Raw genomic sequence first — 56,664 nt, forward strand, 5'->3', positions numbered from 1 at the left:
CTGAACTGAGCGTCGAAACCGAAAATGTCGAAGTCGACAACTGCGCTCATCAGGTGATCCTGAAGCTTGAGCAAATGGGGTTGATTTCGGGCAGTTGGGGAGAGGGTTGGTGATGGCTGTACCTGTCTTGAAGGCTTTTTGGGGCCCAATCGTCCAATGTAAACCCAACTGCCGGAATGGTGCCGTTATAGCCCTCGGTGATTTTGAGTGAAGAACATGGACCCCAACACACGCTTTTCAAAGATTTTGAAGGACGGATTGTGCATTGGCTGCGGTCTTTGCCAATCTGTGCTTGGGTCAGCAAAACTGCATATGGAAAAGGCGCAGGACGGAGAACTGCGCCCGCAGCTTCGAGGCGAGCTGACCCGGGCGGATGTTGACCTTGTCTACGACGTTTGCCCTGGTGCGCGTTGCGAGGCGATCCCATCCGAAGAAGCGAATGCCGCCCCCTTTGATGACCTGGTCTGGGGACCTTATCACAGCCTGTCTCGGGCTTGGGCGGTTGATGCCAACACGCGGTACGAGGGCTCTACCGCAGGTGTCTTAACCGCGCTGGCGCAATACCTACTATACTCGGGGCGGGTCTCGTTCATCTTGCATGTGAAAGCCTCGGAACAAGAGCCGACTTTTGGCGAGGCCACGATTTCGACAACGATGGAAGAGGTTTTGAGCGGGGCAGGGTCTCGCTATGGTCCGACGGCACCGCTGATTGGACTGGTTGCGGCTTTGGACCGGAACGAACCCTTTGCCGTTGTTGCAAAGCCGTGTGATCTGAACGCTATACGCAATCTTGCGCACAAGGATGCGCGTGTGAATCGCTTGATAAAGTATATGCTGGCCCCTGTCTGCGGCGGCTTTATGCCCGATCAGGCCATGAACCGCTTTTTGTCGGACAACGACATACTCATGCAAGATATCACAGCCTTGCGGTACCGTGGCCGTGGGTGTCCGGGCCCGACAACAATCACCACAAATGACGGTCGACGTCGCGATTTTCATTATCTTGATTTTTGGGGCGAAGACGAAAGCAAATGGTCATTGCCTTTTCGCTGCAAGGTTTGTCCCGATGGTATTGGCGAGGCCGCAGATATTGCGGCCGCTGACACCTGGCCCAATGCCACGCCGGACCGAGAAGGGTCCGTAACGGATCCTGGTACCAATTCAGTGATTACCCGCACGCAGCGTGGTGAAGCGCTTTTACAAGCAGCACTTGCGGACGGATTTCTGGCCCCCGGAGGACAGGTTGATGTTGACTACATGAGTAACACGCAGCCGCATCAGGTATCTAAAAAGCGGTTTATGCATGCCCGATTCAAAGGGCTGAACCGGGCTGGTCAACTAACGCCGGCGACCTTCGGTTTGCGCCTGGAAGAGCTTTCTGATCAAAACACCGCAGAGGAAAACACCGCTCAGGAACAAGGGGCATTCGAGCGCGCTTCGAGGGTAAATGTTTAAAAATATACGTTTTTCTCTGCTGGCCTTTTGTGATCATAGGCACCGCAAACCGGTTTGAGACGGTCACGTCTGGTATGACCACGACAGTCACGAGACGTTGGCTTCTCGCACAGTGCCTTCGGCCTGCTGTTCGCGCCGTCGCGATGTGTTACACCCCAAGAACGCTCGAATCGTGATCTTTGGAAAACCCGAGGAGATACGGCTAAAACCGGGGATATCGCACGCAATGGAGTTTAGAGCTGTGGAGCTGGCGCTTTGAAAAACAACGCACAAAAAGCAGCGCGTTTAAGCGTTGCGCCGATGATGGACTGGACAGATCGACACTGTCGCTTTTTCCATCGACTGCTCAGCACCGAGACCTTGTTGTACACCGAAATGGTGACAGCGCCGGCGCTTGTACGAGGCGGGGCGATGCACTTGTTGGAGTATTCGCCAGAGGAACATCCGGTGGCATTGCAGCTTGGCGGTTCGGACCCGGATGAACTGGCGCAGGCCGCACGGCTGGGGGCCGAAGCTGGATATGATGAGATCAACCTCAATTGCGGTTGCCCATCGGACCGGGTGCAATCGGGCACGTTTGGGGCGGTTCTGATGAAAGATCCGGGCCGTGTTGCCGAATGCGTGTCCGCGATGTGCGCGGCTGTGGATGTGGACGTTACGGTCAAGTGCCGCATCGGGGTTGACGATCAAAACCCTGACGATGTGCTGCCTGCATTTCTGGACCAGATCCGTAACGCGGGTTGTCAAAGGGTGACAATCCACGCACGCAAGGCTTGGTTGCAGGGGCTGAGCCCCAAGGAAAACCGGGATATTCCTCCGTTAGACTATGATCTGGTGCACCGGATGAAGGCGGCGTTTTCGGACCTTCATATCTCGATCAATGGCGGTATCGCTTCATTGGACGCGGCGAAGGCTCATCTGGATGCAGGCCTGGATGGGGTGATGATCGGACGGGCCGCGTACCACCAGCCCGGAGATATTCTGTCAGAGGCTGACCCGCGCATCTTTGGCGTCGGAGACGCGCGAGATCCGATTGCGATCGTTCAACAAATGGTGCCCTATATTGATAAGCATCTTGCCAAAGGCGGGCGGTTGCACCAGATCACGCGCCATATGCTCGGTCTCTTTGCAGGCCGCCCCGGGGCCCGTGCATGGCGGCGCGCCTTGTCAGAAGGGGCCGTGCACAAGGGGGCAGGGCCCGAAGTGATGTTGCAGGCGTTGGACCACATTGCGCCGATGGCAGAGGCTTAACAGGCAGGGGGAACAATGCCCGAGACGATGTTGCTGGCTCAGATGCTGGGCCTTTTGCTTGTGATCGGAGCGCTGGCTGGCGTTCTGGCAGGGTTGCTTGGGGTCGGCGGAGGTATCGTTCTTGTCCCCGCGTTCTTTTATGCCTTCCAAACCCTCGGATATGGCGGCCCGCAACTGATGCAGCTGTGTTTGGCGACATCGCTTGCCACGATCATTGTGACATCGGTTCGTTCAGTTATGGCGCATAACAAAAAGGGTGCCGTTGATTGGGACATTCTGCGTGGATGGGGACCGGGTATCGTCGTTGGCGCAATAGTTGGCGTTATGGTCGCCTCCGCCCTGCGGACCGAGGCCCTGCAGGCTTTGTTTGGCGTTCTGGGTATGGTGATTGGCGCGTATCTTGGGCTGGGCCGTGCTGAATGGCGACTGGGCGATGTTATGCCGGGGGGGATCAAAAGGGCAGTTCTGTCGCCCATGGTAGGCTTTCTTTCGGTTCTGATGGGGATCGGGGGTGGCAGTTTTGGTGTTCCGCTGATGAGCCTTTATAACACCCCGATCCACCGTGCCGTCGCAACAGCGGCAGGCTTTGGTGTGATCATTGCCGTGCCGTCTGTTATCGGTTTTCTGTTTCTTGAAATCGCTCCCGAGCATCGGCCTCCGCTCACCATCGGAGCGGTCAATCTTGTGGCTTTCGGGGTCGTTGTTGCCATGACAATGATGACTGCGCCCTGGGGGGTGAAACTGGCCCATGCGATGGATCCGAAACCCTTGAAGCGGGTCTTTGCGGTATTTCTGACGCTGGTTGCACTAAACATGCTGCGCAAGGCGGTTGGGCTATGAGTGATTTCTGGACCAAGGGCTGGGTCAAGTTTCCTTTTGATCCAACGCTTGCCGAATGGATTGGTCACGCGTTGCCCGCCGCACGGGCGTCAACTTCGGACCCGGAACATGCAGAATGGTTGGATTGTGAAGGAACATGGTTCATCGGCGTGGATGCATTACCCAATGACCCGCAGGGCAGGGTCGGGTCGTCTGGGCCTTTGACCGGACTGGCCCTGTCGTTCATTCGCGAACACTATGGTGATTTACCTCTGCACAAAGGGCAGGTTTCGGTCATCTATCCGGGCTACCCACGCCCGCGGCGTTGGGAAAACGAAGCCGCCACTCGGTATCGCCGGAATAGGGATGCTGCCCATGTGGACGGTTTGCGCCCAATGGGCCCGGATCGTCGTCGGCGTGTGGATGAGCCACATGCGTGGATATTGGGCATTCCCCTGACCGAGGCCAGCGCGGATGCGTCACCCATGGTGCTGTGGGAAGGCAGCCATCATATTCTTGGTTCTGCCTTCAGGGATGCGTTGCGTGGCACACCAGACGAGGCTCTGCATGAAGTAGATGTGACGGATATCTACCAAGCCGCGCGACGCGAGGTTTTTGAGACCTGCCCGAGGATCGAATTGCCTGCCGTACCGGGGGAAGCTTACCTGTTACACCGCCATTGTCTGCATGGTGTTGCGCCCTGGGCTGACGCGGCCACAGCCGGACCAGATGGACGGATGATCGCCTATTTTCGACCGGAATGTACCGGGGGTGTGGCCGAATGGATCAAAACTGCCTAACCTTCTGTCATTATTTGGCTTTGGAGGTTTTGAGGTATGATTAAGGTCCATACGAATTCTGATGGTGCCCTGATTGAAGTCGAGTTGTCAGGGCAAGTCACAAGCGCCGACTACACAAACACCTTGGTTCCTGCGATCGAGGCCGCGTTGACCGAAAATGATACGGTGCGTCTACTGGCCATCGTGCAGCCTGAATTCAAAGGGTATGATCTGGGCGCTGCATGGTCGGATACCAAGCTGGGGCTCAGTCATTGGCGTGGCTTCGACCGGATCGCAGTAGTTGCCGATCAGGGCTGGGTGAAAACCAGCGTTCGTCTGGCCGCCCCGATCCTGCCGTGTCCCGTGCAATTGTTTGATCTGGCTGATCTGGAAGCCGCCCGGCGTTGGATGCGCGAGTCGCTGGGCTCGATCCATGTGACCGACTTGGGCGGGCCGAGTGTGCAGATCAGCCTTTTGGGTAAACTGGACCCCGAGGAATACCAGCAGGCAGAGCGTGATCTGGATGGCTTGCTTCAGGACCGCGACGGGTTTCGCTTGCTGATCGACCTGCGGGAATTCGATGGATGGCAGGGACTGTCTGCGTTAGCGGCGCATTTCCGGCTGGCCAGTCGCCATATCGGTCAGTTGGACCGAGCTGCGATTGTTGGCGACAAAAGCTGGCAGCATATGGCCCAAAAAGTCGCCAGTCATGTTCTTGGCACTCGGACTCAGTTTTTCCCGTCTGAAGAGTTCGACAACGCAAAAACCTGGCTGGCTGCCGGATAAGCCCGCAGTGTGCTTAAGGTGGCGGCGATCAATCCCCAGGGCATTGATCGCTGCATCGCGCTCGCGAAATTCATGATGATTCGCCAACAATGGTTGGGTTGCAAAGTGCACACTTGTTATTTGCGTTTTGCTCAGACCTGAACGCCTAATAATGACGTGAGGGAACTTCAGGCGTTTATGGGTTTTTACTGACGGGTGCGTCAAATACGATCTGGACCTGAGTGTTTTCCCCCTAATTTTCGTTGGAAACACCTTTAGCCACACTTTGTCGCTGCGGGTCACCACTTACATAAGACGCGAGCTAGAACCCCTCGGAGCTCGCTTTCGATCCGCAGCGGCAGAAATGTTATTTAGCGGGAATAACAAGATGAAATTGAATGCTCTGTTTGGAAAGCTGTTAAGCCGCGCCGCGTCTGACAATCGGCGTGTGAAACCAAAAAGTGAAACTGTTCGACATGACCGGGCGACGCGATCCGAGATGACGGTTCTGCTCTGCAAAGAATTGCATAAACCTGTTTCGAAGCTGGCCGGACATGCGCAAATCGACGCGCGAGATAAGCTGGGCTAACTGCTCAGGAGTCGTTTAAGCGACCCGCACGTCCGCCGCGCCGTTTGGCAAGCCGGGGTTTGCGCGCGGGCAAGTCATCCATGATTTCTGCACGCTCAGAGCTGTCCATCTTGGACCAGCGCGTGATTTCGTCAATCGTGCGATAGCATCCGGTGCAGATGCGTTCAGTCGGGTGAACGACACAGATCTGGACGCAAGGGCTTTCGACCTCATTCCGTTTCCACACCATATTCGTCATTGACGGTCTCCGACCTCGTTACAAAAAGCGCAACCTGTCCAGCGCCCCTTGCAAGATATAACCTGCGGCTACGTGATCAATAACCTGTCCGCGACGTTTTCGTGTCGTATCCGCCTCCAGCAGTGCTTTTTCTGCCGCAACCGTGCTGAGCCGTTCGTCCCAGAATCCAATGGGCAGATCGGTCAAACGGGACAGATTTCGCGCAAAAGCCCGTGTCGACTGGCAGCGCGGCCCCTCAGACCCATCCATGTTTTTCGGCAGTCCCAGTAAGATACCACCGATTTCACGATCGGTCACAATCTCGATCAAACGCGCGGAATCCAAGGTAAATTTTTTGCGCCGTACGGTTTCCAGCGGACTGGCAACCCCGCGCATCCGGTCGGACACGGCAACGCCGATTGTCTTTTCACCAAGATCCAGACCCATCAGTGCTGTCATCGGCGGCAACGCTGCAGCGAAGTCCTCGAACGCATCGTGGATCATTGGGCAATCCCTGCCTGCAACGCGGCTGCGTCGAGGATTCCAAGTGCTTCGGAATTCCCGGCAAAGACTTGCATGGCCTCTTTGTGAATATCGATGGCCCTTTGACCCTGACCCAGAACACCCAAAGCTACAATCAGACGTGCCCATTCCTCGGGCGCGCCGCCTTCGGTGGCCAGACGGTCTGACAGCTGGTTCACCATCCCCTGAATCATCTCTTGCCGTTCTTCGGGCGTCAATTCCGCCGCGGCGGCCATATCTTCCTGACTGGGGCCGGCCGCGGTGCTGAGGTCTGGTGCATTGAAAACACCTGCTCGAAAGGCCAGTTCATCGATCTGCGCCCGAATGGCACCGACCCAGGGCGCGCCGCTTGGGGAATCCTGTAAGGTTTGCACCCACATGCGATAGGCCAGGTCCGGGCGACCGACCTGAGCCAACATCTGCCCCCAGTAGTAACGCGCCGGACCATGGCGACGGTCCCGGTTCAACGCTTCGGTCAGGGCCTGTTCAGCCTCTGGCGAAACATAGCCGCCCGCCGCGAGGATCATCATCTCGGCAAGGTCAGCGTAAGCGTCGGCCGTTGCTGCGTCCCCGGACAGTTCAATCACGCGTTTCTGCGCGGTATATCCTGCCTTGAAGTTGCCAGCGTTGGTCTCGTGCTGTGCCAGCAGCATTTGCCCCTGCAGGTCATCCGGACGGTTGGCGACCGTTTCCCGCAACTGATTCAAAAGCGCTTCATAGCTTTCGTCCAACTGCGCAGGTTGCGGTGGGGTCGCCAGCTGTTCTGCGGCGTTTTGGGGCGGACGGTTGGCGCGAACCTCTTCCGCAAGCTCCAGCCTTGCGGTCAATGGCATGTCGGGCAAACCCACGGCACCGGTCCGATCATACAGTGCCGTCGCACCACCGATCAGGATAAGCGCAATCACGACCACCGAGATGATGGAAACGGCTCGCGAAGGCCCAGATTCGGCGTTGCCCTTTTTCATTTGTTCGTCGGCGGCCAGAATGCGACGGGAAATCTCGGTTCGGACCCGTTCGGCGTCTGCCTCGCCAATCACACCGCGCGCCAGGTCTTTGTCGACCCCGGCCAATTGTTCGCGATAAACCTCCAGATCATAAGCGGCTGAAGGTTTCTCCCCACTGCGATTGTGCAGCAGAGCGAAGCAAAGGAATGCCGCAATCAGGAGTGCGACAATAAAAATCAGAACCCAGAACGTCATGGTCCCTCCGAAGATGTTGCCCTGACTTAGACCCACGGGCCGCCCGACAAAAGGGACAAATGGCCGCGAATGAGCGACATGTCGCAATAGTGCGATATTGCGGCGTTGCGCGGCAGGGGTAAACTGCGCACACACGGCATATCTGCGCCCAATCACCGAACCGGATGGATTCGCACATGAAACACTATTCAGCCTTTGCTGTGGCGCGGGAAGCTCTGCGCTATCACACCGGATGGGAACGCGCCTGGCGTTCGCCCGCACCCAAGAAGAAATATGACGTCATCATCATAGGTGCTGGCGGGCACGGTCTAGCGACCGCGTACTACCTTGGAAAGAACTACGGCATACAGAATGTCGCGGTGATCGAAAAAGGCTGGCTGGGTGGTGGTAACACGGGCCGGAATACCACCATTATCCGTTCGAACTATCTGCAGGATCCATCGGCTGCGCTGTACGAAAAAGCGCGGGGGCTTTATGAGGACCTGAGCCAGGACCTGAACTATAACATCATGTTCAGCCCGCGCGGTGTGATGATGCTGGCGCAGACACAGCACGAGATTCGCGGTTATCAGCGCACGGCCCATGCCAATGCTCTGCAGGGTGTGAAGACCGAATGGATCACCCCCGAGCGCGTCAAGGAACTGGTGCCGATCATCAATCTGGAGGGTCCGCGCTATCCGGTTCTGGGCGCGTTGTGGCAGGAACGCGGCGGCACCGCGCGTCACGATGCTGTGGCCTGGGGCTATGCCCGTGCCTGTTCTGCCATGGGGATGGATATCATTCAGCAATGTGAAGTCACAGGCGTGCGCTCGGATAACGGGCGGGTCGTAGGCGTAGATACCACCAAAGGTGCCATTGATTGTGACAAGCTGGGCATCGTCGTTGCCGGCCACTCTGGTCAACTGGCCGAAATGGCGGGCTTCCGTCTGCCGCTTGAAGCGATTGCATTGCAGGCTCTGGTATCCGAACCGATCAAGCCTTGCATGGATGTGGTCGTAATGGCGAACACCGTGCACGGTTATATGTCTCAGTCCGACAAGGGTGAGATGGTGATTGGTGGCGGCACCGACGGGTTCAACAACTTTACCCAGCGCGGATCGTTCCATCACATCGAGGAAACCGTGCGCGCGCTGGTCGAAACCTTCCCGATGATCTCACGCCTGAAAATGCTGCGGCAATGGGGTGGGATCGTGGATATGACCGGCGACCGGTCCCCGATTTTGTCCAAGACACCGCTGGGTGGCTGCTTCATCAACTGTGGTTGGGGTACTGGCGGCTTCAAGGCGATCCCGGGATCGGGCTGGGGCATGGCACAGCTGATGGCCACAGGTCATTCGCCGCTGACCGAAGCCTTTACTCTGGATCGCTTCAAAGAGGGCCGCTTCATCGACGAAAGCGTCGCCGCCGGGGTGGCGCACTAATGGGTCTGCCCAAGGTCGCCAAGTAACAGAATTCAGGTCGGCTTCGATGCCGACCGACCGCCAAAAGGATGACAACATGCTGATCCTGAACTGCCCTTACTGCGGCGTTGACGCCGAAGAAACCGAACTGGCCGCTGGTGGCGAAGCGCATCTGAAGCGTTTTGGCCCCGGCTCGTCGGATGATGAATTCCACGACTACCTTTTCATGCGTGAAAACCCCAAAGGGGTGCATTTCGAACGCTGGCGTCATGCCAATGGTTGCGGCAAGTGGTTCCACGCCGCGCGCTGCACGCAGACGCTTGAGGTGTTCGGCACTTATTCCGCACAGGTCACCGAGCCGCCGAAAGATATCAAGGATGCCATCACAGCCAAACGTCCTGACTGGACGTGGAGAGAGTTCTCCTGATGCTTCATCTTTTCAAAAATACTCCCGCCGGAGGCTTTGATGCCTCCACCTGCGAAAGGTCCGCAAAATGAGCACCCGTCTCGCAAAACAAGGCCGGCTGATTGACCGGTCGAAAAAGGTCACGTTTACGTTCAACGGCACTTCGATGCAGGGCTACGACGGCGACACGCTCGCTTCGGCCCTGCTGGCCAACGATCAGATGATGATGGGCCGGTCGTTCAAGTACCACCGTCCGCGCGGCGTCGTCGCCAGCGGTGCGGAAGAGCCGAACGCGCTGGTTGGTCTGGGGCAGGGTGCCCGGTTCGAGCCGAACCAGCGCGCCACCACGACCGAGCTGTTCAACGGCTTGACTGCAATCTCTCAAAACCACTGGCCGAACCTCGATTTTGACATCGGTGCAGTGAATACAGCGCTGGCGCGGTTCCTGCCGGCTGGTTTCTACTACAAAACGTTCATCCATCCGAAGCCGTTCTGGAAACACGTCTACGAGCCCTTCATCCGCCAATCTGCCGGTCTGGGCAAAGCGCCCGACAAGGAAACCAAGGACGCGGACACCTATGAACACTTCTATGCCTTTACCGATGTGCTGGTGATTGGCGGTGGTGTAGCTGGGCTGCAAGCAGCGAAAACGGCCGCGCAATCCGGTGCCAAGGTTCTGCTGATCGAGCAGACCGCGCATTGGGGTGGTCGCGCTCCGGTTGACGGCGGTACGGTGAATGGCGAGCCTGTGGATAAGTTCGTGGAACAATTAGTTTCCGAACTCGAAACAATGGACAACGTTACCTTGCGCGCGCGATGCATGGGGGCAGGCGTCTATGACCACGGTTACGTGCTGGGATATGAGCGTCTGACGGACCACACTCCGGGCGTGCAAGGCCCTCGTCATCGGTTGTGGCGTATCCGGGCCAAACAGGTTGTCACCGCCACCGGTGCAATTGAGCGTCCGTTGTCATTCGCGGGTAACGATGTGCCGGGTGTGATGCTGGCTTCGGCGATGCGCGATTATGTTGTGAACTGGGGCGTAACACCCGGTGAACGTGTCATTGTTGCCACCAATAATGACGACGCATACCGCACTGCGATCCAGATGAAACAGGCCGGTGTTGATGTTCTGCGCGTGGTTGACGCCCGTGCATCTGCCGGCCCTCTGGCGCAAGAAGCGCGGGACCTTGGTATCCGCGTTGATCCCGGCAAGGCCATCGCGAAGGTCAAGGGCGGCAAACGCGTCAAAAAGGTTGCCATCTGTAACCAAGAGGGTGTCGGCGGCGCGCGCGAGGAGGTCGAAGCCGATGCGGTCGCCATGTCAGGCGGCTGGTCTCCGGTTGTGCATATGTGGTCGCACTGCGGCGGCAAACTGATCTGGGACGAGGCGCACGCGCATTTCCGCCCAGATCCTGATCGCCCACCGCTGGGTGCTGATGGTGAAGGCTTTGTTCTTGCTGCTGGCAGCTCGAATGGTCCGTTGGCTCTGGCAGATGTTCTGAAAGACGCAGACGCAGCAGGCAAAGCAGCGGGCAAGGCCGTTGGTCATACGCCCAAACGCACCAAAGCCCCGGTTGGTGAAACCACTGCCGAGGCACCGATGGAAGCTGTTTGGCTTATGCCTGCCAATGCTGAAATCCAGCTGCGCGCTAAATCGTGGCTCGACTTCCAGAACGACGTCAAAGTCTCGGACGTTCAGCTGGCGGCGCGCGAAGGGTATGAAAGCGTCGAGCACACCAAGCGTTACACCACGTTGGGCATGGCGACCGATCAGGGTAAGCTGAGCAATATCAACGGCTTGGCGATCCTTGCTGATGCACTTGAATCAGAGATTCCCAAGGTCGGCACCACCACCTTCCGTCCGCCCTATACGCCCATTTCGATGGGTGCGATCGGGGGCGAGGCGCGGGGTGAAGTATTCCAGCCGATCCGTCAAACTCCGATGCACAACTGGCATGACAAGAACGGTGCCGATTGGGAGCCGGTCGGTCACTGGCGCCGAACATATGCCTATGTTCGTCCCGGTGAATCCGTGCATGACGCAGTGAACCGCGAGGTGAAGAACACCCGCGAAAACCTCGGTCTGCTGGATGCATCGACGCTGGGCAAGCTGATCGTCAAAGGGCCTGATGCGGGCAAATTCCTGGACATGATGTACACCAACATGATGTCCACGCTGAAGGTCGGCAAATGCCGCTATGGCCTGATGTGTTCCGAGAATGGATTCCTGATCGACGACGGTGTTGTTGCCCGTATCGACGAGGACACGTGGCTGTGCCACACCACCACCGGCGGGGCCGAGCGCATCCATGGTCACATGGAAGAATGGCTGCAGACCGAATGGTGGGATTGGAAAGTCTACGTCGCCAACGTGACCGAGCAATATGCGCAAGTCGCCGTGGTCGGCCCGAACGCGCGCAAGGTGCTTGAGAAGCTGGGCGGCATGGATGTCAGCAAAGAGGCGCTGCCGTTCATGGAATGGCGCGATGGCAAGATCGGTGACTTCGATTGCCGCGCCTATCGCATCTCGTTCTCAGGTGAGCTGTCTTATGAGATCGCTGTTCCTGCAAGCCAAGGTCAGGCGTTTTGGGATGCCTTGATGGAGGCAGGGAAAGAGTTCGGAGTGATGCCGTACGGCACCGAATGTCTGCACATCCTGCGGGCCGAGAAGGGCTTTATCATGATCGGTGACGAGACCGACGGCACCGTGATCCCACAGGATTTGGGGCTGCATTGGGCGTTGTCGAAAAAGAAAGAGGATTACCTCGGTAAGCGGGCCCATTCGCGCATCCATATGGCCGATCCAGAACGTTGGAAACTGGTCGGTCTTGAGACTGTGGATGGTTCTGTCATTCCCGACGGTGCCTACGCGGTGGGCGAGGGTGTCAACGCCAACGGTCAGCGCAACATGATCGGGCGCGTGACCTCGACCTATTACTCGGCCAATCTGGGCAAAGGCATCGCCATGGGCCTGATCAAGCACGGGCCAGATCGCATGGGTGAGATTGTCGAATTCCCGGGCACCGACGGTAAAACCTACAAAGCAAAGATCGTGGACCCGATCTTCTTCGACAAGGACGGGGAGAAGCAGAATGTCTGAACCCATCAGCGCACTGAACCACGCCAGCTATGACGGGATCGCTAAGATCGCGGAATGTGGCCTGCAAGGCATGATCACACTGCGCGGTGATCTGTCCGACAAGGTTCTGGCCAAAGCCGTCAAGGATGCAACCGGACAGAAGGTGCCCGGTCAGCGCGAGGCTTCGGTCACTGGCGACACCGGCGTGGCTTGGATGTCCACCGATGAATTGCTGGTGCTAGTGCCTTACGCCGAGGTCGAGGCCAAACTGGCGGCAATGACCAACGCGCTCAGCGGCACGCATGCTCTGGCGGTCAACGTCTCGGATGCGCGTGCGGTATTCAGCATCTCGGGTGCCAGCGCGCGTGAAGTGTTGGGTAAGCTGGCTCCGGTTGAGCTGTCGGCAGAGGCATTCCAACCCGGCCAGATCCGCCGTTCGCGCCTTGCGCAGGTGGCTGGCGCATTCTGGATGGACGACGATCAGACCTTCCGCGTTGTGTGCTTCCGCTCCGCTGCGGACTACGTCTTTAAGTTGCTTAAGGTTGCCGCGCAGCCGGGCAGCGAAGTCGGTGTTTACTGATAGAAAGTAGAAAGCCCCGGATCACCCGGGGCTTTTCTTAGCTTTGAACACTGCAGATGCCAACGCCGGATGGCTTGTTCGCAAAGTTACCCTGCAAAAAGGCCATGCGCACAGTAACGGACTTATCGGAAGGTTTAAGGTTTGCCTGAGAGCGAACACGAACGTTTCCGCCTGCAGCCATGGTTTGGTCCAAGTGCCAGACAACACGATAGCCTTTCGCGCCTCGATCTTAAAATTGTGCCGCCTCTCATTCCCGGTAAGAGCTGGCTGCCAGTGCAGACGCTTGTGCTGTATCAATCTTGAACCTGTACTCTGGCGCGATCCAGCGGTGGGCGTCCTGTTTTGTCATCTTACATAAGCATATAACCGTTTCGGCTGCTCCTGTTTGTACAAGTACCAGCGCAGAAAACTTCAATAAAAATATTTTATTACAATGATTTATTTATTGAATTCAGGTGGGTGCAAGCACCCCGATACACCCAGAAGAGGCAAGATCTATTCGTTGAAGTTTATAGAATACCGGCCCCGGCGTTTCTTTATTGCAAAAGGATTGTACGATACCGGCTTAACCCCTCTGGCTTCAAAAGCTCCGCCGGTTTCAGCGGTTGCATCTTGTCATCCGAGAGAGAGGGGTAAAAATCCAGCGCCTCCAACAATCCGGCCACCCGGTCGCGTCTTTCAGCCTCGGGCAGCAATGGAGCATGCAGCGACAAAAACAGGGCGGGGCGATGTTCTTTGAGCCACGGTGCGAGGGTTGGTAAGACAAAGAACTCTGCCCCCTCGATATCCATCTTAACCAACGACACGCCGGACAGATCGTTTGCGGTTGCGAACTGGTCCCACGCGATGGTCAATGCATCAGAGCCATGCGCTCCGTCATGCAGAAGCGAACTGGTGGAATCCCCCGGCTCGCCCCGAACGGACGCCATGCGGGCCACGCCAAATTTGTCAGACAAGGCAACGCCCAAGGCCGAGACATTTTGAATGCCATTCAGATCCAGATTCCAAGCCAGATGCCGGTACGCTGTGGGGTCGGGTTCGAAGCACCACACATGCCGCGCTTTTCGCGCGCCATATAGGACCGTGGGACCGATCCAAGCCCCGATGTCCAGATAATCGCTATCTTGGGAAAGGAACTGATCCAGCACCGCAAAGGTTTCCGGTTCCCAAGCGCCAGCAGAGGCTTTGCGCCAGAATTTCGAATGGTAGGGGTCTAGGCGAAATGGCTCGCCGTTCAATGAACCTTCATAGTATCCGCGGGCGCGGTAAAACATCTTGCGCGCCTGTGTCAGCATCGCGGACCTCCGGGTTTTATTGCCTCGCCCCTTGACCTGCGGCGGCTGCCACAGCATTTAACCGTTGGGAACCGCAACTTTAATTTAACAGGGGGCCGACATGGCTTTTGAACTTCCTGATCTTCCTTATGCACATGACGCGCTGGCAGCCAAGGGTATGTCCGCGGAAACGTTGGAATATCACCACGACCTGCACCACAAAGCCTATGTCGACAACGGCAACAAGCTGATCGCCGGCACCGAATGGGATGGCAAGTCGCTGGAAGAGATCATCGTTGGCACCTATGACGCAAACGCAGTTGCGCAGAACGGTATCTTCAACAACATCAGCCAGCTGTGGAACCACAACCAGTTCTGGGAAATGATGGGCCCTGGCGACAACGCGATGCCCGGTGAGCTGGAAAAAGCGCTGACCGAAAGCTTTGGCTCGGTTGACGAATTCAAGTCGCAGTTCAGCGCGGCTGGTGCCGGTCAGTTCGGCTCGGGCTGGGCGTGGCTTGTCAAGAACGCCGACGGATCGCTGGCCGTGACCAAGACAGAAAACGGCGTAAACCCGCTGTGCTTCGGTCAGACCGCACTGCTGGGTTGCGACGTGTGGGAGCACTCCTACTACATCGACTTCCGCAACAAGCGCCCGGCATACCTGTCGAACTTCCTCGACAATCTGGTGAACTGGGAAAACGTCGCGTCGCGGATGTAATGAATTGAACCGACGTCGGTTTATAAAGGGCCTGCTGGCGGTAACGCTGGCAGGTCTCATCACGTCAGCCTACGGGTTTTTCATCGAACCCGCAGTGCGGCTGCGCGTGCGTAAATGGCGCGTGCGTCGGGACGATTGGACCGCACCACCGCTCAAGATTGCGGTGCTGTCGGATTTGCACGTGGGTGAGCCCTATGTTGGTCTGGATCGCATAAGGCAGGTTGTGCGCCGTACAAACGCATTGGCACCTGATGTTGTCCTGCTGCTGGGCGATTTCTTCGCAAGCCACAAAGGGGTCTCTGAAACCGTCGAGATGCAGGATCTGGCACCTGTATTGGCGGGGCTAGAGGCAAAGAACGGTGTCTTTGCCGTGCTGGGCAATCACGACTGGTGGGATGACAAGCCAGCACAGCGCCGTGGGGCAGGACCCAATCGCTATACCGAGATTCTGGAACAGAACGGCATTTCGGTTTTGTCTAACATCGCCGTGAAACTCGAAGTCCCCGGCATCTGGCTGGCAGGGCTTGAGGATCAACTGGCTATCTGGCGCAACGGTAAACCAAAAGGGCTGGATGATCTGGAAGGAACATTGGCGCAGATCACCGACGATGCCCCGGTTGTGATGATGGCGCATGAACCGGATGTTTTCCCTAAAGTGCCAGACCGGGTGGCCTTGACCCTTTCGGGGCATACGCATGGCGGCCAAGTGCGCCTGTTTGGGTGGTCGCCTGTTGTGCCGTCGAAGTTTGGCAATCGGTATGCTTACGGACATGTACGCGAAGGTGCGCGTGATCTGGTGGTGTCGGGCGGTATCGGATGTTCGATCCTGCCGGTGCGTTTTGGTGTGACACCGGAAATCACCGTTGTCGAAATGTCGGCCTAAAGGATTGATGAGCCGCCGGTGAAAACCCGCCGATGGGTTTCATTTCCGTACAACCACATCTTGTTTGCTTCGCTACAGAACACATCTTTGTAGGGCGGAGGGAGAGAACCGCACACCAAATCAAACAACGACCGGGCTACGCATCACTGGTGCGTAAACAAACCCGTACGCCCGGCAGGTCGAGGGATACCCAGAGAACAACCTTAACAGGAGATCGCAATGGTCGCACTTACACAGGGAACTTGGGTTATTGTTGCAGACGGAGAGAAAGCGCTGGTGATGGAGAACATCACCGATGCTGACGATCCCAATCTTGTTGTTGTCGCTGTCGAGGAACAGGACAACCCAGCCTCAAAGCCGACTGACCGCGCTGGTCGTCGCAACGACGGCGGGCCAAAGCAGAAATCAGCCTTAGAGGACCCAACGTGGAAGATCCATGCAAAGTCCCTGTTTGTGCAGGATCTGGCGAATTTGTTAAATCGCAAGGGGTTGAAAGGGGCATATAATCGATTGGTACTGGTAGCCAGCCCTCATGTTCTGGGTCTGCTGCGCCGCCGGTTGCACAGTGAAGTGCTGGGAAAAGTCGTGGCCGAGGTCAACAAGACCCTGACCAACCACCCTTTGCATAAGGTTGAGCAGGTCGTGCGCCACAGTTTGCAACACAAGGCGCGTTTGGCCTGATCAACAAGGCGGGCGGTTTTGCCGCCCGCACCGTTTCTGGTGTCAGTTCAGCTTGTTCCGCAAGGCGACCATGGCGGCATCTGCATCTTCTACCCATGTGATGAAATCTGCCAGCGACGCGTCGGCAAAGCCTTGTCCGATCACCTGACCCAACAGCGTCTGCAACGCATCCCAATAGCCATTCACGTTCACCACGACGATGGGCTTGTCGTGCAGTCCCAACTGACGCCAAGTGAGGGCTTCGAACAATTCATCCAATGAGCCCGGCCCTCCGGGCAGAACGACCACCGCGTCGGCGTTCATGATCATGACCTTCTTGCGCTCGTGCATCGTCTCGGTGATCACAAAGTGGGTCAGATCGGTTTTGCCGACTTCCCGCTGAACCAGATGAACGGGGATGACGCCAAAGGTTTCGCCTCCGGCATTTTGCGAGGCGCGGGCCACTTCTCCCATCAAACCCACATCCCCAGCACCATAAACCAGCCGCCAGCCTTCCTGCGCCAGCAGCGTGCCGAAGTGCCTTGCAGTTTCAGAATAAGACTTCTCGGCACCATTGCGTGACCCGCAATACACACACACTGATTTCTGAGACATGAAAGAAGGGCTCCGGGGTTGTGTCAGAGGTTTTGACCCGTGATAGCGGGATTGATAGATTGCCTCAACTGTCCGCCGGAAAGCTTTTGAACGAAAAGCTTTTGCAGCGCGGAGTGAAAGGAAAAGAATGAACGCCAATTCGGGAAACGAAAGCTCGGGCAATTTCATCTGGGGGGCGATTGCAGGGCTTGTTGCAGTATTGGGTGCAGGTGGCTTGTACCTGTCGGGCGTCTTCACCAACGCACCGGAACCTGACGCAAGCACACCGCAGGAAACTGCTTCCGTTCCAGCAATCTCAGAGCCAGCAGATGAGGCACCGAAAGAAGCGGAAGACGTTACTGCCGCAGAGCCGTCCAATCCGGATACTGCGTCGTCAGACGAAACACCCGCACCTGCTGAAGACCTGGCGGAGCAAGCGGAAGAACCTGCTGAAACGGAGGCCGCCGAAGTTGCAGAGGAAGTGGCTGCGCCTGCGCCGGTCGCGCCTCCAGTCCTGGATCAGATTTTTGTAGAAACTGACGGCACCGCGCTTCTTTCGGGTGACGCAGCACCCGGCAGTCAGATAGAAGTTCTGCTGAACGGCGAAGTCGCACATTCTTTTACCGTGGATGGCAGCGGTCAGTTTGCTGAATTTGTGACGATCCCCTTCAGCGACACCGCGCAGGGACTGGTGTTGCAAAGCACGGACGGGGCGCAAGCAACGCGATCCGACGACTATCTGATTGCCGCTTTGCCCAAACCAATCGAAGAAGAACCTGTTGCCGAAACAGCGCCCGAAGCCGAGCAGATCCCATCCCAGGACACGCAGGAGCAGGTGGCTGCAATCGAAGAGGTTCAGCCGGATTCTCATGCTGAGGCTGACGTTTCGGAACCTGAAACGTCAGAGCCCGAGGCCGAGACAGTTGAAACTGCTGAACTGACCGATGAAACCCCACAGCAGGATCAGCAGGTCGCCGTGCTGCGATCTGGCGAAGAGGGCGTTGAGCTGGTGCAGCCCCCGGTCGTGCGGGATACCCCACCCGAGCAGGTCGCACTGGACACGATCGGATATTCCGAAACGGGCGATGTGCAGCTGACAGGGCGCGTTCAGGATGGGGCCGCCATTCGGTTGTACCTGAACAATCGTCTGGTCGCGGATCTTGCCCCGGAACAAGATGGATCCTGGCGCAGCGATCTGGAGGGAATTGACCCAGGCGTCTACACGCTTCGGGTAGATGCGGTAAACACGGATGGGACGGTCCTTAGCAGGGTCGAAACTCCGTTCAAACGCGAACCACTTGACGTTCTTCAGGCTGCAACGGGCACGGCTCAGGCAGATACGCCTCAAGCGACCCCTGCAATCCGGTCTGTCACGGTGCAGCAGGGCGACACGTTGTGGGCCATCTCACGTGATCGATTTGGCGACGGGGTCTTATATGTGCGGCTGTTCGAAGCCAATCGTGACTTGATCCGCGATCCGGATCTGATCTATCCCGGGCAAATCTTTACAATCCCGGAATAATCAGCCCTTCTGGCCTTTTATGGGCAGAGGTCTAACTCTGGCCGCAGACAAGGCACATGATGAGACGCACAGCTCGTATGACTTCAGATGACATGGTGTCGGATGACGCACGCAGCTCGGGCTGGCGGACGATCCGCAAGGTTGCCCCATATCTATGGCCCGACGACGAACCGTGGGTAAAGCGCCGCGTCGTCATCGCCATGGGTATGCTTGTTCTGGCCAAGCTGATCGCGGTTTATACACCCATTTTGTATAAGGGCGCTGTTGACGCGCTGGCGGGTGAGGGTGTGCCGCCATTGGCGCTGGGCGCAGTTGGATTGACTGTGGCATATGGTGTGGCGCGAATGATGACGGTGGGCTTTCAGCAATTGCGGGATGCCGCCTTTGCCCCCGTCGGACAACGCGCGTTGAGGGCGCTGGCGCTTGAGACGTTTCAGCACATCCACAACCTGTCGATGCGCTATCACGTCACGCGCCGTACTGGCGGGCTGAGCCGTATCATCGAACGGGGCGTCAAAGGGGTTGAGTTCCTGCTGCGGTTCCTGCTGTTCTCGATCGGGCCGCTTATTCTGGAGCTGATGCTGGTCGCCATCATCCTGATGTGGCTGTTTGATGTCTGGTATCTGGTTGTCGTCGCGGTCACGATTGGTCTGTACATCTGGTTTACTTTTGCCGTGACCGAATGGCGCGTGAAGCTGCGGCGTGAGATGAACGATCAGGACACCGAGGCCAACCAGCGCGCCATCGACAGCTTGCTGAACTTCGAAACCGTCAAATATTTCAACGCCGAAACCCGTGAAGCTGAACGGTATGACGTGTCGATGAAAGCCTATGCAGGGGCTGCGTTGAAGACGGCCTATTCATTGGCATTTCTGAACTTTGGACAATCGTTCCTGATCACCTGCGGTCTTATTGGGGTGATGGTTCTGGCCGCAATGGGTGTGCAGAACGGCAACCTGACCGTCGGCGATTTCGTCATGGTCAACGCCTACATGATCCAGATCACAGTGCCGCTGAACTTCCTTGGGACGGTCTATCGGGAAATCCGGCAGTCCTTGGTCGATATGGGTCAAATGTTCGACCTGCTTGAACAACCCGCCGAAGTTACAGACAAAGCCTGCGCGCCGAACCTGAAGGTAAATGGCGGCGAAGTCACGCTTGAGGACGTGCACTTTGGCTATGATCCCGAGCGTGAAATCCTCAAAGGCGTGTCCCTGACTGTCCCGGCTGGAAAAACCGTGGCCATTGTGGGGGCGACAGGGTCGGGTAAATCGACCATCGGGCGGCTCTTGTTCCGGTTCTACGACGTGACCAAAGGGGCGTTGAAGATCGATGGTCAGGACATTCGCGACGTGACCCAGACCAGCCTACATGCCGCCATCGGTGTCGTCCCGCAAGACACGGTGCTGTTCAACGACACGATCCGCTACAACATTGCATATGGCCGCGACGGTGCCACCATGGACGAGGTCGAAGCAGCGGCCAAGGCGGCTCAGATTCACGACTTCATTTCCTCACTGCCCGAAGGGTATGACACCAAGGTGGGCGAGCGTGGCCTGAAGCTTTCCGGTGGTGAAAAGCAGCGCGTCGGGATTGCACGTACCTTGCTGAAGAACCCACCGATCCTGCTGTTGGACGAGGCGACCTCGGCGCTGGATACGGATACTGAGCAGGACATCAAAGATGCGCTGGCACGCGCGGGTGAGGGGCGGACGGTGATCACCATCGCGCATCGTCTCAGCACCATCGCCGAGGCCGATCAGATTGTGGTTCTGGAGGCGGGAGAGATCATCGAACAGGGTAAGCATGACGAGTTGCTAGCTCGGGGGCGCCGTTATGCCCAGCTTTGGAGCCGTCAACAAGCTGACGCCTTGGCATCCTAAACGGTTTTTTACCTTTTTGGGTAGCGCATTCCGGTCGGGTCAGGTTTGAAGCTGATCAACGCAAAACGGATAGGTCTGAAAAAGCAGACAGGAGGAGTAATGGAAGGATCGGAACTTGCTCGGCCCGAGATCAGAACCGTGCGCCGGGTGTGCCGAGAACATCTGACCATGGTCGGCCGCCAAAGTGCCTTTGCCACCGCACATGCTGCGGCGCATGTGGTGGACCAAAAGATACCAGGTGATTTCGTCGAGTGTGGCGTTTGGCGTGGGGGGGAACGTCATCATTGCTGCCCGTGTTTTCATGCAACGTAATGATGTGCGAACTTGCCATTTGTTCGATACTTTTGCCGGCATGACGGAACCGACTGCCGAGGATATCGGACCGAACGGTGAGACTGCGATTGTAGAATTCGAGCGTCAAAAGACAGAAGAAGGTTCGACCTGGTGCATGGCTTCGCTGGAAGATGTCCAGTCCAATGTTGCGGCCTTTGATCTGAACCCTGACATGTTCGTCTACCGGAAGGGTGATGTGTTGGAGACGCTGAAAGATGAGGCCAACCTGCCTGAAACGATCTCGGTGCTTCGGCTGGACACGGATTGGCACGATTCAACCAAGCTTGAGCTGGAAACCTTGTACGCGCGCCTGTCCCCCGGCGGTATCGTCATCATTGACGACTACGGGCACTGGAAGGGCGCGCGCAAGGCAACGGATGAGTTTTTCAAAACATCCGGGTTTAAGCGCCCGTTCTTTTTTGGGCTGTCAAACGGCGGTGTTATTGGAACGAAAATCTGAACCATGGGGCATCACCTTTGAAAAAGGCGCGCCGACGGGCGCGCCTTTTCTCATTCCGCAGCCTTCAGGGGGTGCCCCGGTGGGTGTGGTTCTGAAGTATCCGCATCCGGGTTTTCGGAAGATGGGGTAGTGTCTGTATCCTCCCACACAATCTCGGTTGCTTGCATTTGACGGGCAGAGCGTCCAATGGCCATGTCCTGTGCAATCTGGCTTGATCGGCCCGCAGTTACTCGCGCCAGCAAGCGGCTGAGCCACACGGCATAAGTTGTCACCCAAACCCGCAACGCCAAAAGGGAAGGCGTCACGATCAGGGTCAGAACAGTGGCGATGCCCAAACCAAAGACCACCGCCGTCGCCAGCTGTTTCCACCACAAGGCAGTAGGGCTGTCGATGGAATAGCCGCCATTGATGAAGTCCAGCGAAAGACCGAACATCATGGGCGTCAAACCGGCCATTGTGGTCAAGGTCGTCAGCAGAACCGGACGAATGCGCGATTCTGCGGTTCGAATGATCGCCTCGATCCGGGGCATGTACGTGCTGTATTCTTGATAGGTATCGATCAGAACGATGTTGTTGTTCACCACGATCCCCGCCAAAGCCACGATGCCAGTGCCGGTCATGATGATCGAGAAGGGTTGTTCCATCACGATCATACCGATCAGAACGCCAGTGGTTGATAGGATTACCGCCAGCAACACCAGCACCGAATTGTAGAACGAGTTGAACTGCGCGAGCAGGATCACGAACATGAGCCCCAGCGCGCCCATGAAGGCGTTCACCAGAAAGGCACCGGATTCCGCCTGTTCTTCCTGATCTCCGGTCCATTCCCAACTGATAGAATTGGAAAACGGACCCGTTTCCAGCCATTCGGTCAGAACAGCAATCCGTTCATTTGGGTTGATCAACGCGAACTGTGCGTCTCCGCCCTCAACCGTGCTGATGAGTTGATCCACGCTATCGGCGCCGGTCAATTGAACCAATTCGTAGGACTTTCTGCCACCGCCGTTCAGGACCGTGCTGGTGGGGGTATAGCCTTCAGCAACTTCCCGAACCACGGCAAGACGGATGAGTTCACCATCGGGGCCTTCGGTCGTAACCTTGCTCAAACCTGGTTCAACGTCGGCTTTGACGTCGTAGTAGCGTTGTTGGTCAACCCGGTTGATCTCGGCCAGTTTGGCCACCGGCTTACGACTTACGAAATTCGACAGTGGCACCAAACCATCCGGAGTGCGGACCTTGAGCGTGTCCAAAGTTGATAGCACGCGATCTTCTTCTGGCAGGCGCACGCGAATTTCAATCTCTTCATCGTTGCTGTCCGGGCGCATCTCGCCCAGCAGAATACCGCGTGTCACCAACTGCACCATGGCTCCAACCGTGGCCACGTCAGCTCCGAACCGACCGGCCTTGGCGACATCCACATCGATTTGCCAGTCGATGCCGGGCAAGGGAAGGGTGTCTTCGATCTTGATCAGTCCCGGCGTGGTGTCGAAAACCTCGCGCGCGGTGAGCGTCGCCGAGGTCAGATCCTCCCACCCATCACCCTTTATGCGCAGATGCACGGGCTTTGCCGAGGCCGGGCCTTGTTCCAACGGCAGGATCTCGACAACGATGCCGGGGATCTCAGCCAGTTGCGCGTTGAGTTCGTCAATCACGAAGTCACCGTCAAATTCAGGCGCAACAAAGTGACGATCAAACAGGCCCCACAGAACAGATTCCGAGACGTTGGGACGGTCTTCCCAAGGAATGATCTCGAACTGAACACGGCCCACTGTATCGGCAGGTTCCTGAGCGCCCCCGTTGTTCTGGTTCAGACCGCCTTCGCCCGCGAAAGAAAACACGTTGATGACGGCAGGGTGGGCTGCGATCACATCCTCTGCCGCCAAGACCATGCCATCTTTTTCCGCAAGCGAGATGTTTCCCCGCGCGCGGACATAGGCGGTGGCTTGTTCCGGTTCGCTTTCCACGAAAAATTCGACGCCTCTGGATTCCTGCGGGAACCAGACGAAGGCAACGGTGTAGACGGCAAAGAACACTGCGGCCAACGACACGATAGGCATGATCGGATTGCCAACGAGGAACTTGACCACATGGCCAAATGGGGTGTGTTCATCGGCTGTGTGAACGCGCTCTTCCACTTTGCGTTCGATCCTGGCAGCGCTCAGGGTCACGGATCCTGCAAAGGCCCCGAACAGGAACAGAAGCGCACCAGCAATTGAACCGCCGGGTAGCAGGTAATCCGGGTTCAGGGTCTGCATCGCGCCCAGAAAGATCATGTACAGCGAAGGAGGCACCAGCACAGCCCGCAGCCACCACGGCGTGCGCGCGCGCAACCAGATCGACGAGCGGTCGAAGACGCGGCTTAGCCGCCCTGACACACCGCCCATGACCGGCAGGTAAATCAGCGCCACGATCAGCGACGCCGACAAAACAAAGATCAGCGTGACGGGCAGCATACCCATGAACTCACCCGGTACGCCGGGCCAAAACAGCATGGGCAGGAATGCGCAAAGCGTTGTCGCAGTCGACGACACGATGGGCCAGAACATGCGCTGCGCCGCCTCAACATAGGCGTGCATCGGTCCGACGCCCTGCTTGATGCGTTTATCGGCATATTCCACGACGACGATGGCACCGTCCACCAGCATACCGACCGCCAGAATAAGACCGAACATCACGATATTCGAAATGCTGACGCCCATAACCGCCAGGAAAGCAAAACACAGAAGGAATGAGGTGGGGATCGCGAAACCCACCAACAACGCAGCCCGCGTGCCCAGCGAGGCCAGCACTACGATCATCACCAGTGCAATCGCGGTCAGAACCGAGCCTTCCAACTGGCTGACCATCGAACCCACGATGCGGCTCTGGTCGTTGGACGTGCCCAGATCGACGGCGGCCTGAAGTTCAGGTGGCCACTTTGTTTTCGCTTGCTCGATGGTCTCTTTGACCTGAGCAACAGTATCGATCAGGTTGAAGCCCTTACGCTTTACCACTTGCAGGGCAACAGTTGGTTCACCGTTGAACCGGGCCGTACCGGCGCGGTCTTCGAAGGTGTAATTGATCTGCGCCAACTCACCCAAAGTCACAACCCGGTCGCCATTGACCTTGATCGGCAAGCCATAAACGTCCTGCGCGGTTTTGAACGATGACGGGATCTTGACCGAGAATGTACCCTGCGCGGTTTCAACTTCACCCGCGGCGATCAACTGGTTGTTGTTGCGAACCACATTGATCAGCTCATCTGCGGTGACGTTGTATGCCTCAAGCCGTAAGGGATCGATGACCACCTCGAGCATCTCGTCGCGATTGCCCGCGATACCAGCCTCAAGTACCGAATCCAGTGCCTCAAGCTCGTCCTGCAAGTCTTTGGCAACGCGGGCCATCGTGCGTTCAGGAACTGCGCCGGTCAGGTTGACGATGACGATGGGGAATTCTGAAAAGTTGATCTCGGTCAGCGAATACTGTTCCGCACCTTCAGGAAAATCCGCCTGCGCCGAATTCATCGCGTCGCGGACGTCGGCCATGATCGCGGTTTTGTCCCAGCCGAAATCAAACTCCAGCGCGACCCCTGCATAGCCTTCGGCGGCGGTCGACGTCATTTCCTTGAGGCCATCGAGATCCGCCAGTTCGGTCTCCATCGGCTTGATCAGAAGATTTTCGGAGTCTTCCGCTGAAATGCCGGGAAACTGTACCGAGACAAACAGGGCAGGGATTTCAATATCCGGCTCACCCTCTTTCGGCAATGAGACATAGGCAAACCCGCCGATGACCAACGAGATGGCGATAAACGCCAGGACCATACGGGCTCGATGCGCGGCCCAAGCAACAACGCCCGTCATTGTGATGCTTCCCGATAGGTGGGTTTCACAGTGACGCCGCGGGTCACAAACTCTTGCCCGACTACGATGATGTCAGTCGTTTCCGGCAGCCCGCCGATCCAGACACCTTCTGCAGTGTCGCGCAGAATTTGGACTGGCTTGAAGTCGACAATGTTGCCTGCGCCCACCGTGCGAACCCCCAATTGACCCTCATTGCTGAGCGTCAGCGCGGATTGCGGCAGCAGATGCGCCTTGGCGCCTTCGGCGGCGATTTGAATGGTTGCGGTTTGGCCGTCACGGATGGTCAGATCCGGGTTGGGGACAGTGATCTCTACCTCGAACGTCCGCGTTGCCTCATCGGCCGAACGGCTTAGGAACGTCACCCGCCCATTAAGTTGCCGCCCAGTGACCAAAGTTGCGGATGCCTCGGAACCGACAACCACGCGGTTGACCTCGGTCTCGGGCACAAAGCCCACCAGCTTGATCGGATCCAGCTGAATAACCGTCGCGCAGAGCGATCCGGGCTGCATCAGGCTGCCCAGCTCAGCGGTGTCGCTTTCCAGCAGACCCTTGAAAGGTGAGGTGATGACCACGCGACCGGCCTCGCGCTGTGCGGCCTCAACGGCCGCAGTTGCGGCTTCAATCCCGGCACGGGTGGCTTCCAATCCGGCCTCTGCCGACTTCACTCCGGCCTTGGCGGTGCTCATCGCGGCTTCGCTGGAAATCCGGCGGGTTTCCGAGGCAAAGCCTGTTTCCGCCAATTTACGCGATGCGGTCAGGTTGATCTCGGCCTCTGCCACCAGCGCATGGGCCTCTTGCAGGCGTGCTTCGGCTTCGGGGATACGGCTTTCGGCTTCAAGCTTGCCGGCCATAGCTTCGGCCAGTTGGGCCGGGCGTGTGCCGGGGTCAAGCTCGCACAGAATGTCACCTGCCTCGACAAAGGCACCTTTGCGCTTGGGTTCTGAGATGACGGTCGAAGTGGTTTCTGACAGAACTTCGACCTGGCGATTTGCTTTGGTCTGACCGCGGAGCAAAACCGCGCTGTCAATCTCGCGGGCTTGCGAACGCAGGGCGACAACACCCACTGCCGCGATGTCTGAAGTTTCCGCAGCGGCAGCCTCACCTTGCGTCGTTTCATCGCCTTCGCCACGCCCCGCGAAGGCAAACAGCGCATCGCGTTCGAATACAAGAAAATACAGAGCAACAATGACCAGAATGGCGTTGATGAATGAAATCAAACGCATACGGGGATTCTCCTAGAATTTTTTGCCCAAGAACGCGAGGCGCTCACTTTTCGAAATGGGACTTATGCTATGTCTTTTCTACACTGAACTGAATAGTTTGGTTCACTTTTTTTCGCAAGAGCAGTACCCGGCGGCGAAAATGTGCAAATTCGGACCCTTGGCTTGGCGTTGGTGCCGGGGTATGACATGGCGCACTTAGACAAGATATACAGCCCAGGGGGCACGGGATGAGCGACACGGACAGTTTCATTGATGAGGTCACGGAAGAGGTGCGCCGCGACCGAATGTATCTGTTATTGCGCCGCTGGGGCTGGGTAGGTGTGGTTGCCGTTGTGCTGATCGTGGGCGGCGCGGCCTTCAATGAATACCGAAAATCCCGCGATGCGGCGCAGGCGCAAGATCTGGGGGACTCGATTCTTGCTGCGCTGACGGAAAACGATTCCGACGCGCGTGTCGCAGGCCTGCAGGGTATCGGGGCGGCAGCTCCGGGTGGAGACGCGGTTTTGAACATGCTTTTGTCCGCCTCGCAGGTCGATGCCGGATCGCGCGAAGACGCGGTCAACAGCCTGAACGCGGTGGCCGTTCAGGGCGACTTGCCTGAAATTTACCGCGCGATTGCAAGCTTCAAGGCGTTGTTGTTGCAAAGCGACACACTTCCTGCAGCCGAACGTAGGCAACAGTTTGAGGCGCTGGCAGCGCCTGGCGCACCGCTGCGTCTGCTTGCCGAAGAACAGTTGGCCCTGATTGACGTGTCCGAGGGCAATGTCGAGGCTGCGCTGGATCGGTTGCAGGCGCTGCGGCAGGATGCTGAAGTCGGGATTGACCTGCAACAGCGTGCCGCGCAATTGATTGTCGCGCTGGGCGGGGAACCAGAACCCCTGATGGCGCAACAAGGTTGATCGGGTGGTGAACAAAGACATTTTGACAGGCGAGTTCGGAATACCATGGTAACAAGACTATTCTCCCGCGTGGGACTGCCGGTCGCGGCACTGGCATTGACCGCTCTGGCCGCCTGTGAAGAACCCGAGACCATTCTGCCCGGTGAACGTGAAGACATCCGCCCCCTGTCGGATTTGGAAACTGTTGAAAGGCAGGGCTCTCAGCCCATCAGTCTGCCGTCGCAGCAGGCAAATGCCAATTGGTCGCAAAGCCCAGGAACTCCGGCCTATCGAACAACAAACGCCGCGCTGCGCGCGACACCGCAGCGGGTTTGGTCGGCCTCGATCGGTCAGGGGGACTCACGCAAGCAACGCATCACCGCCGAGCCAGTCGTTGCAGGTGGGTTGATCTATACGCTGGATGCAGGGGCAACGGTTTCAGCTGTCACACCCCAGGGCCAGTTGGCCTGGAACACGGATTTGATTCCCGCAAGTGATGGGGACTCGGACGCAACGGGCGGTGGAATGGCCTATGCCGATGGTGTTCTTTATGTCTCTTCAGGTTATGGTCGCCTGACCGCACTGGATGCGAGAACCGGTGCCATTCGGTGGCAGAAGCGTCTGCAAGCCACCGGCAGCGGCGCACCGTTGGTTAATGATGGCCTGCTTTATCTGGTGGCCGGAGATGAAACGGGTTGGACTATTGCCACCAAGGATGGACGTATCGCCTGGCAAATCGAAGGTACGCCGAGCGTGGGCAACGTGTTGGGTGCACCAGCGCCTGTGATCGCCTCGGATCTCGCTGTGTTCGCCTTCGGCTCGGGCGATATTGCGGCGACCTTTCGGCGGGGCGGTATCCGCCGTTGGAACGCATCGGTCGCCGGTGGACGCCGAGGGCGGGCCGCAGCCCAGATTGTTGACGTGACAGGCGGCCCGATGGTGTCGGGAAACACCATCTATATCGGCAACCATTCAGGCCGGACCGTCGCCTTTGACGTTGCTACGGGTGAACGTCGGTGGACCGCCGATGAGGGGGCCGTGGATGCCGTTTGGCCCGCAGGTAACAGCATCTTCCTGGTCAGTGACCGCAGCCAGCTGGTGCGTCTGAACGCGGCGGATGGCTCGGTTGTCTGGGCGCAGGATCTGCCGGGTTTCGTGAAAGACAAACGCGGCCGCCGTGGTCCGATCTTTGCGCATTACGGTCCGATCCTGGCCGGTGGCCGCATTGTGATTGCGTCCAATGACGGGTATTTGCGGTTCTTCAATCCGGTCAACGGAACACTGGTTCATCAGGTCGAAGTGCCCGGAGGCGCGACAACAGCGCCGGTTGTTGCCGGGCAAACGCTGTATGTCGTTTCGACCAAGGGTGATCTACACGCTTTCCGTTGACGGCAAGATGCGCTAAAGGGCGCATCTTGAGTCTTGAAAGTTGAGTATCATGTCGCTGACCCTCGCTATCGTGGGGCGCCCGAATGTGGGCAAATCCACTCTGTTCAATCGCCTTGTGGGCAAACGTCTGGCCCTGGTCGACGACCAGCCGGGCGTGACACGTGACCTGCGCGAGGGCGAGGGGCGTCTGGGCGATCTGCGCTTTACCGTGATCGATACGGCGGGGCTTGAGGATGCAACCGACGACAGCCTTCAGGGAAGGATGCGCCGCCTGACCGAGCGCGCGGTGGACATGGCCGATGTGTGCTTGTTCATGATCGATGCGCGCACGGGGCTGACCCCCACGGATGAGATGTTCGCCGAGATCCTTCGCAAGCGCGCGAAGCACGTGATTTTGGCGGCCAACAAAGCAGAAGGTTCTGCTGCGAATGCGGGAGTTCTGGAAGCTTATAATCTGGGGCTGGGAGAACCCGTGCGCCTGTCTGGCGAACACGGCGAGGGCATGACCGACCTTTATTCTCAGCTCATGCCACTGGCTGATGCGGCCGATGAAGCACAGGCAGAGGAAGCCCCCGAGACCGATATCGAACTGGATGAAGATGGCGAGGGTGAAACACCTCTGATCACTGCTGCCAAGCCATTGCAAGTGGCGGTGGTTGGCCGGCCAAACGCGGGCAAGTCGACATTGATCAACAAGATCATCGGTGAAGATCGCCTGCTGACAGGCCCCGAGGCTGGGATCACGCGAGACGCCATCAGTCTGCGTGTCGACTGGGCTGATCCTGATGGTGACAGCACCCCGATGCGTATTTTCGATACAGCGGGGATGCGTAAAAAGGCGAAGGTTCAGGAAAAGCTTGAAAAGCTCTCGGTGTCCGATGGTCTGCGGGCCGTTAAGTTTGCAGAAGTTGTCGTGGTCTTGCTCGACGCGGCGATCCCGTTCGAACAGCAAGACTTGCGCATCGCCGATCTGGCCGAACGCGAGGGTCGGGCCGTAGTTGTTGCCGTCAACAAATGGGACGTCGAAGAGAACAAGCAGGAAAAACTGCGCGAGCTCAAGGAGTCCTTTGACCGACTTCTGCCGCAACTGCGCGGTGCACCCTTGATTACAGTGTCTGCGAAAACGGGCCGGGGGCTGGAGCGCCTGCGCGCCGCGATTTTGCGCGCCCATGACATTTGGAACCGCCGGGTGCCGACTGCTGCGCTGAACCGCTGGCTGACCGCGATGCTTGAACAGCACCCGCCACCAGCGCCGCAGGGTCGCCGGATCAAGCTGCGCTATATGACTCAGGCCAAGACCCGCCCGCCGGGCTTTGTTGTGATGTGTTCACATCCTGATAAGATGCCCGCCAGCTATACCCGCTATCTGGTCAACGGCCTGCGCGAGGATTTCGACATGCCCGGCACGCCAATCCGTCTGACTCTGCGTGGGCAGGGGGATAAGAACCCCTACAAGGGTCGCCGCAAGAAAAACGCGGGCGCACTGGCCAAGCATCTCAAAGGGCGCGCGTAACTGCGCCAATTTTCAGCGTTTTTGCTGCGAGGGCGTGACAGCGTCCGTTCTGCGCGCTAGCATTCACTAGTGTGCATTTGTTTTACTGCGCACGCTTGTACCGGGGCCAACGGGGCATATTTTTAGTTTATATTTAACCGGGCCATCGTGGGAGAGGGCTGGATGGATCTGAGGGAATATACACGGCAATACGCTGTTCAGGACAACAGGCTGGCAGCGCTTGGCTATTTTGGAACTTTTGCGGTGTATTTTGCATCGCTGGCGCTTGCGATTGGATATGTGGATCGCTGGTATGTCATGGTTCCCGCAGGCGCGGTCTTTGCCTTTTCGGCGGTGCGTCTTTATGTTTTGCAACATGATTGCGGCCATCATTCGCTGTTTGAGACGCGCCAGCAAAATGAATGGGCGGGGCATGGGTTGTCACCGTTTACCTTTGCGCCCTTTGAGGTGATGAAACAGAATCATAACCTGCATCACGCAGGGATCGGCAATCTTGAGCACCGCGAAACAGGTGAAATTCACACAATGACCCTGCGCGAATGGAATCAAGCTGATTGGAGCAAACGTCTGTTCTATCGGCTGTACCGCAACCCTTTCATCCTGGTGCCCGTTGGCGCGTTGTTCACATACTTCATCCGGTACCGCTGGCCTAAGAATACCGTTCGGTTTGGGGTGAAGGGCGTGTTGTTGCACAACCTGTCCATCGTTGTTTTTCTGGGGCTACTCTACATGATTGCGGGCGGCACCGGAATTCTGGTCTGGCTTGTGTTCTCGCTTTTGGGTGGAATGTTGGGGGTTTTCCTAGTCTATCTTCAACATAATTTTGAAGATACCTATTGGGACCGACGCCCGGATCTGGATCCGCAACTTGCGGCCCTACAGGGTTCATCCGCGCTTGATTTTGGATGGTGGTTCGATACGGCGGTTGCATGTATAACATTGCACGACATTCACCACTTTAACGCGCGCATTCCGTCTTATCGCTTGCGTGCGTGCCATTACAGCCTGCCGCCTGAATACACCCCGCGGCGTATCAAATTCCCCGAAGCAGTCGCAGCGCTGAACCTTAAGCTTTGGGACGAGGATACCAAACGTCTGGTGCCGTTCCCCAAAAAAGGCCGGACGGCTGATTTGGCCCATAGTTAAGCAGAGTTGCGCCATTTGGTGCCGCGGCTTGAAGCCTCGTATATCTTGTGTATATACGTTAAATCAGGGAGACAGAGAAAGGATCCGGAATGACCGCAGTGACCGATGTTAAAGGTGTGGGAGAGGCGCTTACCGCGGCTTTGTCCGCGAACGGCTTTAAGACAGCCGAGGCGTTAGCGAAGGCCAAACCCGAAGATCTGGTCAAGGTTCCCCGGATCGGTTTGGCAAGAGCTGCCGTGCTGATTGCTGCGGCGAAAGATGCCACGGCTTCAAAACCAGCTGCGCGCCAGGTTCCGGCCCGCAAACCCGCCGCCCGCAAACCTGCTGCCCGCAAACCAGCTGCGCGAAAACCTGCGACGCGACGCCCAGTTGCACGCAAGACCGTTGCGGCCGCCGCTGCCGAGAAACGCGCCGAAGAGGCGGCGAAGAAGGCTGCAGAAGAGAAAGCAGCCGCTGACGCGGCCGAGGCCAAAGCCCGCAAAAAAGCCAAGGCCAAAGCCAAAGCTGAAAAGGCCGCTAAGAAACGTGCCGAGATGGAAGCTGCGTTTTCGAAAGCAAAGGATAAGGTGAAGGCCAAGTCCAAGAAGGACAAAAAGTCCAAAAAGGACACAAAGAAAAAAGATGCTGGCAAAAAAGACAGCAAGAAGAAAGATAAGAAAAAGGATAAGAAAAAGGCGAAGAAGTAAGACTTCCTCGCCTTCCCATCTTATTGGACCGGCTCCCGACTGGGGGCCGGTTTTCTTATGTCAGCGTGCCGTCCAGCTGCAGGGTCAGCTTGCCGCCCAGATAGGGGCTCAGAACGTCTGGTAGGGTCACGGTACCGTCAGCGTTCTGACCGTTTTCCAGGACAGCGATCAAGCAGCGCCCCACGGCAAGGCCTGAGCCATTCAGCGTATGGACATATTCCGGTTTTCCACCACCCTCAGGGCGGAACCGCGCATTCATGCGGCGGGCCTGGAATTCACCACAGGTCGAGACCGAGCTGATCTCGCGGTAAGTATCCTGACCGGGCAGCCAAGCCTCGATGTCAAAGGTGCGGCGCGCGCCAAAACCGATGTCGCCGGTACACAGGATGACGGTGCGGTAGGGGATGCCCAGTTTTTCCAGAATGCCCTCGGCGCAGCGCAGCATACGCTTTTGTTCGTCATCCGATTTGTCCGGATGTGTGACCGAGACCATCTCGACCTTTTCGAACTGGTGCTGGCGCAGCATACCGCGTGTGTCCTTGCCCGCGCTGCCGGCTTCGGACCGAAAGCACAGAGAATGCGCGGTATAGCGGCGGGGCAGGTAGCTTTCCTCGATCAACGTGTCGTTGACGATATTAGTCAGCGAAACTTCGGATGTCGGGATCAGCCACCAGCCTTCGCGTGTCTGATAGCTATCTTCGCCAAATTTCGGCAACTGACCCGTGCCATGCATCATCTCGGACAGAACCAGTACCGGGCCGTTCACCTCGGTCAGCTCGTTCTCGTTGATATGCGTGTCCAGCATGAACTGCGCCAGTGCGCGGTGGATGCGGGCAACGCCGCCCGACAGCAGCACAAAGCGCGAGCCAGAGAGTTTGGCTGCGGTTTCGAAATCCATACCGTGCTGGACGGCTTCAATCTCGAAATGCTCTTTGGGTGCAAAATCCAACTTTCGTGGTGTGCCCCAGCGGTTGATCTCGACATTGTCGTTTTCATCGGCCCCTTCGGGCACATCCTCGGCGGGCAGGTTGGCGATGCGGATCAGCTGATCGGTCAGCAGAGCGTCCAGATCTTTGGCTTCGGTCTGCATCCGGGCAATCTCGGCCTTTTTCTCGGCCACCAATGCGCGCAGGCGTTCGAACTCTGCCTCGTCGCCACGACCCTTGGCAGCACCGACTTCTTTGCTGGCCTTGTTCTGTTCGGCTTGAGCTGTCTCGGCGGCCAAGATTTTGGACCGGCGGCTTTCATCCAGCCGCAGCAAATCTGACGACACCGGCGCGTCCCCACGGCGCGCAAGGGCGGCGTCGAAGGCGGCTGGGTTTTCGCGAATGGCGCGGATGTCGTGCATGTCTCAGATCCTTAAATGCGTGAATCACTGAAACCGCTTATGCACCATCTGTCGGGCGGGGTGTAGCACCGGTTACGACTTATCGTCCTCGGCGTGGATTTCATGCGCCAGATGGCCATCCCATTCCTCTGCCGGGATTTTTGGTTCCGGTGGGTCAGCCATATAAGAGGGCGTCATGATCTGTACGCCATTTTCATTGAACACGGCGACAATGTTGCGGTGCAGGTCCGAGCGTATTTTTGGAATGATGCTGCCGCGCGTTGTGTAGCCGTTGATCTGATAGTTGATCGCGTAGTCGGCCAAAGCGGTCCACAATACAAAGGGTTCGGGCTTGGCTTTGATCCCCTTGGTGCGATTGGCAGCTTCGATCAGCATCGCCTCGACCTTCTCTGGGGGTTCCTCATATCCAATGCCGACCGTCGTGTGCAGCAACAGCCCGCTGCCATCGGTCTTCTTCGAAAAATTCACCACATCCGAGTTCATCAGCTGGGCATTTGGGATCGAGATCAGTTCATTCTTGATGGATTTCAAATGCGTCTCCATCAGCTTGATCTGCACAACGTCTCCTATGTGATCTCCGATCTGGATACGGTCACCGATTGAGGTGGATCTTCGGTAAATAACGAACAGGCCCGCCAGCATGTTGGACACGACCGAGTTTGCGCCCAGCGAAAGCATCGCGCCGACCAGAATGGTCAGTCCCTGAAACGCGGCCGAGTCCGAGCCGGGGATGTAGGGGACAGCAAAAACCAACGCGATCAGAATCACGATGACACGGGCGATATTGAACGTCGGGTTGACCCAGTGTTTCTCGAAATCACCCATATCGAACGAGCCTGCTTCGACCGCATCGAAGAACACGCGCATCCCTTTGATGATATACATCGTGACCCATGTGATCAGGCCCAGCATGATCAAGTTGGGAATGTAGCTCAGGATACCCTTGAATATCAGCAGTACGGGTTCGGTCAGGTAAGTGAGCAGCAGCTGCGCGAAATACCGTGTTTCAGCAAATGCAAGAAGGACAAAAGACAAATAATAGTAGAAACCCAGAAAGAAGATAATCAGCAGGATGAAATTCAATCCGTACCGGATCAGGGCTGCGATCGCTTCGGCCTGGACGCTTTTGGCAGTCGCCGTTTCAACATCCTTCAAATACCGCTTTACCAGTTTCAGGGTACGCCGCCTGATCCGCCAATGCAGCCATAGGATCAGCGCCACGAAAGCGACAAAGCCAAGTGTCCATCCCGCAGCCTCAATTGCACCTGACACCCGCGCCTGGTCTGTGCGGTTGGCACGATAGGCGAGGATGGCCTCTTCGATCGCCTGACCATGGAGGAAGCTGAGAACATCCAGCTCCATCTGATCCAATTCGGCATCTGCAACGGTCACGATTGACACGATCACACCGTCAGCCCGAATGCGAACGCCCAGATCGGTTTTTTCGAATGCGATGTCGACCGCAGGACTTTCCGAAGCTTCGGCAACCTCAATGATCTTGTCCTGAACGCTTTCCGCCCGTTCCGGCGCGGGCAGGGCACTGGACCCACGCAGGAAGAACAACATTTCGCCGTCCACGATTACAGGCGCTTTGAAACTGTCCGTTTCATCTGCCTCGGGCTCAGTGATTTCAGCGGGTGTTTCCTGCGATTGCGCCGGGCCGGAAAGCGTCAAACCCACCGATATGGTGATCAGTAAATAACATAGCAAAAGGAAAGGCTTGAATGGCAGTGTCATATGTCCCCCTACGGTTAAACTATAACCGGTTTTGCATGTGTTCCTAGGACATATCTGCAACGCTTTTCCCTTAGTTGACGGGTCGTATTCTTTTTCACGTGGGACACATCACCGCCTTTGCTTGCAAACAGGCATCTCAAAGCATAGGTTCCGGCCAAATTTGCGGAACGGTGCCGCAAGATCTGAACAAAGGAATATCCCATGGAAGGTGGCGCAATCGCCCAGTTTCTCCCGCTGATCCTGATTTTCGCGATCATGTATTTCCTGCTGATCCGTCCACAGCAGAAGAAAATGAAAGAACATCAGGCCATGGTCGAGGCCGTGCGCCGCGGTGATCAGGTGATCACCCAGGGTGGGGTGATCGGCAAGGTGTCGAAGGTCAAGGAAGGCGAGAACGAGATCGAGGTCGAGATCGCCGAGGGCGTCAAGATCCGCGTGGTTAAATCGACCATCGCTCAGGTTCTGAACAAGACCGAACCTGCGAAGTAATTTCGCTCGACAATCCCTTGAAAAGGCAGGGTAATGCTGCAAATTGATACCTGGAAGCGGGTTCTGATTTGGCTGGTCTGTGTGACCGGCCTTCTCTTAGCCCTGCCAAACGCGTTTTACACACGGGTCGAACAATCCAACGACGCACAAGCGGCCATTGAGCTTGGTAACGATACGCCTGAATTGCAGGCTCAGGCTGCGGAATGGCCCACTTGGTTGCCATCTTCGCTGGTCAATCTTGGTCTGGACTTGCGCGGTGGTGCGCATTTGTTGGCCGAAGTCCGGGTGCAGGATGTATACGAATCCCGGATGGAGGCCATGTGGCCTGAAGTTCGGGACGCGCTGCGTGACGAACGCGCGACGGTTGGAACGATCCGTCGCCAGGAGTCTGCCCCGGATGAGATTCGCGTACGCATCAGCCAACCAGAGGGAATGCCCAGAGCGCTTGAAGTGGTGCGTGGACTTGCCCGCCAGGTGCAAACCCTGACCGGTGTTGGTGCCACGGATATTGAGGCGCGCGCTGATGGCGACACGATCGTTGTGCAGCTTTCCGAGGCCGAAAAGCTGGCATCCGATGATCGCACCGTGCGTCAATCGCTTGAGATTATCCGCCGCCGGATTGACGAAGTTGGCACCCGTGAGCCCACTATTCAGCGCCAGGGCGCGGACCGGATCCTGATCCAGGTGCCGGGCATCGGCAGCGCCGGAGAGTTGAAAAACATCATCGGAACCACAGCTCAGCTGACCTTCAACCCGGTTGTTAACAGGGGCACCGACCCGGATGCCAGCGTGGGCATCGGCGAAGAAGTTGTACCTTCGATCGACGAAAGCGGTGTCTATTACATTATTGAATCCGCCCCGGTTGTGACCGGTGAAGAACTGGTGGATGCACAGCCTTCGTTTGACCAAAACGGTCGCCCTGCGGTCAGTTTCCGGTTCAACACGTCTGGCGCCCGCAAATTTGGTGATTATACCCGCGACAATATCGGCGCGCCCTTTGCGATCGTGCTGGATGACGAAGTGATTTCCGCCCCAGTGATCCAAAGCCACATCCCCGGAGGATCTGGCATTATCACTGGCAACTTCTCGGTTGAGGAAAGCACCAATCTGGCCATCTTGTTGCGTGCGGGTGCGCTGCCTGCCGGTCTGGAATTCCTGGAAGAACGCACCATCGGTCCCGAATTGGGACAGGACAGCATCGATGCAGGTAAGGTTGCCACAATCGTGGCCTTTGTTGCCGTTCTAACCTTTATGGCGCTCAGCTATGGTCTGTTCGGAATTTTTGCCAACATCGCGTTGATCATCAACGTCGGTTTGTTGTTCGGCCTGCTTTCCCTGATCGGAGCAACCCTGACCCTGCCGGGCATCGCCGGGATCGTTCTGACGGTCGGTATGGCGGTGGATGCCAACGTGCTGATCTTTGAACGCATTCGGGAAGAATTGAAATCTGCCAAAGGGCCAGCCCGCGCCATCGAGCTGGGCTATGAAAAGGCGCTGTCGGCCATTCTGGACGCCAACGTGACAACCTTCATTACGGCGACGATCTTGTTCGCGATGGGCAGTGGCCCGGTGCGCGGGTTCGCAATTACCCTGGGCATTGGTATTCTGACATCGGTCTTTACCGCGATCTTCGTGACACGCCTGATGGTTGTCATGTGGTTCGAACGCCGCCGTCCTAAAACGATCGAGGTTTGACATGAGACTGAAACTCGTACCCCAGAACACCTCGTTCGATTTCTTCAGCCGCTGGAAGGTTTGGCTGGGTATTTCCGGCCTGATGATGGTCGTGGCTTTTGCTTCGTTTATGTTGCAGGGCCTGAATTTTGGCATCGACTTTCGGGGCGGTACGACCATTCGAACTGAAAGCACGCAACCGATTGACGTCGGCACGTACCGCGACGCAATCGCGCCATTGGAACTTGGCGATGTGACAATCACCGAGATTTTTGATCCGACCTTCGGAGAGGATGAAAATGTCGCGATGATCCGCATTCAGGCGCAGGCCGATGCCGAGGCGGTTGAGGCAGCAACGATCACGGCTGTGGAGCAAGCGCTGCAAGCCGTGATTCCGGATATTCAATTCGTATCGGTTGAATCGGTCGGCCCTAAGGTTTCCGGAGAGCTTATCCAGACAGCCGTTATCGCCGTTGCATTGGCCATCGGCGCGGTGCTTGTTTACATCTGGCTGCGGTTCGAATGGCAGTTTGCGCTGGGGGCGGTAGCTGCCCTTGTGCATGACGTGATCCTGACCATTGGCATATTCTCAGAGCTGCAAATCCGGTTCGATCTTGCCATCATCGCGGCGCTTCTGACTATCGTCGGCTATTCGTTGAACGATACGGTGGTTGTTTTCGACCGCGTGCGCGAGAACCTTCGGAAGTACAAGAAGAAAGACCTGAAAGAAGTTCTGAACATCTCGATCAACGAAACCCTCAGCCGGACGGTTATGACCTCGGTCACGACCCTGCTGGCGCTGATCTCGCTTTATGTTCTTGGCGGGGATGTGATCCGAGGGTTCGTCTTCGCGATGATCTGGGGTGTGATCGTGGGTACTTATTCCTCGGTCTTCGTGGCTTCGACCATCCTGTTATGGCTGGGGGTCAAACGCGACTGGTCCAAGCCGTCGAACACGGCAGGCAACCAGTTTGCCAATATTGATGCCTGAGCTTTTTGGCCAGCCCCCGCAAGGGCTGGCCATTATCCTTTTTGCGGCTTTTCTTGGCGGCGTTGTGCGCGGATTTTCGGGCTTTGGAACCGCGTTGGTCTTCCTGCCCCTTGCCTCCCCCTATCTCGGCCCATTCGGCGCGCTGATCGGGTTGACGATCATGGACATTTTTGGCCCGCTGCCCAATCTGCGCCGCGCGTGGAGCGATGTGGACAAAGGCGATCTTGCCCGCTTGACCGGAGGTTGCGCTTTGCTTCTGCCGCTGGGCTTGTGGGTGCTGACCCGCGTCGACCCCGATGTGTTTCGATATGCGGTCAGCCTGCTCGCGCTTTTCATGCTCGCGGTTCTGGTATTGGGGCTGCGGTATAACGGCCAAGTCACTCGCGCGATGGTCTTGGGCATCGGTGCCGCTGCCGGGTTTCTGGGCGGTGTCGCTGGGCTTCCGGGTCCGGCGGTGATCCTTTTTTATATGTCCCGTCCGCTGTCGGTTCAGGTCATTCGCGCCACGATACTGTTGTTTCTCTTCGCGTTCGACTTTCTCATTCTCGGTTACCTGACTGGGATGGGTCGTGTTATATGGGCGGCTGCAGCGCTGGGTCTTGCACTGGCAATACCGAACCTGGCGGGGAATTGGCTGGGCGGATGGATGTTCCGCCCCGAGCGTGAGAGGCTTTATCGTGCGGCAGCTTATATCGCCATCGCACTGGCGGCCTTGTCGGGCTTGCCGCTTTGGGGATAGAAAGCGCATATGCGCCTGAACGAGATCACCTACACCAGTGCAGTACCGGTCGACGGCTACGGCCCCGGCTTCTTCCGCGTCGGCGGGCAAGTCCACGACGGCCCGGTTCTAATCGGCCCAACCGGAACAACAAGATGGGGCGGCTATGATGACACAGTGCCGCTGCTGAACCTTGCAGATGACATCGACGTCCTGTTCATCGGCACTGGCAAGGAAATGTCGCACATTCCCCAAACCCTGCGTGCTATTTTGGAAAATGCCGGAATTGGCGTCGAAATTATGAACTCTCCCGCCGCCTGCCGCACCTATAACGTGCTGCTCTCGGAAGGTCGCCGGATCGCACTTGCCTTAATCCCACTTGGATAGGGTGTTGCAATCCGCCCTTGGCTATCCCCAAGCCAGCTAAGCCCTGCGGCAAATCTTGCCTTTTGCCTCTGAGGACAATCCGCTAAGCGGGTTTCATGACACTGACTGTATCCGACTTGTCGATCACCCGTGGTGGCATTCCCGTGCTGGAAGGTCTCAGCTTTCAACTGCGGCCTGGTAAGGCGCTGATTCTACGTGGACCAAACGGGATCGGTAAAACGACGCTTCTGCGTACTTTGGCGGGTTTGCAGCCGCCGCTTGAGGGTACCATCGAAGGTGCCGAGGACCAGATTGCCTATGCTGCCCACTCGGACGGGTTAAAGCCGACGCTGACCGTGACCGAGAACCTGACGTTCTGGGCCTCGGTCTTTGGCACCAGCGGCATACAAAGCGCATTGGATGCGTTTGATCTGAATGAGCTGGCTGATCGCCATGCCGGTAACCTGTCAGCCGGTCAGAAACGGCGGCTGGGGCTTGCGCGGATGCTTGTGACTGGACGGCCGATCTGGATGCTGGACGAACCCACCGTGTCGCTGGACAAAAACGCGGTGCAGATGTTTGCCGACGCGGTGCGGGCACATCTGGCGCAGGGCGGGTCGGCCCTGATCGCAACCCATATCGACCTCGGCCTGGACGGAGAGGTTCTGGATGTGGGACCCAACAAGGCCAAACCCAAACCCATTGACGATTTCGACGGAGGCTTCCTGTGATCGCCCTTTTGCTGCGCGACCTGAAACTGGCCTTCCGTGCAGGCGGCGGGTTTGGTTTGGGTCTGGCGTTTTTTCTGATCGTGACCGTGATGGTGCCGTTTGCAGTTGGTCCGCAATCTTCGCTGCTGTCCACCATCGCACCCGGTGTTCTTTGGCTGGGAGCGTTGCTGGCCTGTTTGCTGTCGCTCGACCGCTTGCTGGCTTTGGATTGGGAAGACGGGTCGCTGGACCTGTTGGCCACCGCGCCGCTGCCGCTGGAATCAGTTGTAACCATCAAGGCTTTGGCGCATTGGCTGACCACCGGTTTGCCTCTTGTCCTGGCCGCTCCGTTCCTGGGAGTTTTGTTGAATCTTCCTGTGCCGGGTTTCTTCTGGCTGGTGATTTCACTGCTGATTGGCACCCCGGCGATGAGCGTGATCGGAACATTCGGTGCAGCCCTGACCGTTGGATTGAAGCGTGGCGGTTTGTTGCTGTCACTGTTGGTGCTGCCGCTATACGTGCCCACCCTGATTTTCGGAGCCGAGGTCGCCCGGCGCGGAGCCACAGAGATGGAGGTGCAGACGCCGCTGCTTATGCTGGCCGGCATCACGGCGGCAACGATCGCGCTGTTGCCATTCGCCAGCGCGGCGGTATTGCGGATCAATCTGCGGTGAACCGTCTCAACTTTGACCAAGGTCAATTGAGAACCACCCCAATTCAGACTAGATAGGGCCCATGTCTATTGCAGCCAAAGCCAACGCCCTCTGGGAATATGCCAACCCGCGTAAGTTTCTTGCGACGAGTGAGCGTGTTCTGCCGTTTTTCTGGATCACCTCACTTGCCTGCATCTGTGTTGGCCTGATCTGGGGCTTTTTCTTTACGCCGGACGATTACAAACAAGGGTCGACGGTCAAGATCATCTATCTGCATGTGCCTGCGGCGCTGATGGCGATCAACTGCTGGCTCATGATGTTGGCGACGTCGCTGGTTTGGCTGGTAAGACGTCACCATGTCAGTGCGCTTGCTGCGCGGGCGGCGGCACCGATTGGGATTGTGATGACCCTGATTGCTTTGCTGACTGGTGCGATCTGGGGCCAGCCTATGTGGGGCACCTGGTGGGCCTGGGATCCGCGACTGACATCGTTTCTGATCCTGTTCCTGTTCTACCTTGGATATGTCGCCCTGTGGGAGGCGATTGAAGACCCGGATACGGCGGCCGACCTGACCTCGGTCCTGTGCCTTGTAGGGTCGGTTTTCGCGATCCTCAGCCGCTACGCGGTGAACTTCTGGAATCAGGGACTGCATCAGGGCGCATCTGTCATGCGCGCAGCAGCGGTTACCGGGACAGACACCGAAGAGAAGGTTAGCAACATATTCTTCTATCCGCTGCTGGTCTGCATCATCGGCTTTGTTCTGCTGTTCATCGCATTGGTGCTGTACCGTACCGGAACCGAAATTCGGGCACGTCGGATCAAGGCACTGATGGCGCGGGAAAGGGTAAGTGGATGATTCCCGATCTTGGAAAATACGCTGACGCGGTTCTGTCGTCTTATGCCGTGTCGATCGTTCTTCTGGTGGCCTTGATTGCGTTCAGTGTGATGCGAGGACGCAAAGTGCGTAAAGATATGGAAAAGGTCGAACAAAGGATGTCGCGCAATGGCTAAGATTTCGCCCTTGATGATCGCTCCACCTGTGGCATTTGCTGTGTTGGCCATTCTATTTGGTGGTGGATTATTCAGAGGTGACAAGGATGCCTTACCTTCCGCCCGTCAAGGTCAGCCAGCCCCTCCTGTCGTTCTGAGCGAATTCCCTGAGAAAGCCTTGTTCGATGATGCCGCGCTGCGGGATGGAGAAGTTAAATTGGTCAACTACTGGGCCAGTTGGTGCGCACCCTGCCGGGCTGAGCATCCCAACCTGGAAGCACTGGCTGCAGAAGGTGTCCCCGTCTATGGCATCAACTACAAAGATCAACTGACCAAAGCAGAGGCGTTTCTGACTGAACTTGGTGACCCTTACATTGCCATAGGTCGCGACGAGCAAGGCCGCATGGCGCTGGATTGGGGCCTATACGGCGTTCCTGAAACGTACGTGATAGACGGCGATGGCACTGTCATCCTGCGCTTTGCCGGGCCTATCACGCAACGGGTGATCGAAAGCACGATCCGCCCTGCCTTGGAAAAGGCTGCGGGTGGCTAAATACCTGAAAGCGGCAGCACTGGTTTTTACAATCGATAGCCTCCGGTAACGCCGAGGACTTCACCCGTTATGAAACCTACCGCATCAGAGGCCAGAAACCGAACGACCCGCGCGATATCCTCTGGCACACCGACACGCCCAAGGGCGGTGTCTTTGACGAACAATTCTGTCAGATCATCCGGGCGCGGGACCTCGGGGATGTTGATCGCGCCAGGGGCAATCGCATTGACGCGAATACCCTGCGGGCCCAGTTCCTTAGCCATGGCACGGGTCCATAGGTTGAGCGCAGCCTTGCTGGCCCCATAGGTCGCGGCATCGCGCGGCGGAAGGGTCGCATTCATGGAAGAGATATTCACGATGGATGCCCCAGCTTGCAGTTGGGGCAGGGCGGCGGTCAGAAGGGCCACGGGCACAAGCAAATTCAGGTCAAGAATGTCCCTGTGGTCCTGTTGATTGAACGCCTCTTTGGGTGTCGCGCGCACAAGCCCCGCATTGTTCACAAGAACGTCCAGCCGTCCGAATTGTGCGATGACCTGTTCAATAACCTGAGCCGGTTGATCTGGCTGAGTCAGGTCTGAACGGATCGCCAAAACATCGCTGTCCAACACATCCAGCTCAGGCGCGCTGTTTAACCACGTGAACGCAATTTTGTGATCTCGACCAAGGTCTTCGACGATTGCCCGGCCAATCCCTCGGGCGCCGCCGGTTATCAATGCAACTTTGTCCATAGGCACACCAAATCTGTAAAGTGGATGTGTTTCAACGCTTAATCTGATCGCCTTGGAATAGCGTCAGCTGCGCAGCAAAATCCAGATCATCGCCGCGATGAACGCAAAGGTTACCAGGTTCATCAGAGTATCTGTGAGATCACCGATCAGCATCGTGCTGGCCCTCCTCTCTGAGACCGCGGAACAGGCAGACCATCAGCAGGACTGAAATGAAGACAAAGGGCAAAGCACCCAGTGAAATCAGGATCTTGACCGAGTCCACTGACCCAGAAAGGATCATCGCCACGCTCAGCAGCCCCAGCAAGGCCCCCCATATCAGGCGCACGCGCGGAGGAGGGTTCTCGTCTCCTCCGGTCGAGAAGGTGCCCAAAACAAATGCAGCGCTGACGACACTGGTCACAATGAACAGAAACGCAGCCAGTACCGTTGCAAGTGTTGTGATCAAGGACAGCGGCAGCCGGTCGAGCAGAGCAAAGGTCACGCGTTCAATGTTTGTCTGCGTATAGGCCAGAAGTTCGCCTGCGCCGTTGAGTGCCTCGAACAGGCCAATGCCGCCAAAAGCGCCGAACCAGAGTATGGAAAACAAAGTGGGGGCGAACAGTACCCCGATCACGAACTCTCGTATCGTTCGACCACGAGAGATGCGCGCCACGAAGACACCCACAAAAGGCCCCCAGGCGATCCACCAAACCATGTAGGTGAGGGTCCAGTCGCTGAACCACCTGGTGACGTCGTCGCCAAAAAACGTGAAGGTTTGAAAGCCGCGTGGGATGACGTTTGTGACATAGTCGCCAAAGCCCTGAACCACAGTATTCAAAAGGTATTCAGTTGGGCCAAGAATAATGGTGTAGGCCACGAGGCCGATCGCAATCAGCATGGCAGCGTTAGATAAGCGCGCCATGCCTTGCCCCAGATCGATCAAGAGTGCTGGGATATACGCTCCGACCATTGCCAGAAACACGACGGTAATCAAAAATGCTCCGACCGTTTCCCGGCCTCCCAACACCGCAATTCCATCTGCGACCTGAAAGACGCCCATGGCCATTGAGCCACCCACGCCAATGGCAATCGCAATGATCGCCATGAAGTCTGAAAGCCATCCGACACGTTCGGCCCAGCGTTCACCGGGAAACAGGCTTTTGATCGGGGCGCTGACCATCATCCCGGTGCCGCGCCGGAAGCTGAAATAGGCGATGGTCAGCGCAGTCGATCCGTAAATGGCCCAGGCGTGTAAACCCCAATGGAAGTTTGTTGCCAGCATTGCCTGTTGTGCGGCGATGAATTCCGGTGCCATGCCTGAGATGAAATTGAAGTGGGTTAACGGTTCGGCCACCGCCCAGAACAACAGACCGACCCCCATCCCAGCTGAGAACAACATCGATATCCAGGTGGCAGTCGAGAATTCTGGTTCTTCGTCATCGCGACCAAGGCGAATGTTCCCATGTTTTGAGAATGCCAGAAACAGACACCCGATCAACATGCCCGAGGCGGCGAGCATCACGAACCATCCCCGGCTGTGGAAGGTCTGTTGGACAATACCACTGGCCCAAGTCACCAAACTCTGGATGTCGATGACACCCCATATCCCGATGACCGCAATGACGCTGAGAGAGCAAACCAGCAAGGCGTTTGGTTTTTGCATGGCGAACGGTTTCCGTGAGTGACTTTACCCAACAGTTTCAGGTTTTCGAATGAATGGCTAGAAAACAAAACCCCCGGCGCTTGGCCGGGGGTTTAATTCGCACGTTATGCTGTCAAGTCACGATGCCTTCGCAAGATTACGCAGTACATAGTGAAGCACGCCGCCGTTTTCGATGTACTCAATCTCGGGTGCGGTATCGATGCGGCACTTCAGGGTGATGGTCTTCTCACTTCCGTCGCCATAAACGATTGTGCAGGGCACCTCTTGCAGGGGCTCAACCGAATCCAATCCGTGGATTGAGACGGTTTCATCCCCTTTCAGGCCAAGCGTCTTGCGTGTGTCACCCCCTGTGAATTCGAATGGAATGACGCCCATACCAACCAGGTTTGACCGGTGGATACGCTCAAAGCTTTCGGCGATGACGGCTTTCACACCCAGCAACGCGGTGCCTTTGGCCGCCCAGTCGCGCGACGAGCCTGCACCGTATTGTTCGCCACCAAAGACAACCAGCGGTGTGCCCTGTTCCTGATAGGCCATCGATGCGTCGTAGATCGATGTTTGTTCGCCATCCGGGCCTTTGGTGTAGCCGCCTTCGACGCCATCCAGCATCTCGTTCTTGATGCGGATATTGGCGAAGGTGCCACGCATCATGACCTCGTGATTGCCGCGGCGTGAGCCGTAAGAGTTGAACTCGCGCGGCTGCACTTGACGTTCGATCAGATACTGGCCAGCGGGCGAGGTCGACGCAAATGACCCGGCAGGCGAGATATGGTCGGTTGTGACCATGTCGCCCAGAATCGCCAGCACCTTGGCCCCTTCGATATTCGAAATCGTGCCTGGCTCTGCGCCCATACCTTGGAAATAGGGCGGGTTCTGGATGTATGTCGAGGTTGGTGGCCAGTCATAGGTTTCCTGTTGAGGCACCTCAACTTCGCGCCATTTCTCGTCGCCTTTGAACACGTCGGCGTATTTCGATTGGAACGCCTCGCGGGTCACGGTCGCCTCGACCAGTTCCGCGATTTCGCTCTGGCTTGGCCAGATGTCTTTCATGAAGACATCGTTGCCATCCTTGTCTTGACCAATCGGTTCGGATGTCAGGTCGATATCCATTGTTCCCGCCAGTGCGTAGACAACCACCAGCGGCGGTGAGGCCAGATAGTTTGCGCGCACATCCGGCGAGATTCGACCCTCGAAGTTGCGGTTGCCGGACAGAACCGACGTGGCAACCAGATCGCCTTCGGAAATTGCCTCGGATATTTCTTTCTGGATCGGGCCCGAGTTGCCGATACAGGTGGTGCAGCCATATCCCACAAGGTTGAACCCGATCTTGTCTAGATCGTCTTGCAATCCTGCAGCTTCGAGATAGGCCGACACCACTTGCGATCCCGGCGCCAGAGAGGTCTTGACCCAGGGCTTGCGATCCAGTCCCAGTGCCGCGGCCTTGCGGGCCACCAGACCCGCGCCGATCATGACGTAGGGGTTCGACGTGTTGGTGCAGGAAGTGATCGAGGCAATCACGACTTTGCCCGACTCCATGCCATAGTTTTCGCCCTTGACTTCGACCTGCTTGCCCATCGGGCGTTTGAAAGTCTCTGCCATTTCCTGCGTAAAGGCCGCCTTGGCGTCGGTCAGCGCAACATAGTCCTGCGGACGCTTCGGGCCCGAGATCGCCGGAACGATCGTGCCCATGTCTAGCGTCAGGGTATCGGTGTAGATCGGAGCGTAGTCCGCGTCACGCCAGAGGCCGTTTTCTTTGGCATAGGCTTCAACCAATGCCAGACGGTCTTCGTCACGCCCGGTGTTGCGCATGTAGCGTAAGGTTTCTCCGTCAATAGGGAAGAAGCCGCAGGTCGCGCCATATTCCGGGGCCATGTTGGCGATAGTGGCGCGGTCGGCCAATGGCAGGCGGTCCAAACCTTCGCCATAGAATTCAACGAACTTACCGACAACGCCCTTTTCGCGCAGCATCTCCACGACTTTCAGAACAAGGTCGGTGCCGGTGGTGCCTTCGACCATCGAACCCGTCAGTTCAAAACCCACAACCTCGGGGATCAACATCGAGATTGGCTGACCCAGCATCGCGGCCTCGGCCTCGATCCCGCCAACGCCCCAACCCAGAACGGCCATGCCGTTCACCATAGTGGTGTGGCTGTCGGTGCCAACCAGCGTATCGGGATAGGCGACTTCTTCGCCGTTTTGATCCGTGTCGGCCCAGACGGTTTGAGCCAGATATTCCAGGTTCACCTGATGGCAAATCCCAGTGCCGGGAGGCACCACGCGGAAGTTGTTAAAGGCATTCTGACCCCATTTCAGGAACTGGTACCGCTCCATGTTGCGTTCATACTCGCGGTCCACGTTCATCTGGAATGCACGCGGATTGCCAAATTCGTCAATCATGACCGAATGGTCGATGACCAGATCAACCGGGTTCAGCGGGTTGATCTTTTGTGCGTCGCCACCCAGCGCCTTGATACCGTCGCGCATCGCGGCCAGGTCGACGACAGCCGGAACACCGGTGAAGTCCTGCATCAAGACGCGGGCAGGGCGGTATGCGATTTCGCGCGGGTTCTTACCGCGGTTTACACCCCATTCAGCAAAGGCCTTGATGTCGTCGGTTGAGACAGAAAACCCGTCATCCTCGAACCGCAGCATATTTTCCAGAACCACTTTCAGTGCGGCAGGCAGTTTTGAGAAATCCCCCAAACCGGCCTCTTGCGCGGCGGGGATCGAGTAATAGGAAATGGACTTACCACTCACGCTCAGGCTGCGGCGTGTCTTGGCGGTATCCTGTCCGACTTTGATGGGCATCAGTGGCCTCCCTCTCAAATGACTTGGATAATAGGATTTGCTGTCTGATATCTGCATCACGAAGGCCCTTGGTTCAAGGTTGAACGGGCACAAAGGAGTAATTTTTGTATACCATTGCACACATTTACGGAGGTAAACATGTATTCCAGCCTCAAGAAACCTTGATTGGTCGTTGAATGCCAAAGCAGCTATTTCTGAAAATCAACCGCCCAAACCGAGAGTCCACATGTTCAGATCCGCCGCTGTAACCGCCCTGATGTCCTGGCTTTTGGCTGCCTCTGCTGCGGCTGAGAGCGACCCTGTGGTGGTTGAGTTGTTTACGTCGCAGGGGTGCTCCTCTTGCCCTCCGGCAGACCGGTTGATGCACGACCTGGCCAAGCGGGACGATGTGATTGGCCTGGCGTTGCACGTGGATTATTGGGATTACATCGGTTGGAAGGACGAATATGCCGACCCGGATCATACTTTGCGGCAGCGGGCGTATGCGCGGGAAGGCGGTCGTTCGATGATCTACACGCCACAGATGGTGATCAATGGGCAGCATGATGTTGTGGGCGCGCAGTCACGTGAGCTCGACCGCTTGATTGACGCTCATTTCAAGGCGACACCCGAAGCGTCGGTGACTGCAACCCGGACAGCAGATGAAGTAACCGTGAATGTCACGCCCGTAGTATTGCCGGAGGGCGAGACCTACGACGTGCGTATCGTACAGTATTCGCCGATGCGCCACGCCTCGATCCGCCGCGGAGAACTGGCTGGGCACGATCTGGACTATGCCAACGTTGTCGAAAAATGGCAGATGGCAGGGCAGTGGGATGGGGCTGCACCACAAACCTTCTCAGCCCAGCTTGGGTCAGACCTGCCGGCGGTTGTTTTGGTGCAACGTGCGGGTCATGGTCCCATTGTCGCCGCAACGCGGGTTAAGTGATCAGGGCATCTCGTCCGGTGCAATGCCAAGCCCGTTCCAATGCTTCCAGCGGCGGTGGATCCAGAACCACTGACCCATATGCTGACGTACCATCTTCTCAAGGTCGTCATTGGTGAATTGCGTCATCGTTTTCGGGTCAGTGTGCGGAACCGGATCGTGCAGTATGATTTCGAAATCGATGCCGTTTGGCTGGCGCACGGCATAACATGGGATCAGTTCCGCGTTGTATTTCATCGCCAGTTCCGCGTTCAGCACAGATGTGACAGCGGGTTTGCCGAAGAATACAAGCTCTTCCCCGCCCATCGCATGGAGATCGGACACAATTGCAATGATCCCGCCCTTTTTCAGCGTGCGCACCATCTCAACCATTCCGCGCCGCCCCTGCTCGAACATGGGCGCACCGGTTTTATAAAAGGCCTCGACATAGGCGTCGTTGAAGTAAGGATTAGCCATGCGGCGATACAGGCAGCCAATCGGTTGGCCGCTGTGTTTTTGCAAGGCAATGCGCGCGGCCAGATAGTGCCCAAAATGCGCAGTGATCATCATGACCGGACGCCCTTCGGCGATGGCCGCATCAAAGGCCGCAATACCAGGGCCGGAAATTTTCGCTGTACTTTGACGCTCAGTAAATCCTTCTGGCGAGAAATGCTCCATGATCGCCCGACCGGCGTTGTCGGGTACGTCACGGCAAATCTTTTTGACCTCGGCTTCGGACAGGTCAGGGCAGGTGAGCTTCAGGTTCCGCCGGATGCGTGTACGAAACCCCACGACCGGGGTCAAAACGCGCATAATCGCGCCCATGGTTGAGATGCGCCGCTCATACGGGAGAAGGCGCATAGCACCGATAACCCCCTGAAGGAACAGATTGGCGACATAGTATTTTCCAAGCTCAAACTTGCTGAGCTCCGACTTTTCGACGGGCATGGAGGCGTCTCACCGCGTGATGGGTATTTCCGTGCCAGACATACAGGCCGATCTTGGCAAGCTCAAGCGTTCAGCAAGACGATGGGCAAACTGAGCATGTTAAGGGGCAAACCTGCTAACCTGATGCTACTCAGCCTCTTCCTCAGTTTCGACCAGAGCGATTGTTCCTGCATCAACCAGTGTTCGAATGGCGCCAACCACCTGAGTCATCGCTTCTTCGGCCTCGGATTGTTTGACTCGTCCGCGTTCACCCATTTCCTCACGCAGGTTTTCCGCCATGCGTGACGAGATATTTGTCAGCAGAAATTCAACCGATGCCTTGTCGTCATCTGCCGCAGCTCCGGCCAGGGCTGTTACAAGCACGGCTTGGTCCACTTCGCGCAGGATGGCCGGAACATCGCGGGCTGTAATGCGGTTCGAAATATGCGCAAAGGTGAAGATCGACTGGCGTACGAGTTCTGCAAAGGCGGCATCGTCTTCATCCAATGCGTTCAACAAGTCGTCGCGGGTGGCCGCGGCTGACTGGTTTAAGATCGCGCCAACGCGTGCGCTGGGGCCGTCATCAAACGCCTGCACCGGGCGCTGATCCAGTTGCGCGGCCAGAGACCAGCCGATCCGCTCGACCGCCTCTGGGGTAACGTTCGCTGTTTTCGAGACAGCAAAGGTGATCCTACGCGCCACAGGGCCGGGCATTTGCCCAAGCATCTGAGCGGCTTGCGCGGTATCCATCTTTGACAACATCACTGCGGCCACTTCGGTGCTTTCCGCTTGGGCCATGGCTGCAAGATCTTCGACAGGGATGTCGCGCAGCCTTTGCCACGGGTCACCAACCTGTCGTATCCCGGCCACCTTGCGCAGGCGTGCCGCTGTTTTCGGGGCAATCTTGCCGGTTACCGCATCCAACGCCCCAGCCAAGCCATGCGGAAAGGCCAGGCCGATGTTATCCAGTGCTTCGCCGAACTCCTGCGCCACGGCATCCAGTGTCACGCGGTCCACAAGACCCATTTCGCCAAGCTGATGGGTTAATTTTTCTTGCAGATCGTCAGGGAGTTCCTCAAGCGGAAGATCCGCGCCTTCGCTCAGCAGAAGGCGGACGACAATCGCTGCTTTTTGTCGGTTGCTCAATGTCCGGGGAACAAGCCGTGGTTTATCGTCATTCCCCTTGGCAAGCGGAGCAGCTGCTCCGGGTGCCGTGTGTATCAACGCGTTTGTGTCCTGCATCTGCCTGTGGTGCCAAAATTTCTGAACCACAGGCAGATTACGGAGAATCGGGTTAAATAACCTTGAAGTTTAGTAGTTATAGGTCAGCCCGGTGCGGATGGCTTCGCGCAGCGATGCCTCGGCCCAGGTTCCTTCGCCGCCACGAGTTTTGATCTCGCGCCATTGCTCGATCGCCAGATCGGTTCTGCCTTCGGCGACAAAGCCCTGTCCCATATAACTGCGGGCGAGGATGTTGTCGGGGTTGGATTCGATGGCGTTGGTGTAGAAGGCGTTTGCCAGCTCAAGCTCACCCATTTTGCGGTAAGTAAAACCCCAATATGTCAGGACGCGATCATCGTTCTGATCCATGATGCGCAGAATGTTCTGAGCGTTCTCGAATTGCCCGTCATAAGCCAGCTCGCGCACGGCGTCATACAGTTCATCATCGGTGAAATTGGTCTTGTTCGGTTTGACACAACGCCCCGCGTCCTTGTCGTAGACGCGGCCAAAAAGGCATCTCTTGGTCGTGTTCGTTGGTTTTGGTGGGGTCGTGGTGCTGCCACCGTCGCCGGCTGCATACAAAGCCGGCGCAAAGGCAAAAGCCTGAAGGGCAATAGCTGAAACTAAAACAAGGCGCATTTTCCTACTCCGTTCTCTGGGCTGCTCTGATCAAGCATAGCGCGATTTGATAAAAGGCTAACAATTGCGCTGCCTCTTTTATTCACAAGTAGGAAAGAAAAACCTCAGCTATTGACAGTTTTTACGCAGCTATGGGCTTCGGCGTCCCATTGTGTTCCCGGCGCGCAGGACTGCGTTTGTTCAGTATGGGCGCTGCAGGCCAAGGCGACAGAGGCTGAGCAGCCAAGGGCCAATGCGCAAATCAAAGTCCGGATCATCAAGCTTCTCCTGTTCGGGAATGCGCGGACAAGATAACCGATTTTTGATGATCCGGCAAAAGAACAAGGCCCGGATCGCTGCGTACGAACCGGGCCCCTGAACTGTTTGATCTGCTTGATTTTTACTCGCCAAACACACGGGCAAAGATCGTATCGACATGCTTGGTGTGATAGCCAAGGTCGAATTTTTCTTCGATTTCTTCAGGGCTGAGCGCAGCGGTGACATCCGCATCTGCCAGCAACTCTTGCTTGAAGTCGGTCCGGTGTTCCCAGACCTTCAGCGCGTTGCGTTGGACCATGGCGTATGCGTCTTCACGGCTGACACCGGCTTGGGTCAGTGCCAACAAAACCCTCTGGCTCATGACAAGGCCGGGGAACTTGTTCATGTTCTCGAGCATGTTCTCGGGGAAGATCAGCATCTTGTCGATCACACCTGTCAGTCGTGCCAGCGCAAAGTCCAGGGTGATTGTCGCGTCCGGTCCGATCATGCGTTCGACTGAAGAGTGCGAGATGTCGCGCTCGTGCCAGAGCGCCACGTTTTCCATCGCCGGGATCACGGCCGCGCGCACCATGCGCGCCAGACCTGTCAGGTTCTCGGTCAGAACAGGGTTTTTCTTGTGTGGCATGGCCGAGGAGCCTTTCTGACCCATCGAGAAGAACTCGGCGCCCTCCAGCACTTCGGTCCGCTGCATGTGGCGGATTTCTATGGCGATATTCTCGATGCTGCTGGAGATCACACCTAGCGTAGCAAAGAAGGCCGCGTGGCGGTCGCGCGGGATGACTTGTGTGCTGATCGGTTCCGGCACAAGCCCCATCTGGTCGCAGACATGTTCCTCAACACGCGGATCGATATTGGCGAAGGTGCCAACTGCGCCGCTGATCGCGCCGGTGGCGATTTCCGCGCGAGCGTCACGCATCCGAGACAGGTTGCGATCCATCTCGGCATAGAACCGGGCAAAGGTCAGGCCCATGGTGGTAGGCTCTGCGTGGATGCCATGGCTGCGACCGATGCGAACGGTGTTTTTGTGTTCAATCGCGCGACGCTTGAGCGCGGCCAGAAGGCCTTCGAGATCGGCGATCAGCAGGTCCGCAGCACGGGTCAGCTGTACGTTCAAACAGGTATCCAGCACGTCCGAGCTGGTCATTCCCTGATGCACAAAACGGGCTTCTTCGCTGCCCACATGCTCGGCCAGATGGGTCAGGAAGGCGATGACATCGTGTTTGGTGACGGCCTCAATCTCATCAATGCGGGCTACGTCGAACTCCACATCCTTGGCTTTCCACACGGCCTCGGCATTTTCGCGCGGGATGACGCCCAGATCGGCCATGGCGTCGCAGGCATGTGCCTCGATCTCGTACCAGATGCGAAACTTGGTCTGAGGCGACCAGATGGCGACCATGTCAGGGCGGGAATAACGGGGAATCATTGGCGGCAGCACCTTTATGTGGTTGGGATGAGGCGTTGGCGCGGGGTTTAGCCCCGAGCGCGTTAGGGAACAAGACGTGAGAGCGGGTATGAGACGGTTTGCCCTGATTTTGGCCCTTTGGCCGGGTGTTTTGGCCGCAGATGGCTTCCAGAAATTGTCCGGCGAGGAAATCCTTGCAGCTTTGACGGGCCAGAAATTGGAATATGGCAGCGGGGTCTGGCAAACTTTCGACTCCAGTATGGTCACGCAATATTTCTCGGGTGGGCCGAGTGCAGGTCGCTGGGTGGTGCGCGAAGACCAGTATTGCTCGATCTGGCCACCTTCGGACCTTTGGGCTTGCTACGACGTTTTTCGGAACGATCATACGATCCGTTTCGTCGACGATGCCGGGGGGCGGACAGATGGCACATTTGCCCAATAAGCGGGCGTGCTGACCTAACGCGTTCAAGACCTGTTGGCACTGGCCGCAGCGCCAGGAAAGTGGATATGCGCGGGTTCAATCCACCTGATCACGACGCGCCAGCACTGGACAAACCGCGCCTTGAAAGTTCAAGCTGTGCGTGAGGAAACTATCAGGTTATTGAGATATGCGTTTATTTTCAGGTCCATTGCTTGCTGCATGCGCTGCCATTTGGTTGGGTGGGGTAGGGTCCGCAGCAGCTGATACCCCGGTGACTTATACTCAGGATGGCCGCGCACTGTTCGGCTTTCATGTTCCAGACTTTTGGGCGCTGCGTACAGGTGGCCCGCGCGAAATCGAAGATACCGAGTTGGGGGATACGCGTGCCGTGTCCCGCGTCATGGGGATGCGCCCGGTTACTGATGATACTGTCTGGATGGGCTTTGTCTCGCCCGCTGGTGTCGCGACCATTGAGGATGGCGTCCGCTATTTGCAGGATATCGACAAGTTTCTGGTCAAGGACCCGACCATCACCAGCACCAGCGACACCCGCATCGGTGGATTGCCGGCGCGTGTTTTTCGGGGAACCGGGCGTCGGGAAAGCAAAGGAGTCAGCTTTACCGCGGCCCTAATTGATCTGCCAAAAAACCGCGTTGCAGTTGCCGTGGCCATCCTTCGTGACGGCGCTAATCCAGATTATGCCGACGATCTGAACGCGGTTTTCGCGTCGTTCCGGTCGTTCCAGTAAGGGGAGGGTGCTATGAGTTTGCGAAACATCAGACGGATTTCTCTTGCGCTGGGGCTGGGGGCTGCGACGTTTTCACTGTCGGCCTGTGATGGTGTCTCGGTCGGGGTCGGTTATGGGTATGACCCGTTTTATGACTCGATGCTCTGGAACGATTACTACCGTCGTGACGTCAATATCGACATCGATCGGCCAGATCGACCAAACCGTCCAGATCGGCCAACGCGCCCTGATCGGCCACAGCCGCCGGTTGCCAAACCGCCTGCACGGCCAAGGCCGCCAACGGCGCGCCCGCCCGCTGCACGGCCGCCTATTCACCGGCCATCGCCGCGTCGTTGATCGCAAAGGCCGCACAGGGGCGGCCTTTTTCTATGGCAGAAGCTCAGTTGTTATATGGGCTGAACCCTCAAGCGTCCGGTGCACAGGGCACTTGTCCGCAATTTCCAGCAAGCGTTGCTTTTGCGCTTGATCCAGCGGGCCGATCAATCGGATTTTGCGACGGAACTGATCCACCTTTCCTTCATTCGCCAGCCCGGCGTCCTGAGCGTGAACCTTGTCGTGACAGACATCCACGCTCACCTTTTTCAACGGCCAGTTCTTTCGGCGCGCATACATGCGTATGGTCATGGATGTACAGGCACCCAGACCGGATGAGACAAAGCCGTAAGGCGACATGCCCTTATCCGTACCGCCGTAAGAAGCTGGTTCATCCGCGACCGCGTGGTGATGCGGACCGGCCTGAATATCCTGCATATAACCGCTTGGGTCTGCTTCGGTCACACGGACGACGCCTTCCGGGGCGCCTGGCGGCGGGGCGGGCGGGCACAGTTTCACATACCGCGAAACCCAAGCTGATATCACATCGGCTGCGTATTCGGCATCGGCCGCGCGCGTGATCAGATGATCGGCATCATCAAGGGTCACAAAGCTTTTTGGATGCTTCGCCGCCAAGAAGATGGTGCTGGCATTGTCTATGCTGACCGTTTCGTCGCGTGGCGCGTGCAGGATCAATAAAGCGGCTTTTAGGTCGGTGATCGCTGCGGTCAGGGCGGATTGGGCAATGTCATCCACAAAGGCCTTGCCGATGCGGAACGGGCGCCCACCCAAAGTCACCTCGGCGCTTCCGTCCTGTTCGATCTGAGGCAGCGCCTCTTCGAAGTGATGTGAGACGTGACCGGGATCTGCTGGCGCGCCCAGTGTCACAACAGCCTTTACCGTTGGAATGCCAGCGCGTGCACGCAAAACCGCCGCACCGCCCAGCGAATGGCCGATCAACAAGGACGGTGCCATGTTCCGCCCCGCCAGAAATTGCGCAGCAGCGATCAAATCCTGGACATTCGAGGTGAAGGTCGTATTGGCAAACTCGCCCTCAGAATGGCCCAGCCCCGTAAAGTCAAAGCGCAGTACTGCAATCCCCATCGCTGCCAAGCGCGCCGAAATGCGCCGGGCTGCGGGGATGTCTTTGGAGCAGGTAAAACAATGGGCAAAGAGCGCTGTCGCCAGCACCGGGCCGTCAGGCAGATCCAGTCGTGCGGCCAATTGGCTGCCGTCATGTCCGGCAAAGGTAATGCGTTCCGTGGGCATGTCGGCTCCTTGAATGGGTTGGGGGAACACGAACTATACTGTGTTCATGTTGGTCTGGTCTCAACCCTTATGTCAGTCGCGTCACGGGAAGGTGAGAACTGAGCACGTGTCGTTTCACCCGAATATCATCACTACGCTGAAGGTTTGAAAGGCGATTTGCATTTCTGGGAGTCACATCAAGTATTGTGAAGTAATGTCGGCCAAACATTCATTTCACTTATTCTCGGTGTGAACACAACTATGCAGCGAAGATGTTGCATTAGGAGATATACATGTCACACGCAGAATTCACCGCCCGCCCGAGACGCGCCCGCTGTGGGTCATCGCGCTGCTGCTGGCCGGTCTCATTGGATTTGCAATCGGACAGTCCTGGCCCGCAAATCTAACAGGGCCACAGGTTCAAGACGAACCAGTTCTTGAAGACTGGCACGGAAATGTCCGCAGATCGCACTGGTCAGAGTGAGGCTTAGGTCTCACTCCAACCCCATCAAGCGGGGATCAAATGGGTACTTGGTCAGGTTCTCGTACCCGTCTTCGGTAATGAGAACCTGATCTTCTAGCTTGATGCTAAAGTCACCACCGACCTCGCCAACGCAAGCTTCGACACACAAAACCATTCCCGGTTCCAGCGCATAGTCATAGGATCCTTCGACGGCCTTATCCGGATAAGCCACAAGCGGCCATTCGTCACAAAGGCCAACGCCGTGCATCAGGCAGCCGTATTTCTGCGCCTGAAACTTGTCGTCCAACCTGTGAGAGTTTGCTGTCAGTTCCGGAATCATCACGCCGGGTTTGAGCATTTCCATGTTGGTCATGATGTGTTCATGCGCGTGCTGCATGGCATAGATCATGTCTTCACGCGGCTTCTGATCGCCAATCCACCAACTGCGGGAAATGTCGATGCAAATCCCGTATGACCCAATCAAGTCGGTGTCGAACGAGATGATCTCGTTCTGCTGGGTGATCCGAGGGCCGCATTCCTGAAACCAAGGATTGGTCCGCTGGCCCGAGGCCAGAAGGCGCGTTTCGATCCATTCTCCGCCACGTTTGATGTTTTCTGCATGCAGGACAGCCCAAATGTCGTC

54 protein-coding genes (1 of these 54 only partly in view) are annotated in these 56,664 nt (G+C 57.2%); 36 read left to right on the forward strand and 18 right to left on the reverse strand.

All coding sequences use genetic code 11. The features are described from left to right. Positions 1 to 216: 216 nt before the first annotated feature. The 6 genes from GOV85_RS14775 (at position 217) to GOV85_RS14800 (ending at position 5,658) form a co-directional block, all read left to right on the forward strand. Positions 217 to 1,455 (forward strand): Coenzyme F420 hydrogenase/dehydrogenase, beta subunit C-terminal domain, encoded by a 1,239-nt coding sequence (locus tag GOV85_RS14775; RefSeq protein ID WP_217358296.1) that lies wholly within the window; start codon positions 217 to 219, stop codon positions 1,453 to 1,455. Positions 1,456 to 1,710: 255 nt separating this feature from the next. Next, the gene (gene dusA, locus GOV85_RS14780) at positions 1,711 to 2,706 is read left to right on the forward strand and encodes a tRNA dihydrouridine(20/20a) synthase DusA (protein ID WP_171179464.1); all 996 of its coding nucleotides are present in this window, start codon (positions 1,711 to 1,713) and stop codon (positions 2,704 to 2,706) included. A 15-nt stretch (positions 2,707 to 2,721) separates the two neighbouring features. Beyond that, on the forward strand, positions 2,722 to 3,546 hold the full coding sequence (locus GOV85_RS14785) for a sulfite exporter TauE/SafE family protein (RefSeq protein ID WP_171179467.1): 825 nt from the start codon (positions 2,722 to 2,724) through the stop codon (positions 3,544 to 3,546). After that, the gene (locus GOV85_RS14790; RefSeq protein ID WP_171179468.1) at positions 3,543 to 4,325 is read left to right on the forward strand and encodes a hypothetical protein; all 783 of its coding nucleotides are present in this window, start codon (positions 3,543 to 3,545) and stop codon (positions 4,323 to 4,325) included. The genes GOV85_RS14785 and GOV85_RS14790 overlap by 4 nt, the downstream gene beginning before the upstream one ends. Before the next feature lie 36 nt (positions 4,326 to 4,361). Next, positions 4,362 to 5,090, forward strand: a complete 729-nt coding sequence (locus GOV85_RS14795; RefSeq protein ID WP_171179470.1) for an STAS/SEC14 domain-containing protein — start codon at positions 4,362 to 4,364, stop codon at positions 5,088 to 5,090. A 367-nt stretch (positions 5,091 to 5,457) separates the two neighbouring features. Next, positions 5,458 to 5,658 (forward strand): hypothetical protein, encoded by a 201-nt coding sequence (locus tag GOV85_RS14800; protein ID WP_171179472.1) that lies wholly within the window; start codon positions 5,458 to 5,460, stop codon positions 5,656 to 5,658. A 4-nt stretch (positions 5,659 to 5,662) separates the two neighbouring features. Here GOV85_RS14800 and GOV85_RS14805 read toward each other — a convergent pair whose 3' ends face one another. From GOV85_RS14805 to ccmI, 3 genes are read right to left on the reverse strand one after another with little or no spacing between them, the layout of a single operon-like run. Next, positions 5,663 to 5,896, reverse strand: a complete 234-nt coding sequence (locus GOV85_RS14805) for a DUF1289 domain-containing protein (RefSeq protein ID WP_171179474.1) — start codon at positions 5,894 to 5,896, stop codon at positions 5,663 to 5,665. Between the two features lie 18 nt (positions 5,897 to 5,914). Continuing rightward, positions 5,915 to 6,379, reverse strand: coding sequence for a Holliday junction resolvase RuvX (gene ruvX, locus GOV85_RS14810; protein WP_171179476.1), 465 nt, complete (start codon positions 6,377 to 6,379; stop codon positions 5,915 to 5,917). Next, entirely contained in the window at positions 6,376 to 7,596 is a 1,221-nt protein-coding gene (gene ccmI / locus GOV85_RS14815) for a c-type cytochrome biogenesis protein CcmI (RefSeq protein WP_171179478.1), read from the reverse strand. Before ccmI ends, ruvX begins: the two co-directional genes overlap by 4 nt. 176 nt (positions 7,597 to 7,772) lie before the next feature. Here ccmI and GOV85_RS14820 point away from each other — a divergent pair, with 176 nt between their 5' ends. From GOV85_RS14820 to GOV85_RS14835, 4 genes are all read left to right on the forward strand, one after another. Beyond that, on the forward strand, positions 7,773 to 9,017 hold the full coding sequence (locus GOV85_RS14820; RefSeq protein WP_171179480.1) for a sarcosine oxidase subunit beta family protein: 1,245 nt from the start codon (positions 7,773 to 7,775) through the stop codon (positions 9,015 to 9,017). 76 nt (positions 9,018 to 9,093) lie between these two features. Next, complete coding sequence (locus GOV85_RS14825) at positions 9,094 to 9,423, forward strand: sarcosine oxidase subunit delta (protein ID WP_171180050.1); 330 nt, start codon at positions 9,094 to 9,096, stop codon at positions 9,421 to 9,423. A gap of 67 nt (positions 9,424 to 9,490) precedes the next feature. Next, a complete protein-coding gene (locus GOV85_RS14830) occupies positions 9,491 to 12,505 on the forward strand; it encodes a sarcosine oxidase subunit alpha family protein (protein ID WP_171179482.1) in 3,015 nt (1,004 codons plus the stop codon). Continuing rightward, positions 12,498 to 13,064: a sarcosine oxidase subunit gamma gene (locus GOV85_RS14835; RefSeq protein ID WP_171179484.1), complete on the forward strand. Its 567-nt coding sequence runs from the start codon at positions 12,498 to 12,500 to the stop codon at positions 13,062 to 13,064. Before GOV85_RS14830 ends, GOV85_RS14835 begins: the two co-directional genes overlap by 8 nt. Before the next feature lie 536 nt (positions 13,065 to 13,600). On the opposite strand, the gene GOV85_RS14840 is transcribed toward GOV85_RS14835, so the two are convergent. Next, positions 13,601 to 14,359: an FkbM family methyltransferase gene (locus GOV85_RS14840; RefSeq protein ID WP_171179486.1), complete on the reverse strand. Its 759-nt coding sequence runs from the start codon at positions 14,357 to 14,359 to the stop codon at positions 13,601 to 13,603. A gap of 100 nt (positions 14,360 to 14,459) precedes the next feature. Here GOV85_RS14840 and GOV85_RS14845 point away from each other — a divergent pair, with 100 nt between their 5' ends. From GOV85_RS14845 to GOV85_RS14855, 3 genes are all read left to right on the forward strand, one after another. Further along, entirely contained in the window at positions 14,460 to 15,059 is a 600-nt protein-coding gene (locus GOV85_RS14845; protein ID WP_170704218.1) for a superoxide dismutase, read from the forward strand. Positions 15,060 to 15,063: 4 nt separating this feature from the next. Beyond that, positions 15,064 to 15,942: a metallophosphoesterase gene (locus tag GOV85_RS14850; RefSeq protein ID WP_171179488.1), complete on the forward strand. Its 879-nt coding sequence runs from the start codon at positions 15,064 to 15,066 to the stop codon at positions 15,940 to 15,942. Positions 15,943 to 16,161: 219 nt separating this feature from the next. After that, complete coding sequence (locus GOV85_RS14855; protein ID WP_171179490.1) at positions 16,162 to 16,623, forward strand: host attachment family protein; 462 nt, start codon at positions 16,162 to 16,164, stop codon at positions 16,621 to 16,623. A gap of 42 nt (positions 16,624 to 16,665) precedes the next feature. Here GOV85_RS14855 and GOV85_RS14860 read toward each other — a convergent pair whose 3' ends face one another. After that, positions 16,666 to 17,217, reverse strand: coding sequence for a TIGR00730 family Rossman fold protein (locus GOV85_RS14860; protein ID WP_171179492.1), 552 nt, complete (start codon positions 17,215 to 17,217; stop codon positions 16,666 to 16,668). Positions 17,218 to 17,344: 127 nt separating this feature from the next. Here GOV85_RS14860 and GOV85_RS14865 point away from each other — a divergent pair, with 127 nt between their 5' ends. The 4 genes from GOV85_RS14865 to GOV85_RS14880 all read left to right on the forward strand — a co-directional run bounded on the left by GOV85_RS14865 (position 17,345) and on the right by GOV85_RS14880 (position 21,394). Beyond that, positions 17,345 to 18,718: a LysM peptidoglycan-binding domain-containing protein gene (locus GOV85_RS14865; protein WP_171179494.1), complete on the forward strand. Its 1,374-nt coding sequence runs from the start codon at positions 17,345 to 17,347 to the stop codon at positions 18,716 to 18,718. A 77-nt stretch (positions 18,719 to 18,795) separates the two neighbouring features. Then, entirely contained in the window at positions 18,796 to 20,601 is a 1,806-nt protein-coding gene (locus tag GOV85_RS14870) for an ABC transporter ATP-binding protein/permease (RefSeq protein WP_171179496.1), read from the forward strand. A gap of 168 nt (positions 20,602 to 20,769) precedes the next feature. Next, a complete protein-coding gene (locus GOV85_RS21795; RefSeq protein WP_371810784.1) occupies positions 20,770 to 20,913 on the forward strand; it encodes a TylF/MycF/NovP-related O-methyltransferase in 144 nt (47 codons plus the stop codon). After that, positions 20,903 to 21,394 (forward strand): TylF/MycF/NovP-related O-methyltransferase, encoded by a 492-nt coding sequence (locus GOV85_RS14880; RefSeq protein ID WP_171179500.1) that lies wholly within the window; start codon positions 20,903 to 20,905, stop codon positions 21,392 to 21,394. The genes GOV85_RS21795 and GOV85_RS14880 overlap by 11 nt, the downstream gene beginning before the upstream one ends. 50 nt (positions 21,395 to 21,444) lie before the next feature. On the opposite strand, the gene GOV85_RS14885 is transcribed toward GOV85_RS14880, so the two are convergent. Then, positions 21,445 to 25,233: an efflux RND transporter permease subunit gene (locus tag GOV85_RS14885; protein ID WP_171179502.1), complete on the reverse strand. Its 3,789-nt coding sequence runs from the start codon at positions 25,231 to 25,233 to the stop codon at positions 21,445 to 21,447. Continuing rightward, entirely contained in the window at positions 25,230 to 26,456 is a 1,227-nt protein-coding gene (locus tag GOV85_RS14890) for an efflux RND transporter periplasmic adaptor subunit (RefSeq protein WP_171179504.1), read from the reverse strand. The genes GOV85_RS14885 and GOV85_RS14890 overlap by 4 nt, the downstream gene beginning before the upstream one ends. A 227-nt stretch (positions 26,457 to 26,683) precedes the next feature. On the opposite strand from GOV85_RS14890, the gene GOV85_RS14895 reads away from it, so the two are divergent. The 5 genes from GOV85_RS14895 to GOV85_RS14915 all read left to right on the forward strand — a co-directional run bounded on the left by GOV85_RS14895 (position 26,684) and on the right by GOV85_RS14915 (position 32,068). Beyond that, on the forward strand, positions 26,684 to 27,355 hold the full coding sequence (locus GOV85_RS14895; protein WP_171179506.1) for a hypothetical protein: 672 nt from the start codon (positions 26,684 to 26,686) through the stop codon (positions 27,353 to 27,355). 45 nt (positions 27,356 to 27,400) lie between these two features. Next, positions 27,401 to 28,723: a PQQ-like beta-propeller repeat protein gene (locus tag GOV85_RS14900; RefSeq protein ID WP_171179508.1), complete on the forward strand. Its 1,323-nt coding sequence runs from the start codon at positions 27,401 to 27,403 to the stop codon at positions 28,721 to 28,723. A gap of 49 nt (positions 28,724 to 28,772) precedes the next feature. After that, a complete protein-coding gene (gene der, locus GOV85_RS14905; protein ID WP_171179510.1) occupies positions 28,773 to 30,236 on the forward strand; it encodes a ribosome biogenesis GTPase Der in 1,464 nt (487 codons plus the stop codon). Between the two features lie 162 nt (positions 30,237 to 30,398). Beyond that, positions 30,399 to 31,382: a fatty acid desaturase gene (locus GOV85_RS14910; protein WP_171179512.1), complete on the forward strand. Its 984-nt coding sequence runs from the start codon at positions 30,399 to 30,401 to the stop codon at positions 31,380 to 31,382. 89 nt (positions 31,383 to 31,471) lie between these two features. Then, positions 31,472 to 32,068, forward strand: coding sequence for a helix-hairpin-helix domain-containing protein (locus GOV85_RS14915; RefSeq protein WP_171179514.1), 597 nt, complete (start codon positions 31,472 to 31,474; stop codon positions 32,066 to 32,068). A 55-nt stretch (positions 32,069 to 32,123) separates the two neighbouring features. Here GOV85_RS14915 and serS read toward each other — a convergent pair whose 3' ends face one another. Together serS and GOV85_RS14925 are read right to left on the reverse strand one after the other, a co-directional pair. After that, positions 32,124 to 33,416, reverse strand: coding sequence for a serine--tRNA ligase (gene serS / locus GOV85_RS14920; RefSeq protein ID WP_171179516.1), 1,293 nt, complete (start codon positions 33,414 to 33,416; stop codon positions 32,124 to 32,126). 72 nt (positions 33,417 to 33,488) lie between these two features. Further along, entirely contained in the window at positions 33,489 to 35,153 is a 1,665-nt protein-coding gene (locus GOV85_RS14925; protein ID WP_171179518.1) for a mechanosensitive ion channel family protein, read from the reverse strand. 201 nt (positions 35,154 to 35,354) lie between these two features. On the opposite strand from GOV85_RS14925, the gene yajC reads away from it, so the two are divergent. The 10 genes from yajC (at position 35,355) to GOV85_RS14975 (ending at position 42,297) form a co-directional block, all read left to right on the forward strand. Next, a complete protein-coding gene (gene yajC, locus GOV85_RS14930) occupies positions 35,355 to 35,642 on the forward strand; it encodes a preprotein translocase subunit YajC (RefSeq protein ID WP_171090782.1) in 288 nt (95 codons plus the stop codon). A 33-nt stretch (positions 35,643 to 35,675) separates the two neighbouring features. After that, entirely contained in the window at positions 35,676 to 37,337 is a 1,662-nt protein-coding gene (gene secD, locus GOV85_RS14935) for a protein translocase subunit SecD (RefSeq protein ID WP_171179520.1), read from the forward strand. A 1-nt stretch (position 37,338) separates the two neighbouring features. After that, positions 37,339 to 38,307: a protein translocase subunit SecF gene (gene secF, locus GOV85_RS14940; protein ID WP_171179522.1), complete on the forward strand. Its 969-nt coding sequence runs from the start codon at positions 37,339 to 37,341 to the stop codon at positions 38,305 to 38,307. Next, the gene (locus tag GOV85_RS14945; protein WP_171179524.1) at positions 38,300 to 39,046 is read left to right on the forward strand and encodes a TSUP family transporter; all 747 of its coding nucleotides are present in this window, start codon (positions 38,300 to 38,302) and stop codon (positions 39,044 to 39,046) included. Before secF ends, GOV85_RS14945 begins: the two co-directional genes overlap by 8 nt. A gap of 9 nt (positions 39,047 to 39,055) precedes the next feature. Continuing rightward, positions 39,056 to 39,412 (forward strand): Mth938-like domain-containing protein, encoded by a 357-nt coding sequence (locus GOV85_RS14950; protein ID WP_171179526.1) that lies wholly within the window; start codon positions 39,056 to 39,058, stop codon positions 39,410 to 39,412. 95 nt (positions 39,413 to 39,507) lie between these two features. Then, a complete protein-coding gene (ccmA, locus tag GOV85_RS14955; RefSeq protein ID WP_171179528.1) occupies positions 39,508 to 40,122 on the forward strand; it encodes a heme ABC exporter ATP-binding protein CcmA in 615 nt (204 codons plus the stop codon). Then, on the forward strand, positions 40,119 to 40,775 hold the full coding sequence (ccmB, locus tag GOV85_RS14960; protein WP_171179531.1) for a heme exporter protein CcmB: 657 nt from the start codon (positions 40,119 to 40,121) through the stop codon (positions 40,773 to 40,775). The genes ccmA and ccmB overlap by 4 nt, the downstream gene beginning before the upstream one ends. A gap of 61 nt (positions 40,776 to 40,836) precedes the next feature. After that, entirely contained in the window at positions 40,837 to 41,610 is a 774-nt protein-coding gene (locus GOV85_RS14965; RefSeq protein ID WP_171179533.1) for a heme ABC transporter permease, read from the forward strand. Continuing rightward, the gene (gene ccmD / locus GOV85_RS14970; RefSeq protein WP_171179535.1) at positions 41,607 to 41,765 is read left to right on the forward strand and encodes a heme exporter protein CcmD; all 159 of its coding nucleotides are present in this window, start codon (positions 41,607 to 41,609) and stop codon (positions 41,763 to 41,765) included. The genes GOV85_RS14965 and ccmD overlap by 4 nt, the downstream gene beginning before the upstream one ends. After that, entirely contained in the window at positions 41,758 to 42,297 is a 540-nt protein-coding gene (locus tag GOV85_RS14975; RefSeq protein WP_171179537.1) for a DsbE family thiol:disulfide interchange protein, read from the forward strand. The genes ccmD and GOV85_RS14975 overlap by 8 nt, the downstream gene beginning before the upstream one ends. Positions 42,298 to 42,323: 26 nt before the next feature. Here GOV85_RS14975 and GOV85_RS14980 read toward each other — a convergent pair whose 3' ends face one another. From GOV85_RS14980 to acnA, 3 genes are all read right to left on the reverse strand, one after another. Then, positions 42,324 to 43,025 carry an SDR family NAD(P)-dependent oxidoreductase gene (locus GOV85_RS14980; RefSeq protein ID WP_171179539.1) on the reverse strand — a complete coding sequence of 234 codons (702 nt, stop codon included), beginning with the start codon at positions 43,023 to 43,025 and terminating at the stop codon, positions 42,324 to 42,326. Between the two features lie 139 nt (positions 43,026 to 43,164). Next, positions 43,165 to 44,667, reverse strand: a complete 1,503-nt coding sequence (locus GOV85_RS14985) for a BCCT family transporter (protein WP_171179541.1) — start codon at positions 44,665 to 44,667, stop codon at positions 43,165 to 43,167. Between the two features lie 117 nt (positions 44,668 to 44,784). After that, complete coding sequence (gene acnA, locus GOV85_RS14990; protein WP_171179544.1) at positions 44,785 to 47,475, reverse strand: aconitate hydratase AcnA; 2,691 nt, start codon at positions 47,473 to 47,475, stop codon at positions 44,785 to 44,787. A gap of 226 nt (positions 47,476 to 47,701) precedes the next feature. Here acnA and GOV85_RS14995 point away from each other — a divergent pair, with 226 nt between their 5' ends. Continuing rightward, positions 47,702 to 48,403, forward strand: coding sequence for a thioredoxin family protein (locus GOV85_RS14995; RefSeq protein ID WP_171179546.1), 702 nt, complete (start codon positions 47,702 to 47,704; stop codon positions 48,401 to 48,403). Here GOV85_RS14995 and GOV85_RS15000 read toward each other — a convergent pair whose 3' ends face one another. From GOV85_RS15000 to purB, 4 genes are all read right to left on the reverse strand, one after another. Then, positions 48,404 to 49,327 carry a lysophospholipid acyltransferase family protein gene (locus GOV85_RS15000; protein ID WP_171179548.1) on the reverse strand — a complete coding sequence of 308 codons (924 nt, stop codon included), beginning with the start codon at positions 49,325 to 49,327 and terminating at the stop codon, positions 48,404 to 48,406. It abuts the gene before it with no gap. Positions 49,328 to 49,453: 126 nt separating this feature from the next. Further along, entirely contained in the window at positions 49,454 to 50,548 is a 1,095-nt protein-coding gene (locus tag GOV85_RS15005) for a flagellar motor switch protein FliG (RefSeq protein ID WP_171179550.1), read from the reverse strand. A gap of 69 nt (positions 50,549 to 50,617) precedes the next feature. Beyond that, positions 50,618 to 51,166 carry a hypothetical protein gene (locus tag GOV85_RS15010; protein ID WP_171179552.1) on the reverse strand — a complete coding sequence of 183 codons (549 nt, stop codon included), beginning with the start codon at positions 51,164 to 51,166 and terminating at the stop codon, positions 50,618 to 50,620. 379 nt (positions 51,167 to 51,545) lie between these two features. Next, the gene (gene purB / locus GOV85_RS15015; protein WP_171179555.1) at positions 51,546 to 52,850 is read right to left on the reverse strand and encodes an adenylosuccinate lyase; all 1,305 of its coding nucleotides are present in this window, start codon (positions 52,848 to 52,850) and stop codon (positions 51,546 to 51,548) included. Between the two features lie 88 nt (positions 52,851 to 52,938). Here purB and GOV85_RS15020 point away from each other — a divergent pair, with 88 nt between their 5' ends. The 3 genes from GOV85_RS15020 (at position 52,939) to GOV85_RS15030 (ending at position 54,334) form a co-directional block, all read left to right on the forward strand. Further along, positions 52,939 to 53,271 carry a hypothetical protein gene (locus tag GOV85_RS15020; protein WP_171179557.1) on the forward strand — a complete coding sequence of 111 codons (333 nt, stop codon included), beginning with the start codon at positions 52,939 to 52,941 and terminating at the stop codon, positions 53,269 to 53,271. A 166-nt stretch (positions 53,272 to 53,437) separates the two neighbouring features. Further along, the gene (locus GOV85_RS15025) at positions 53,438 to 53,998 is read left to right on the forward strand and encodes a hypothetical protein (RefSeq protein WP_171179560.1); all 561 of its coding nucleotides are present in this window, start codon (positions 53,438 to 53,440) and stop codon (positions 53,996 to 53,998) included. Positions 53,999 to 54,010: 12 nt separating this feature from the next. Next, a complete protein-coding gene (locus GOV85_RS15030) occupies positions 54,011 to 54,334 on the forward strand; it encodes a hypothetical protein (RefSeq protein WP_171179562.1) in 324 nt (107 codons plus the stop codon). A gap of 30 nt (positions 54,335 to 54,364) precedes the next feature. Here GOV85_RS15030 and GOV85_RS15035 read toward each other — a convergent pair whose 3' ends face one another. After that, entirely contained in the window at positions 54,365 to 55,579 is a 1,215-nt protein-coding gene (locus tag GOV85_RS15035; RefSeq protein WP_171179564.1) for a bifunctional alpha/beta hydrolase/OsmC family protein, read from the reverse strand. A gap of 473 nt (positions 55,580 to 56,052) precedes the next feature. Next, a protein-coding gene (gene dddP, locus GOV85_RS15040) for a dimethylsulfonioproprionate lyase DddP (RefSeq protein WP_171179566.1) crosses the window boundary here: on the reverse strand, positions 56,053 to 56,664 show its end. 732 nt of this gene lie beyond the right edge of the window; only the last 612 of its 1,344 coding nucleotides appear in the window; its start codon lies beyond the right edge, outside the window; it ends in the stop codon at positions 56,053 to 56,055.

The sequence above is a fragment of the Ruegeria sp. HKCCA4633 genome, from assembly GCF_013034605.1.
Taxonomy (GTDB): domain Bacteria; phylum Pseudomonadota; class Alphaproteobacteria; order Rhodobacterales; family Rhodobacteraceae; genus Ruegeria.

Excerpts from the sequence above, each read along its gene's own strand:
- GOV85_RS14775 (WP_217358296.1), top strand. The coding sequence starts at position 217 with ATGGACCCCAACACACGCTTTTCAAAGATTTTGAAGGACGGATTGTGC.
- GOV85_RS14785 (WP_171179467.1), top strand. The coding sequence starts at position 2,722 with ATGCCCGAGACGATGTTGCTGGCTCAGATGCTGGGCCTTTTGCTTGTG.
- GOV85_RS14790 (WP_171179468.1), top strand. The coding sequence starts at position 3,543 with ATGAGTGATTTCTGGACCAAGGGCTGGGTCAAGTTTCCTTTTGATCCA.
- GOV85_RS14795 (WP_171179470.1), top strand. The coding sequence starts at position 4,362 with ATGATTAAGGTCCATACGAATTCTGATGGTGCCCTGATTGAAGTCGAG.
- GOV85_RS14800 (WP_171179472.1), top strand. The coding sequence starts at position 5,458 with ATGAAATTGAATGCTCTGTTTGGAAAGCTGTTAAGCCGCGCCGCGTCT.
- GOV85_RS14805 (WP_171179474.1), bottom strand. The coding sequence starts at position 5,896 with ATGACGAATATGGTGTGGAAACGGAATGAGGTCGAAAGCCCTTGCGTC.
- ruvX (WP_171179476.1), bottom strand. The coding sequence starts at position 6,379 with ATGATCCACGATGCGTTCGAGGACTTCGCTGCAGCGTTGCCGCCGATG.
- ccmI (WP_171179478.1), bottom strand. The coding sequence starts at position 7,596 with ATGACGTTCTGGGTTCTGATTTTTATTGTCGCACTCCTGATTGCGGCA.
- GOV85_RS14820 (WP_171179480.1), top strand. The coding sequence starts at position 7,773 with ATGAAACACTATTCAGCCTTTGCTGTGGCGCGGGAAGCTCTGCGCTAT.
- GOV85_RS14825 (WP_171180050.1), top strand. The coding sequence starts at position 9,094 with ATGCTGATCCTGAACTGCCCTTACTGCGGCGTTGACGCCGAAGAAACC.
- GOV85_RS14830 (WP_171179482.1), top strand. The coding sequence starts at position 9,491 with ATGAGCACCCGTCTCGCAAAACAAGGCCGGCTGATTGACCGGTCGAAA.
- GOV85_RS14835 (WP_171179484.1), top strand. The coding sequence starts at position 12,498 with ATGTCTGAACCCATCAGCGCACTGAACCACGCCAGCTATGACGGGATC.
- GOV85_RS14840 (WP_171179486.1), bottom strand. The coding sequence starts at position 14,359 with ATGCTGACACAGGCGCGCAAGATGTTTTACCGCGCCCGCGGATACTAT.
- GOV85_RS14845 (WP_170704218.1), top strand. The coding sequence starts at position 14,460 with ATGGCTTTTGAACTTCCTGATCTTCCTTATGCACATGACGCGCTGGCA.
- GOV85_RS14855 (WP_171179490.1), top strand. The coding sequence starts at position 16,162 with ATGGTCGCACTTACACAGGGAACTTGGGTTATTGTTGCAGACGGAGAG.
- GOV85_RS14860 (WP_171179492.1), bottom strand. The coding sequence starts at position 17,217 with ATGTCTCAGAAATCAGTGTGTGTGTATTGCGGGTCACGCAATGGTGCC.
- GOV85_RS14865 (WP_171179494.1), top strand. The coding sequence starts at position 17,345 with ATGAACGCCAATTCGGGAAACGAAAGCTCGGGCAATTTCATCTGGGGG.
- GOV85_RS14870 (WP_171179496.1), top strand. The coding sequence starts at position 18,796 with ATGACTTCAGATGACATGGTGTCGGATGACGCACGCAGCTCGGGCTGG.
- GOV85_RS21795 (WP_371810784.1), top strand. The coding sequence starts at position 20,770 with ATGGTCGGCCGCCAAAGTGCCTTTGCCACCGCACATGCTGCGGCGCAT.
- GOV85_RS14880 (WP_171179500.1), top strand. The coding sequence starts at position 20,903 with ATGCAACGTAATGATGTGCGAACTTGCCATTTGTTCGATACTTTTGCC.
- GOV85_RS14885 (WP_171179502.1), bottom strand. The coding sequence starts at position 25,233 with ATGACGGGCGTTGTTGCTTGGGCCGCGCATCGAGCCCGTATGGTCCTG.
- GOV85_RS14890 (WP_171179504.1), bottom strand. The coding sequence starts at position 26,456 with ATGCGTTTGATTTCATTCATCAACGCCATTCTGGTCATTGTTGCTCTG.
- GOV85_RS14895 (WP_171179506.1), top strand. The coding sequence starts at position 26,684 with ATGAGCGACACGGACAGTTTCATTGATGAGGTCACGGAAGAGGTGCGC.
- GOV85_RS14900 (WP_171179508.1), top strand. The coding sequence starts at position 27,401 with ATGGTAACAAGACTATTCTCCCGCGTGGGACTGCCGGTCGCGGCACTG.
- der (WP_171179510.1), top strand. The coding sequence starts at position 28,773 with ATGTCGCTGACCCTCGCTATCGTGGGGCGCCCGAATGTGGGCAAATCC.
- GOV85_RS14910 (WP_171179512.1), top strand. The coding sequence starts at position 30,399 with ATGGATCTGAGGGAATATACACGGCAATACGCTGTTCAGGACAACAGG.
- GOV85_RS14915 (WP_171179514.1), top strand. The coding sequence starts at position 31,472 with ATGACCGCAGTGACCGATGTTAAAGGTGTGGGAGAGGCGCTTACCGCG.
- serS (WP_171179516.1), bottom strand. The coding sequence starts at position 33,416 with ATGCACGACATCCGCGCCATTCGCGAAAACCCAGCCGCCTTCGACGCC.
- GOV85_RS14925 (WP_171179518.1), bottom strand. The coding sequence starts at position 35,153 with ATGACACTGCCATTCAAGCCTTTCCTTTTGCTATGTTATTTACTGATC.
- yajC (WP_171090782.1), top strand. The coding sequence starts at position 35,355 with ATGGAAGGTGGCGCAATCGCCCAGTTTCTCCCGCTGATCCTGATTTTC.
- secD (WP_171179520.1), top strand. The coding sequence starts at position 35,676 with ATGCTGCAAATTGATACCTGGAAGCGGGTTCTGATTTGGCTGGTCTGT.
- secF (WP_171179522.1), top strand. The coding sequence starts at position 37,339 with ATGAGACTGAAACTCGTACCCCAGAACACCTCGTTCGATTTCTTCAGC.
- GOV85_RS14945 (WP_171179524.1), top strand. The coding sequence starts at position 38,300 with ATGCCTGAGCTTTTTGGCCAGCCCCCGCAAGGGCTGGCCATTATCCTT.
- GOV85_RS14950 (WP_171179526.1), top strand. The coding sequence starts at position 39,056 with ATGCGCCTGAACGAGATCACCTACACCAGTGCAGTACCGGTCGACGGC.
- ccmA (WP_171179528.1), top strand. The coding sequence starts at position 39,508 with ATGACACTGACTGTATCCGACTTGTCGATCACCCGTGGTGGCATTCCC.
- GOV85_RS14965 (WP_171179533.1), top strand. The coding sequence starts at position 40,837 with ATGTCTATTGCAGCCAAAGCCAACGCCCTCTGGGAATATGCCAACCCG.
- ccmD (WP_171179535.1), top strand. The coding sequence starts at position 41,607 with ATGATTCCCGATCTTGGAAAATACGCTGACGCGGTTCTGTCGTCTTAT.
- GOV85_RS14975 (WP_171179537.1), top strand. The coding sequence starts at position 41,758 with ATGGCTAAGATTTCGCCCTTGATGATCGCTCCACCTGTGGCATTTGCT.
- GOV85_RS14980 (WP_171179539.1), bottom strand. The coding sequence starts at position 43,025 with ATGGACAAAGTTGCATTGATAACCGGCGGCGCCCGAGGGATTGGCCGG.
- GOV85_RS14985 (WP_171179541.1), bottom strand. The coding sequence starts at position 44,667 with ATGCAAAAACCAAACGCCTTGCTGGTTTGCTCTCTCAGCGTCATTGCG.
- acnA (WP_171179544.1), bottom strand. The coding sequence starts at position 47,475 with ATGCCCATCAAAGTCGGACAGGATACCGCCAAGACACGCCGCAGCCTG.
- GOV85_RS14995 (WP_171179546.1), top strand. The coding sequence starts at position 47,702 with ATGTTCAGATCCGCCGCTGTAACCGCCCTGATGTCCTGGCTTTTGGCT.
- GOV85_RS15000 (WP_171179548.1), bottom strand. The coding sequence starts at position 49,327 with ATGCCCGTCGAAAAGTCGGAGCTCAGCAAGTTTGAGCTTGGAAAATAC.
- GOV85_RS15005 (WP_171179550.1), bottom strand. The coding sequence starts at position 50,548 with ATGCAGGACACAAACGCGTTGATACACACGGCACCCGGAGCAGCTGCT.
- GOV85_RS15010 (WP_171179552.1), bottom strand. The coding sequence starts at position 51,166 with ATGCGCCTTGTTTTAGTTTCAGCTATTGCCCTTCAGGCTTTTGCCTTT.
- purB (WP_171179555.1), bottom strand. The coding sequence starts at position 52,850 with ATGATTCCCCGTTATTCCCGCCCTGACATGGTCGCCATCTGGTCGCCT.
- GOV85_RS15020 (WP_171179557.1), top strand. The coding sequence starts at position 52,939 with ATGAGACGGTTTGCCCTGATTTTGGCCCTTTGGCCGGGTGTTTTGGCC.
- GOV85_RS15025 (WP_171179560.1), top strand. The coding sequence starts at position 53,438 with ATGCGTTTATTTTCAGGTCCATTGCTTGCTGCATGCGCTGCCATTTGG.
- GOV85_RS15030 (WP_171179562.1), top strand. The coding sequence starts at position 54,011 with ATGAGTTTGCGAAACATCAGACGGATTTCTCTTGCGCTGGGGCTGGGG.
- GOV85_RS15035 (WP_171179564.1), bottom strand. The coding sequence starts at position 55,579 with ATGCCCACGGAACGCATTACCTTTGCCGGACATGACGGCAGCCAATTG.